Consider the following 57,671-nt stretch of genomic DNA (forward strand, 5'->3'; position numbering starts at 1 on the left):
GGGTAGAGGGGACTGATCGAGGTGTTTGTGCGAGGTACATCGACCTGAAAATTCTGAGTCGAACTCAGGTTTGAAAAGCACAAAGATCTGCTCCCTTTCCCCTCTCCCGAGGGTAGAGGGGGCTGATAGAGGTGTTTGTGCTAGGTACATCGACTTGAAAATTCTGAGTCGAACTCAGTTTTGAAAAGCACAAAGATCTGCTCCCTTTCCCCTCTCCCGAGGGTAGAGGGGACTGATCGAGGTGTTTGTGCGAGGTACATCGACCTGAAAATTCTGAGTCGAACTCAGGTTTTGAAAAGCACAAAGATCTGCTCCCTTTCCCCTCTCCCGAGGGTAGAGGGGACTGATCGAGGTGTTTGTGCGAGGTACATCGACCTGAAAATTCTGAGTCGAACTCAGGTTTTGAAAAACACAAAGATCTGCTCCCTTTCCCCCTCTCCCGAGGGTAGAGGGCTGGGGTGAGGGTGCTTTTGATCTTGATTTACTGAATTACAGGCTGAACCGCCCAACCATGTTGTTCAAATCCAGCGCCAGACGCGACAGCTCATTGCTCGCCGCACTGGTCTGATTCGCCCCGGTCGCCGATTGCACCGACAGGTCACGGATGTTCACCAGGTTGCGATCCACTTCCCGTGCCACCTGCGCCTGCTCTTCAGCGGCGCTGGCGATGACCAGGTTGCGCTCGTTGATCTCGACGATGGCGGTGTTGATGGTGTCCAGCGACATGCCGGCACCACGGGCGATGTTCAAGGTCGACTCGGCACGTTCGGTGCTGTTGCGCATCGAATCCACGGCGTGTTCGGTACCGCTTTGAATGCTACCGATCATCCGCTCGATTTCACTGGTCGATTGCTGGGTGCGATGCGCCAGGGCGCGCACTTCGTCCGCTACAACCGCAAAACCACGACCCGCTTCACCGGCACGCGCCGCTTCAATCGCCGCGTTCAGGGCCAGCAGGTTGGTTTGATCGGCCAGACCACGGATCACATCCAGCACTTTGCCGATGTCACGGGATTCATTGGCCAGATCGCCGATCAGGCTGGCGGTGCTCTGTACATCGGCACTCATGCGCTCGATGGCGCTGACGGTTTCCTGTACGAGGTCTCGGCCGTCACCGGCAGAAGTGGTGGCATTCTTCGAAGCTTCCGAAGTGCTCACGGCATTGCGCGCGACTTCTTCCACAGCGCTGGTCATTTCATTGACCGCAGTCGCCGCCTGTTCAATTTCGTTGTTCTGCTGAGTCAGGCCGCGCGCGCTTTCATCGGTGACACTGTTCAGTTCTTCAGCGGCCGATGCCAGCTGTGTGGCCGAACCGGAAATGCGCTGCAAGGTGTCACGCAGCTTCGATTGCATTTTCGCCATGGCTGCCAACAAGCGCCCGGCTTCGTCGCTGCCATCGACGTGAATCGGTTGAGTCAGATTGCCTTCGGCGATGGTTTCCGCAGCGTCCAGTGCCTTGGCGATCGGTTTGGTGATGCTGGTGGTCAGCAGCCACGCGAACAGGAACGTCAGGCCGGTGGCGATCACCAACAGGGTCACTACCAGATCGAACGCCGAAGCGTACTGATCGGCCGCTTTCTGATTGGTCTCGCTGATCTGCTCGCCGTTGATCTGCATCAGACGGTTGAGCACGGTGTTGATCGCTTCGGAGTTGCTGAGCAATTCGGTGTTGAGCAGGTTACGCAGTTCATCCACCTGATTATTACGCGACAGGCTCTTCATGCGGTCTTCGATCTGACGGTACTGGCCGAGCAACTGCACGTACTGGTCGTAAGCGGCGCGTTCCTCAGGGCTGCCGATCAGTGGCTCGTAGGCCGTTTGAGCTGCGCGGATCTGTTGGTTGCGCATGTCCAGCAACTCAACGGTTTTCTGCTGCACGTCCGCTTCGCGGTTGACCAGCAAGCGGTACGACAGCACACGCAAGCGCAGGGTCAACTGAGTGAATTCGTCGAGGTTCTTGATGCTCGGCACGCTGCTGGACGAAATGTCCTCGGCAGCGCCACGGATCTTACTCATCTGGTTCAAGGCAAACACGCCGAGAATCAGCATCAGGCCGCCGATCAAAGCGAAGCCGGTAAACGCCCGTGGGGCGATATTCATATTGCGGAGGGACATGGGCGGGTACCAAGAGAGGGCCGCATCCATGCGGGTTCAGACTGCTGTATGGATGACTTATCGGTCATGCGACTGAAGTCTTGAGGCAGTGTGCGTATTTGTCGCACAAGGGCTTGGGCGACGAAGTGCAGGAACCAGATCGGCAGATCACAGTCTTTAAAACTCGCAAGAACGTTCGCCCGCCAGGAAAATCAAGGCCTTGCGCCGGTTTAACCCTGGCATCCGTGGTGACTTTTCTTTATCGTACGCGCCCTTTGAAAATGCCTGGAAGATCAAAATGTTGGAAGCATCCCTCAGCCAATTGGAACAGCTCGTCAGCGACCTGGTGCAACAGAACCAGACCCTCTCGGAAACCAACCGGAGCCTGTCCACTGAACTGGCCCAGGCCAAGGATGAAAACGAAAGCCTGCAACTGAGCCTGATGGAACAGGAAGAGAAGCACGGCGCCACCGCAGCGCGCATCCAGGCTCTGGTTGATCGCGTCAACGCAGGTCCTGTCAGCGCATGAACCACGGTACAGCAGGGGTAAAAGTCATCTCCATTCTCGGGGAGGACTATTCGATCAAGGCACCGGCCGGGGAAGAACAGACCCTGCTGGACGCTGCACTGATGCTCAAAGCGGCATTGGCTGACACCAAACGCAAATACCCGACGCTGATCGGTGACCGCTTGCTGGTGCTGGCAGCAATGAATCTGTGCTCGCAACAGATCGAAATGAAGAAGCAGCATCAGGAAGAACTCGACCGTTACCAAGAGCAAGTCAGCGCCACGGTCGAGACCATCGCCAAGACCATCAATCAGGGTTGATGAGGTTGCGCACAACCAAAGAATAGATTGTCGATTGGGTTGTATACAATCGGCACGGCTGTTGCATTGATTCGGCCACTTATTCTTTGGGGGTGCTCCATGCAGTTGTGGCGACGCAGTATTCAATGGCAGCTGATTCTCAGTATGGGCACCGCCCTGCTGGTCAGCATCCTGATCGTGGTTGGCATTTATACCTTGGTGGTCAACCGCCTCGCCCAGAGCTATCTGGTCGAACAAGCCCTGCCGTCGAGTATCGAAGCGACGCGCAACGACATCGAACGCATCCTCGTGCAACCGCTGACGGCGGCCAAGGATATTGCCAGTAACACCATGGTTCGCGACTGGCTGGCCTCCGGTGAAGACAGCAGCAAAACGGCGGGCTTCGCGCAGTATCTGGAAGGCATCCGCGCCGAACACAAGGCTTTCACTGCTTTGATCATCGGCACCGAATCCAATCATTACATCACCGAAAAAGGCCTCGATCGCACCCTCAGCCGTGCCAAACCGGCCGATGCCTGGTTCTATTCCTTTCTCGACAGCAATCAGCCGCGCACCCTGAATATCGACAACGACGGAGCCACCGGAGAATTGGCGCTGTTCATTGACTTGAAGGTCGAGCAGGCTGGCAAAGTGGTCGGTGTGGCAGGGCTCGGGCTGAGCATGAAAGAGCTCTCGGAGCTGATTCACAACTTCAGCTTTGGTGAGCGCGGCAAGGTCTATCTCGTGCGTTCCGACGGTTTGATCCAGGTGCATCCGGAGGCGCAGTTCAGTGGCAAGCGCACCTTAAGCGAGCAGATCGGCAGCAATGCTGCACAGGCAGTCCTCGGTCAAAAAACTGCCGTCAGCAGCAACTTCCAGCGAGACGGCGAAGACTTCCTCGCCTTCAGCCTGCCTTTGCGCGATTTAGGCTGGACCCTGGTGGCCGAAGTGCCGCAGTCGCAGATCTACGCCGAAGCCCGCAAAGCGATGTGGATGAGTGGCGGTATTGGTCTGGTGGGGGCGCTGGTGTGCCTCGCTCTGGTGGTCTGGCTGGCACAAGGTCTGGTGCGACCGATTCGCCAAGCAACAGCGGCGCTGGTAGCAATCGGGAGCGGTGGTGGAGATTTGACCCATCGGTTAGATTCCAGCCGCGCCGATGAGCTGGGCGACCTCGCTCGCGGCTTCAACCGTTTCCTCGACAGCCAGCGCGGAATGATCGGCGAAGTGCTGACCACCAGTGAGCGTCTGCGCACTGCCGTGGGGCAAGTGGCGAAAGTGGTGGAGAACACCGCCGAGCGTTCAGGTCGTCAGCAGGAAATGACCGACATGGTCGCCACTGCCGTTCATGAAATGGGCTTGACCGTGCAAGAAATTGCGCAGAACGCCGGCAACGCCGCACTCGCTTCGCAAACCGCGCGGGATGAAGCAATGCAGGCGCGGGAAGTGGTCGGGGGCTCGATCAAGCATATTGAAAGCATGTCCAATGAAATTGGCTTGGCAGCCGGCGCGGTCGGCGAGTTGGCACATCAGGTTGCGTCGATCGACTCGGTGCTGGCGGTGATTCGCGGGGTGTCCGAGCAGACCAACCTGTTGGCCCTGAACGCTGCGATTGAAGCGGCGCGGGCCGGTGACATGGGCCGAGGTTTCGCCGTCGTCGCGGATGAAGTGCGCACCCTGGCGCGCCGCACCCAGGCTTCCACCGACGAGATTCAGCAGATGATCGGCAGCCTCAAGCAAGGCGCGGAAAACGCCGTATCGTCGATGCGCACCGGTCAGGCCGCGACGGGCACAGGCGTTGAGTCGAGCCAGCGCACCGGGGCGTCGTTGACGGCTATTACCGGTCAGGTCGAGCGCATCAGCGACATGAACCATCAGGTGGCAACGGCGACGGAGGAGCAGTCGGCGGTGACTGAGGAGATCAACCGCAATGTGCAGGGGATTTCCGATCTGGCGCGGGCGACGGCGGGGGAGGTTCGGGCTTGTCGTGAGGATTGTCAGATGTTGCAGAGGCTGGCGGATGATCTGGCGCGGCAGATGGGTGGGTTCAAGCTGAGCTGAGTGCTGAGTGCTGAGTGCTGAGCCTGTAAAGCCCCTCACCCTAACCCTCTCCCAGAGGGAGAGGGGACTAACCGTGGGATGCTTGAGAAATACGCCGACCTGAAAATGCTTTACCGAATCCATAATCGACGCGGTTTTTCAGGTCGATGTATAGCGCCAGACACCTCGGTCGTCCCCCTCTCCCTACGGGCGGTCCGACGTTTCGGGAGGGCTGGGGTGAGGGTCGGCTTTCAGAACCAGGCATCCTGCATCGCCAGGCACGTATCATCCCGTGCCTCCAGCAACGCTAATTCATGATGGCACCCCGGCACTTCCCACGTCAGAAAATACCGCGCTGCCTGCAACTTGCCCTTATAGAAGTCCGCATCCGCTGCATTCCCTTTGGCCAACCCTTCTTCGGCATGAATCGCCTGCTCCAGCCAACGCCAGCCAATCACCGTGTGCCCGAACACCTTCAGGTACAGCGCAGAGTTCGCCAGGCTGCTATTGACCTTGCCTTGCCCCAGATCAGTCAACAAACCGATGGTCACCGTTTGCAGGCGCGCCACCAGTTTTTCCAGCGGCTCACGCAGTGCGGTCAGCGATTCATGCGTCATTGCGCGCTCTGCCGTAGTGGCGATCAGTCGAATCAGTTGCTTCAGTCCCGCGCCACCGTTCTGTGCCAGTTTACGTCCGAGCAAGTCCAGCGATTGAATGCCATGGGTGCCTTCATGAATCGGGTTCAAGCGGTTATCGCGGTAATACTGCTCCACCGGGTATTCGCGGGTGTAACCGTGACCGCCAAGAATCTGGATCGCCAGTTCGTTGGCCTTGAGGCAGAACTCCGACGGCCAGGATTTGACGATCGGTGTCAGCAGATCCAGCAACTCATGCGCCTGCTTGCGTTCTGCTTCTGTCTCAAGTGTGGTGGTGTCGTCAAATAACCGCGCGGCATACAAGCCGAGATCAAACGCCCCTTCGACGTAGGATTTCTGCGTCAACAGCATACGTCTGACATCGGCGTGCTGAATGATCGCCACCGGCGCCGTCGTCGGATCCTTGCTGTCCGGCACGCGACCCTGTGGCCGCTCGCGAGCGTACTCCAGCGAGTACAGGTAACCGGCGTAACCGAGCATCACCGCACCCATGCCGACGCCAATCCGCGCCTCGTTCATCATCTGGAACATGTAGCTCAAACCACGATGCGGCTCGCCGACCAGATAACCGACACACTCACCGTTATCGCCGAAGTTCAGCGCTGTGGAAGTGGTGCCGCGCCAACCCATCTTGTGGAACAGCCCGGCGAGCAGCACGTCATTACGTTGGCCGAGGCTGCCGTCATCGTTGACCAGAAATTTCGGCACGATGAACAACGAAATGCCTTTAACGCCCGCAGGCGCGTCCGGCAGTTTGGCCAGCACCATGTGCACGATGTTTTCCGAGAGCGGGTGATCGCCGCCGGAGATGAAGATCTTGTTGCCCTTGAGGCGATAAGTGCCGTCGGACGCTGGCTCGGCGCGTGTACGAATATCCGACAGCGATGAGCCAGCGTGGGGTTCGGTCAGGGCCATGGTGCCGAAGAAGCGCCCGTCGATCATCGGCTGCAGAAAGCGTTGTTTCTGTTCTTCGGTGCCGAAGCTCTCGATGAGGTTCGCCGCGCCCATGGTCAGAAACGGGTAGGAAGTCGAGGCCGCGTTGGCCGACTGGAAATGCGCGAAGCAGGCTTGCGACAGCAGCGTAGGAAGTTGCATGCCGCCGGCGTCGAAACTTCTCGCGGCGTTGAGGAATCCGGCTTCAAGAAAGGCATCCACCGCCGGTTTCACTTCAGGAATCAGAATCGCCTTGCCGTCCTCGTAGCGCGGCTCGTTCTCGTCGCCCTTGCGGTTGTGCGGCGCGAAGTATTTCTCGGCAATGTTGCGTGCGGTGCCGATGGCGGCGTCAAAGGTCTCGCGGTTGTGCTCGGCAAAGCGCTCACGCCGGGTCAGGCCCTCGGCATCAAGGACTTCATACAGCTCGAAAGCCAGATTGCGGGAACTGAGCAGCGTCTCGGACATGGCGGCCTACCTGAAATTGGGGTTGGGCCGAGTCTAGGCGTGCTGATAAAGGCTGAACAGGATGATTGATGAGAGTGATGCAGAGGTGAGCGCGACACTAATCAAATGTAGGAGTGAGCCTGCTCGCGATAGCGGTCTGTCAGACACATTTATTTTAACTGACAGACCGCTATCGCGAGCAGGCTCACTCCTACAGGGTTTACATTCCAGGCGACCATTGCGGTCGCCTGGACTTACAGCTGTTTAGCCGATTGTCATCAAGCTGGCATTACCACCTGCAGCTGCAGTGTTGACACTCAACGCCCGCTCAATCACCAGACGCTCAAGGGCAATGTTGGTCTCGCCCTGGGACAAGCCCTGAACCCCAACGATCGCGCCGGCGCGCTTGGCAATCTGCTGGCAAACGCCGCGCAACTGGTCGGAATGGCCGTGATGCAGAACCGCATCGAACACCACCTCATCCTTGTTCCAGTCAGCAACCAGCTTGATCCGCGCCTGAATCTCCTTCGGCAGGCGTGCGAACAAGGCCTTGCTGATGTCGGACTCCGGCCATACCGCCGAACCGCCTACGGCCAATACCGCAGCCAGTTGGGTCAACAGATCACCTTCAACCTCGGCCAGGCACAGCACGTGCTCACGCGGCAGGATGGCGTAGCTGTTTTTTTCACCGGTCGGGCCGGCCAGCATGCGGGTAATGCCGCTCTGCGATTGCGCAGCGTACTGCACGCACAGAGTGCTCAAGTCGGCGTACTTGTTGCTTTCAGCCCAGGCTTTCAGGGCGTTCAGCGGTTTGCTCATGGCATCGCGCAGTCGAACGTCCGGGGCGACAACGGCGTCACCGCGAGCGAAGGATTGTTCGATGGCATCCGTAGGACGTGTCGCCAGCAAGCGGTACAGGTAAAGCGGACCACCAGCCTTCGGACCCGTACCCGAGAGGCCTTCGCCGCCGAATGGCTGCACGCCGACCACGGCACCGACGATGTTGCGGTTGACGTAGACGTTACCGGCGTTGACGTTGTCGATCACCTTGGCGATGGTCTCGTCGATCCGGGTGTGCACGCCCAGCGTCAGGCCGTAGCCGGAAGCGTTGATCTGGCCGATCAGTTGATCGATCTCTTTGCGCTTGTAGCGCACCACGTGCAGCACCGGGCCGAAGATCTCGCGTTGCAGCTCGTCGAAGCTTTCCAGCTCGATCAGGGTCGGCATGACGAAGGTGCCGCGTTTGACTTCTTCGGTGTCGGCGATAGCCACCTGGTACACATTGCGACCTTTATCGCGCATGCCCTGGATGTGCTTGTCGATGCCAGCCTTGGCTTCGGCGTCGATCACCGGGCCGATGTCCACCGATAGGCGCTCAGGGTTGCCGAGACGGCTTTCGGCCATGGCACCTTTGAGCATTTCGATGACGCGATCGGCGGAATCTTCCTGCAGGCACAGTACGCGCAGCGCCGAGCAGCGCTGACCAGCGCTGTCGAAAGCCGAGGACACCACGTCGATCACGACTTGTTCGGTCAGTGCCGAGGAGTCGACGATCATGGCGTTCTGGCCACCGGTTTCGGCGATCAGCGGAATCGGACGGCCCTGGCTGTCGAGACGGCCAGCGATGTTGCGTTGCAGCAGGCGCGCGACTTCGGTGGAACCGGTGAACATCACGCCTTTGACGCGCTCATCGCCGACCAGACCGGCGCCGACGGTTTCACCGCGACCCGGCAGCAGTTGCAGCACGCCTTCCGGAATTCCGGCTTCAAGCAGCAAACGCACGGCTTGAGCGGCAACCAGCGGAGTTTGTTCAGCCGGTTTGGCCAATACCGGGTTACCGGCAGCCAGTGCCGCAGCGACTTGGCCACTGAAGATCGCCAATGGGAAGTTCCACGGGCTGATGCATACAACTGGGCCCAATGGACGGTGGGCGTCATTGCTGAAATCGTTGCGAGCCTGCACCGCGTAGTAACGCAGGAAGTCGACGGCTTCGCGGACTTCGGCGATGGCGTTAGCGTAGGTCTTGCCGGCTTCGCGAGCCAACAGGCCCATCAGCGGCTGGATCTCGCCTTCCATCAAATCAGCGGCACGTTCCAGAATCGCTGCGCGTTCGGCCGGCGGGGTGGCCTGCCAGATCGGCGCAGCGTTCAGCGCGCATTGAATGGCGTTGTCGACGTCTTCGACGGTGGCTTCCTGAACGTGACCGACCACATCACGGTGATCTGCCGGGTTCAGCACGGGCGCAGGGGTTTCAGTGCTGGACGCGCAACCGAGCATCGGCGCGGCTTTCCAGTCGGTGTGGGCAGTGGCGAGCAGGGCGCAGGACAGCGAAGCCAGACGATGTTCGTTGGCCATGTCGATGCCGCTGGAGTTGGCGCGCTCAGCACCGTACAGATCACGCGGCAGCGGAATGCGCGGGTGCGGCAGGCCGAAGCCACCTTCCACGGTCGCCATCTGCTCGATCTGCGCTACCGGATCGGCCACCAATTCCTGAATCGAAATCGACTGGTCGGCGATACGGTTGACGAACGAAGTGTTCGCGCCGTTTTCCAGCAAGCGACGTACGAGGTAGGCGAGCAGGGTTTCGTGAGTACCGACCGGCGCGTACACGCGGCACGGACGGTTCAGCTTGCCTTCGGAAACTTTGCCTACAACTTGTTCGTAAAGCGGTTCGCCCATGCCGTGCAGGCACTGGAATTCGTACTGGCCGGGGTAATAGTTCTGACCGGCAATGTGGTAAATGGCCGACAGGGTGTGGGCGTTGTGCGTGGCGAACTGCGGATAGATGACTTCCGGCACCGACAGCAGTTTGCGTGCGCAAGCGATGTAGGAAACGTCGGTGTACACCTTGCGGGTGTAGACCGGATAGCCTTCCAGGCCTTCGACCTGGGCGCGCTTGATTTCGCTGTCCCAGTACGCGCCTTTCACCAGGCGGATCATCAGGCGATGACGGCTGCGACGGGCCAGATCGATCACGTAGTCGATCACGTACGGGCAACGCTTCTGGTAAGCCTGGATAACGAAACCGATGCCGTTCCAGCCAGTCAGTTGCGGCTCGAAACACAGGCGCTCAAGCAGATCCAGCGACAGTTCGAGACGGTCGGCTTCTTCGGCGTCGATGTTCAGGCCGATGTCGTATTGCTTGGCCAGCAGGGTCAACGACAGCAGGCGCGGGTACAGCTCGTCCATCACACGCTCGTACTGCGCACGGCTGTAACGCGGGTGCAGTGCCGACAGTTTGATGGAAATGCCCGGGCCTTCATAAATCCCACGACCGTGGGACGCTTTGCCGATCGAGTGGATGGCTTGTTCGTACGACGCCAGGTATTTCTGCGCGTCGTGCTCGGTCAGCGCCGCTTCACCGAGCATGTCGTAGGAATAACGGAAGCCCTTGGCTTCGAACTTACTCGCGTTGGCCAGCGCTTCGGCGATGGTTTCGCCGGTGACGAACTGCTCGCCCATCAGGCGCATGGCCATGTCGACGCCCTTGCGGATCATCGGCTCGCCGCTCTTGCCGATGATGCGGCTCAAGGACGACGTCAGGCCGGCTTCGTTGTGCGTCGAGACCAGTTTGCCGGTCAACAGCAAGCCCCAGGTTGCGGCGTTGACAAACAGCGACGGGCTGTTGCCCAGGTGTGGGTGCCAGTTGCCGGTGCTGATCTTGTCGCGGATCAGCGCATCGCGAGGGCCCTTGTCCGGGATACGCAGCAGCGCTTCGGCCAGGCACATCAGCGCCACGCCTTCCTGGGACGACAGGGAAAATTCCTGCAGCAGACCCTGAACAATGCCTGCACGACCGCCGGCACTTTTCTGGTTACGCAGTTTTTCCGCGATAGATGCGGCGAGTTTGTTGGTGGCTTCGGCCATTGGCGCTGGCAGGCGAGCCTGCTCGATCAGCATTGGCACCACTTCCGGCTCAGGGCGGCGGTAAGCGGCAGTGATCGAAGCGCGCAGTACGGATTGCGGCAGGATGCTCTCGGCGAACTCCAGGAAGCACTGGTGTGCGTGATCGGCGTGGACTTCGCCCGCCTCATCGGCGTCCTTGGCGGTCAAACCGTTCAGCTCGGTCAGGGTTGCACCACCCTCGAGTTTTTCCAGGTAATTGAAAATTGCCTGCTTGATCAGCCAGTGCGGCGTGCGATCAATCGAGGTTGCGGCGGCCTTCAGGCGCTCGCGGGTTGGGTCATCGAGTTTGACCCCAAGGGTGGTGGTAGCCATATTTTTATCCTCATGGTTGCCACAGTTGCGTGGCATCAGCTGGCCGCAAGATTAGCCGCGCACTGAAAGAGGTGCAACCGGGTGCAACCCTTTTTTTGTCGGAATAATAGGCAGCTCGTCAGGAATTATTTTCTGGTACGAAAGTGCTGCTCCTGCTTGGTGCTTTTGCTTCTAGCAAAGGGCCATGACTGCCACAAAAGGGAGCAAAAACGGGGTTATTGTCGATAAATCCGACTAGGTGCAACTAATTCTCGCGAAACTGGTTGCACCTTATTTGATTTGTTGCATAGCATTCGCGCCCTAGGTGCAACCGGGAATAACCCGGTGTACCGGCTGATGGCTTTCCTGGGGAAACATCAGTCCTAAATGCGCGGGATCCCGGATCGTCTGCCAAACGTCGTCGTTTGCGTGCGGTTCACCACCGCCGCTACATAAAAACAAAGCCAGGGCGTAACTTAATGAGCGTTAGCAATCCAACCCTGATCACGTTCGTGATCTACATCGCAGCAATGGTGCTGATCGGCTTCATGGCCTATCGCTCCACCAACAACCTTTCTGACTATATTCTGGGCGGCCGTAGCCTGGGCAGCGTTGTTACGGCGCTATCTGCCGGTGCTTCCGACATGAGCGGCTGGTTGTTGATGGGCCTGCCGGGCGCCATCTACATGTCCGGTCTGTCCGAAAGCTGGATCGCCATCGGCCTGATCGTCGGTGCCTACCTGAACTGGTTGTTCGTTGCTGGCCGTCTGCGTGTGCAGACCGAGCACAACGGCGATGCTCTGACCCTGCCGGACTACTTCTCCAGCCGTTTCGAAGACAAAAGCGGCCTGCTGCGCATCATTTCGGCGATCGTGATTCTGGTGTTCTTCACCATTTACTGCGCTTCCGGCATCGTCGCTGGCGCCCGTCTGTTCGAAAGCACCTTCGGCATGTCCTACGAGACAGCGCTGTGGGCCGGTGCTGCGGCGACGATTGCCTACACCTTCGTTGGCGGTTTCCTCGCGGTGAGCTGGACTGACACCGTACAAGCCACGCTGATGATTTTCGCGCTGATCCTCACGCCGATCATCGTCCTGCTGGCCACCGGCGGCGTCGACACCACGTTCCTCGCTATCGAAGCCAACGATCCAAGCAACTTCGACATGCTCAAAGGCACCACTTTCATCGGCATCATCTCGCTGATGGGCTGGGGTCTGGGCTACTTCGGTCAGCCGCACATTCTGGCGCGCTTCATGGCCGCTGACTCGGTGAAGTCGATTGCCAACGCCCGTCGCATCTCCATGACCTGGATGATCCTGTGCCTGGGCGGCACCGTGGCTGTGGGCTTCTTCGGTATCGCTTACTTCTCGGCACACCCGGAAGTTGCCGGTCCCGTGACCGAGAACCACGAGCGCGTGTTCATCGAACTGGCCAAGATCCTCTTCAACCCATGGATTGCCGGTGTGTTGCTGTCGGCGATTCTGGCGGCTGTGATGAGTACCCTGAGCTGCCAGTTGCTGGTGTGCTCGAGCGCCCTGACCGAAGACTTCTACAAAACCTTCCTGCGTAAATCCGCCTCCCAGGTTGAACTGGTCTGGGTCGGCCGCGCCATGGTGCTGTTGGTTGCACTGATCGCCATCGGCCTGGCTGCCAACCCGGAAAACCGCGTACTGGGCCTGGTGTCCTACGCTTGGGCTGGTTTCGGTGCTGCGTTCGGTCCGGTGGTGCTGATTTCGGTGATCTGGAAAGGCATGACCCGCGACGGCGCACTGGCCGGTATCCTGGTCGGCGCGATCACCGTGGTGGTCTGGAAGCATTTCGAACTGCTGGGTCTGTACGAAATCATTCCGGGCTTCATCTTCGCCAGCCTGGCCATCTTCATCGTCAGCAAACTCGGCGCGCCGACTGCTGGCATGGTGCAGCGCTTCGAAGCGGCGGAAAAAGATTTCCACCTGAACAAGTGATTGTTCTGAGCTAGCGCTCACGCGAAAACGGCCCGTTTCCTACAGGAGGCGGGCCGTTTTTTTGTGTCTGTGATTTATCTGATTCACCGCGCTCCCCTGTAGGAGTGAGCCTGCTCGCGATAGCGTTGTGTCAGTCGACATCAATGCTGAATGTCAGACCGCTATCGCGAGCAGGCTCACTCCTACAGGGTATGGTGGTGGGTTTGGGGGATTTGTCTGTAGTTGAAGGCGCTGCTTTTTGCAGGGTTTTTCAACAATAGAAGTAGGAGAAATCTGATTTTCCCGTCACCCATTCATCACCCCTTGCCCCTCATGCAGAATCGCCCGCCCTCACACTGCAGAGAGACATCGGATGTTCGCGCCTGCCAATCAACCGCGTTTCACGTTGACCCTCGAAGGCGCCCAGCATGACCTCAAAGTCCTTGAGTTCACGGGCAAGGAAGCCATCAGCCAACCGTTTCGTTTCGAGCTGGAACTGGTCAGTGAGCGGCCCGATCTGGACCTCGAAAGCCTGCTGCACTGTCAGGCGTTTCTGAGTTTTGATGCTCAGGGCTCCGGCGTTCACGGTCAGATTTATCAGGTCGGGCAGGGCGATTCCGGGAAACGTCTGACGCGTTATCACTTAAGCCTTGTCCCGCGTCTGGCGTACCTCGCGCACCGCATCAATCAGCGGATCTTTCAGCATCAAACAGTGCCGCAAATCGTCGCGCAGGTACTCAAGGATCACTCGATCCTGCGCGATGCTTTTGAATTCCGCCTCGGCAGTGAATACCCGCCGCGTGAATATTGCGTGCAGTACGCCGAGAGTGATCTGGCGTTCATTCAGCGGCTGTGTGCCGAAGTCGGCATTCATTACCACTTTCAGCACAGTCCTGAAGGACATGTTTTGGTGTTCGGCGATGATCAGACGGTGTTTCCACGCCTCGCCGAACCAACGTTGTATTTGCCGGGCAGCGGCATGGCCGGTGGCGCGCCGGCGATCAATCGTTTCAACGTTCGCGTGGAAACCCGCACCAGCGTGGTGACCCGACGCGATTACAACTTCATCAAGCCGCGGCTGCAGTTGCAAAGCCGTGTCGACGGCGAGCAGCGCCCGGTGCTCGAGGACTATCACTTCCCCGGCCAATTCAACGATCGTGAAACCGGCAAGCACCTCGCTCAGCGGGCACTTGAGCGACATGTCGCCGATTTCCGTCAGGCCGAGGGCATCAGCGACGAATCCGCGTTGGTTTGCGGACATTTCCTGCAATTGATCGACCATCCGCGCCACGACTGGAATGACCTGTGGCTGCTGACCACGGTTGAACACCATGGTCGCCAGCCGCAAGTGCTGGAGGAGTCGGTGACCAGCGATGGCGAAGCTTTCCAGGGTTACCGTAATACCTTTCTCGCGACGCCATGGGACGTGTTCTTCCGCCCGGCGCTGGGGCCGGAGAAGCCGCGCATGCTTGGCTATCAACCGGCGGTGGTAACCGGGCCGAGCGATACGGAAATCCACTGCGACGAGTACGGTCGGGTCAAGGTGCAACTGGCCTGGGATCGCGACGGCGAGTTGAACGAACATTCCAGTTGCTGGCTGCGCGTGGCCACTAACTGGGCCCATGACCGTTACGGCAGCGTGTTGATTCCGCGAGTCGGCATGGAAGTACTGATCGGCTTCATCGATGCCGACGCCGACAAACCGCTGGTGATGGGTTGTCTGCCCAACGCCGCGACACCGGTGCCGCTGGATCTACCGGCGGACAAGACCCGCAGCATTTTCCGTAGCCAGAGCAGCCCCGGCGGGGGCGGCTACAACGAACTGCGCATCGAGGATCGCAAGGGCGCCGAAGAAATCTACCTGCGCGCCCAGCGCAACTGGACGCAGCATGTGTTGCACGACCAGCAAGTGCAGGTCGACAACCAGCGCAGCATTGTCGTCACCGGCATCGCCAAACATGAATTGAAGGCCGACGAACGACGCATCACCCACGGCCAGCGGCAGACCGAAGTGAAGCAGGACGATCATCTGACGGTGGCGGGCGATCGGCATATCCGCGTGAGCAATCAGGCGACCAGCGCCAGTGCGCAGTTCCACGTCAGCGCCGGTCAGCAAGTGGTCATTGACGGTGGCGCGAGTGCGACGATTCAGGCCGGCGGGCAATGGATCAACATCGGCCCCGGCGGCATTTTCAGCAGCGTGCCGATTGTTGTAGGTGGGGCGCCGATGGCAGCGATGAATGCAGCGCCGGTTGTCCCGGGATTACCGGAGAAACTCGCCGCCGCGCCGGCAGCCATGCTGACCGCCGCACAAATCATGAGCTTCAAGGGTGATGCGCCATTCTGCGAAGAGTGCGAGCGTTGCAAGGACGGTCTCTGTGCAGCCTGATTTTCTTTTGCCTGCTGATTGGTTGGCGCGGGAGCCGTTGAAAGTGTCCGAGCAATTGTTCGTGGTGTTCAGCAATGCCAGCGAGGCGAAGCCGCTTGAGGCCTGGCCAGAAGCGGCGAGTCCGATCTGGGCCGAGACGATCTATGCCGAGTGGGATGCGGTGATGCCTTACGTGGGAATTGTCGCCGCCGACAGTGAGTTTCTGCATTGGATCGCAACCAACGAGTCACAGGATTGGGGTTGGCTGGCGGTTTCTTCGGCGAGCCTTGAAGAGGTGGTGGCGCACTTTCGCAGCCTGACCCAAGTGCTGATGCCTGGCGGCAAAACGGTGTTTTTTCGTTTTTGGGACGGGCGGTTTCTGTTGCCGATTCTTCAGGCCGGTGAGATGGATGCGGCGCAACTGTTTGCGCTGATCGGGCGTTGTTTGATCAATGGTCAGGCGCTGGAAATTGGTGGCAGGGCGCAGGTTTCGGGGCGGATATTTCCTTGGTGGCAGGTGCCGGAATCGGTGCTGGCGCAGCAGGGTAATGACGTTCGAACGGCTAATGCGTTGCAGTGGTTGAGCGAAGAATATCCGGTTCTTTTCGAGGCCTTTCCCGAGGCGGTTTTGCGTTGCAAGGTGAGGCGGTTTTTTCAGGTTTCAATGTCGGAAGAATCGTCGCAATCGGCGTTGCTGGCGTTTTTGCTGGCAGAGTCGGAGTGAGTTTTCGGGGCGAAGGTCTCGGACGATTCCTTCGAGTTGCGGCGGTTTTCATGAACTGGTGGGCGGTGGGTTGCAGGGATAGTCTTTTCGTTGTCACTGCGAGAGCGGTGACAGGGCGTAGGACCCCTGTGAAATTCACCGCGCACCAGCGTTGTCGTTTGATTGCGGCACTTAATATGTGTCCGTAGCATCGTTTGCGGCAGCTGTGCGCGGGAACGCTTCGGCGTGACTGAGTTTGGTGGGTTTCTCAGTTTCCTACTCTCGCGTACGGCTGCCACCTATACCCGTAGGAAGGTCACTTGGCAGCCTCTCTAAACCTACTGAGGTAAAACTGATATGACTATGCTTAAACCCGATCCACCCTACGAAAAAATCATCCCCCATCCCGACAACCGCTTCATGGCCCTCACCGGCAATTGCAGTGACATGCCGACTCTGTTCATCGACACCCACGTGCCCCTCGACATCCTCATGGACGCCGCCAACCACCGTTTGCGCGCCGTGATCCAGGTGCTGGAAAACATGTGCATGCGCGGCTCGGTCGAATGCGACTCCGTCATCCTCAGCGACTTCGCCCAGCTCTGCGTAATTCCTTTGCGCGACGGCTGTGATGTGCTCGATGTCATCGGCAGGCGCCTGCGCAGCATGACCGCCTGAAAAAGATCAAAAGATCGCAGCCTGCGGCAGCTCCTACACCGGAATAACGTTCACCCTGTAGGAGCTGCCGAAGGCTGCGATCTTTTGATGTTGATGGCGATCGGAGCGTCAGTCGGAAATGTACGCGTCCTGAGTGTTGATAAAGCGGTTGAACGCCTCGGAGTTGTAGACCTTCAGGCACGCAAGGAACACTACTTTTTCATTCGAGTATTTGCTGTTTGAAGATGTCTGCTCGTAAGCCGTTAATACGTAGCTTCGGGTTTCTTTGTAGGGATCGTGCAGCACCTGCAGTGTGTCTTCATTTTGCAGAATGGTATGCATGCCTTTGCCCATGAACGAATAAGCATTGGCGGACAGTGCAATGTCTTTTTCCAGCGCGGAGCGTTCGTTGAATGGCTTTAGAATGCAGTGGCTCAGGCCGTAGTTCTTTAGTGTCTGGCGTGCCTGTTCAATGTGGGTTTCGTCGGCAAGGGCGAGGTATGGGCCAAGCAGGCTGAATAAGCAGATGATCAGATATCGCATGAGTTTTTGACTTCCTGTCGCTTATGTTTTGCCAGTGTAATGCCATAAAAGCAAAGCCCCTCACCCTAGCCCTCTCCCAGAGGGAGAGGGGACTGACCGAGTCGTCTGGGTGATGTACGCCGACCTGCGACTTCAGCGGTGAACTTGGTTTGGTCAAGCCTGGATGGTGGTGTTCTTTCGGGGGACTGACCGAGTTCTGGGTGATGTACGCCGACCTGCGACTTCAGCGGTGAACTTCGCTTGGCCAAGCCTGAGATCACGCTGATCTTTCAGGTCGATGTCACTCGCAAGATCACCACCGTCAGTTCCCTCTCCCTCCGGGAGAGGGCTAGGGTGAGGGCAGGCTTTTGTCCGCTCGGCCGCCAACCCCTGACTTGCCGCGCGGTAAAAGGTAAACTTTGCGCCCTTCGCAGGAGCAGCCATGAATTATCGTCACGCCTTCCATGCCGGCAATCACGCCGATGTGTTCAAACACCTGACCTTGACCCGCCTCATCGCCCTGATGTCGCGCAAGGAGCAGCCGTTTGCCTATCTCGACACGCACGCCGGCATCGGTCTGTATGACTTGCAGGGCGATCAGGCCAATCGCACCGGCGAATATCTGGAAGGCATCGCGCGCTTGTGGGATCAGCCGGATCTGCCGGCGCTGACCGCCGACTACATGAAGGTGCTGCACGAGATGAACCCGGATGGCCAGTTGCGCTATTACCCGGGTTCGCCGGAGCTGGCGCGGCGTCTGACCCGGCCGCAGGATCGGGTGATGCTCAATGAGAAGCACCCGGAAGACGGCGTGCTGTTGAAAGACAACATGGCCGGTGATCGTCGGGTCAAGGTGCATCTGGGTGAGGGCTGGCACGTGCCGCGGGCGATGTTGCCGGTGCAGGAGAAGCGTGCGGTGATGTTGATCGACCCGCCGTTCGAACAGCTCGATGAAATGCAGCGTTGCGCGGCGTCGTTGAAAGAGGCGATTGGTCGGATGCGTCAAACCGTGGCAGCGATCTGGTATCCGGTGAAGGATCAGCGTGCGTTGCGGCGTTTCTATCAGGATCTGGCTGGCACCGGTGCGCCGAAACTGCTGCGCGTGGAACTGCTGGTGCATCCGCTGGATACGCCGAACAGCTTGAACGGTTCCGGGATGGCGATTGCCAATCCGCCGTGGGGGCTGGAGGAAGAATTGCGTGAGCTGCTGCCGTGGTTGTCCAAAAAATTGGGCCAGACCCAGGGTGGGTGGCAGATGGATTGGTTGATTGCCGAGAGCTGATCAACGGCAAGATCAAAAGATCGCAGCCTGCGGCAGCTCCTACAGTGATCGTTCCCATGCTCTGCGTGGGAACGCCTCAATGGGCGCTCTGCGTCCGCTTTGGGACGCAGAGCGTCCCGGGTTGCATTCCCACGCGGAGCGTGGGAACGATCAACCGGCGGAGTTAGTTACCCGCCAGGCTCGGTGGCATGCACACGCCGGTGCCGCCAATCCCGCAGTAGCCCTCAGGATTCTTCGCCAGATACTGCTGGTGATACTTCTCAGCGAAGTACACGGTCGGCGCCTGTTCGATCTCGGTGCTGATTTCGCCCAGGCCTGCCTTCGACAGCTCAGCCTGATAGGTCGCCTTGCTCTTCAGCGCTGCGTCCAGATGCTCTGGCGAAGTTGCGTAGATCACCGAGCGATACTGCGTGCCGATGTCGTTGCCTTGGCGCATGCCCTGCGTCGGGTTGTGCAGTTCCCAGAACATCGCCAGCAGCTCTTCGTAGCTGACTTTGGCCTTGTCATACACCACCAATACCACTTCAGCGTGGCCGGTCAGGCCCGAGCATACTTCTTCGTAGGTCGGGTTCGGTGTGAAGCCGCCGGCATAACCGACGACCGTGCTGACCACGCCTTCACGCTGCCAGAAGCGCCGCTCGGCGCCCCAGAAGCAGCCCAGACCGAAGATCGCAAAATCGACGTCCTGAAAAAACGGGCCAAGCAACGGGGTTTCTTCGAAGACGAAGTGCTTTTCAGGCAGGGTCATCGCGGTTTCGCGGCCGGGCAGAGCTTGTTCTTTGGTCGGGAGCACGTTTTTGTTCACCAGAATTTCCGAGCGCAGAACCATGATCGTTCCTCTCAGTCAGGTTGGATGTAAAAAGTCAGACCGCCAGTGTGCCCAATGATGCCCGACTTCGCACTATCCAATGCAGGAGCTGCCGAAGGCTCGGGCCGCGATCGGACGATCTTTTGACCTTGTCTTTGAAAAACAGGATCAAAAGATCGCAGCCTGCGGCAGCTCCTACATGAGGGGTGGCGGGGGTTAGAGGCAGAGCGGGCCGCGCGGGTAGCGCTTGAGCGCCTGGATCAGTTCGCCGCCGGGGATCGGTCGGTCGAACAGGTAGCCCTGGCCGACGTCGCAACGGTGGCGGCGCAGGAACGCCAGTTGCTCGGCAGTCTCGATACCTTCGGCCACAACCTTGAGCTTGAGGTTGTGCGCCATGGCGATCACCGCTGAGGTGATTTCCATGTCGTCCTGGTTGTCGGGGATTTCGTGGATGAAGCTGCGATCGATCTTGATGATGTCGATCGGGAATTTCTTCAGATAGCTGAGCGACGAGTAACCGGTGCCGAAGTCGTCCATGGCCAGCGTCAGCCCGAGACGCTTGAGCTGATCGAGCTGCAAGTGGGTGTCTTCGGTGGCTTCCAGCAGCAGGCCTTCGGTCAGTTCCAGCTCGAGCAGGTGGGCCGGCAGCGCTTCTTCCTTGAGGATGTTGGCGATGGACGCCACCAGATCAGGGTCGGAGAACTGCTTCGGCGACAGGTTGATCGCCACTTGCAGATTGCCCATACCGGCGGCGGTGAGCGATTTGCTCATGCGACAGGCCTGACGCGCAATCCACTTGCCGATCGGAATGATCAGGCCGGTTTCTTCCGCCACGCTGATGAATTGATCCGGGCGAATCATCCCGCGCTCCGGGTGGTTCCAGCGCAACAGTGCTTCCATCCCCAGCAAACGACCGCTGCGCAGGCATAGCTTCGGCTGATAGAACACATCCAGCTCATTCTGCGTCAGCGCGCGGCGCAGATTGTTCTCGACGAACAGTTTGTAGCTGGCCTCGGCGTTCAGCGCCTCGGTGAAGACTTGTACTTGATGCTTGCCGTTGGCCTTGGCCTTGTGCAGCGCCAGACCGGCGTTACGCATCAGGGTTTGCGGATCACGACCGTGCAGCGGCGCGCAGGCCAGGCCCACGGAGCCGGTGACGCTGATCAACTGGTTGTCGACGAACATCGGCTTGTCGAGGGTCGCCAGCAACTGGTTGGCGATTTTCTGGCCAGTCGCAAGGTCGGTCTCGTCGAGTAGCACGGCAAATTCGTTACTGGCGAAACGTGCGAGGCTGCCACTCGGGCTCAGGCTGTTGCGCAGACGCCGGGCCAGACTGATCAGCAGCTTGTCGCCGGTCTGGTGGCCGAGGCTGTCGTTGATCCGCTTGAAGTTGTCGATGTCGACCAGCAACAGGCTGATCGGGGTATCGCTATCCCGGGCGAAGCGTTCGTCCAGGTTACGGATAAACGCCGGGCGGTTACCGAGGTTGGTCAGGTTGTCGGTGTACGCCAGACGCTCGATGCGCTGCTGCGCCAGTTTGGTCTGGGTGATGTCTTCGTAGATGCCGATGTAGTGCGTCAGCTCACGGTTGTCGCCGTAGACCTTGGAGATCGACAACTGGCCCCAGTACGGTTCGAGGTTCTTCCGGCGGCTTTTGAATTCGCCCTGCCAACTGTTGCTCTTGGCCAGCGCGGAAGGCGCGTCGAATAGCAGCTCGCTGAGGTTTTCCAGGGCCGGTAGCTCGGACAGGCGCTGGCCGTGGACTTCTTCGGTGGTGTACTGGGTGATGGCGGTGAAGCTCGGGTTGACGTATTCGACCACGCCGTCGCAATTGACCAGCAAAAACGCGTTGGCGCTTTGCTCGACCGCCCGCTGGAACAGGTGCAGGGCGCTGGTGGCAGTGCGGCGGTTGTGGTTGTTGATGACTTGCGCGAACTGGTCGGCGAGCTCACCGGCAAAGGCGATTTCATCCGACTGCCAGGCACGGGTCATGCCTGTCTGCTCCAGACACAGCACGCCGACGACCTGGCCGTCGACACGGATGCTGGCATCGAGCATTGCGTTGACGTCCCGCGGGCGCAGCGCCTCGGCCATCTCGCGGGTGCGCGGGTCACGCATGGCATTGTGTGCGTCGATGGCGCGGCTGCTGTGCAACGCTTCCATGTAGTCAGGGAAGGTACTGACGTCGATCACGTCCGGCAGGATGTATTCCTGCGTCGTGCGGTGATACGCGGAGATCGGTACCAGTTGCTGGCCTTCGAGGTTCCACAGGCTGGCGCAGTCGATTTCATAGATATCGCAGGCGCATCGGGTAATCAGTTCGGCGGCTTCCTGCAACGAGTTGTGCGTGCTGTAGCGCTGACGCGCGAGCAACAGAATCAAGTCCTGTTGGGCACGTACGCGTTCGAGGTGTTGCAGTTGTTCCTGCTGGGCGCGCTGGTTCAGTTCGAGGGCGATTTGCAGGCGCGAGTTCTGGGTTTCCAGATCGACCGAAGGCTGTAGCGGCTCTTCGGCGAACACTTCATCGACCGCTAGCAGGTAGCCGCGCAACAGATGACGGTTGTGTTGTTTGTAGGCTTCGCCAAGTTCGAGGATGCTTAGCGCCCCGGCCGCAGTGTGCAGGGTATAGCGCACCAGATAATGTGGGCTGGCGGCCAGTTGTTGCTGGATCGCGTCATGCAGTTGATAGCGCGCTTCGGGCTCCATCAGGCTGGCGTAGGGTGAACCGACCAGAGCGCACAGCTCGACAGCCGGTTGACCGAATTGGCGTTCGCAGTTGGGATCGAGGAACAACATTGCCCAACTGGCTTCATTCAAGCGCTCGAAACGCAGCATGCCGAGCCGCGAGGGCACAGGCAACTGCGTCACTACCTCGGCCGCCATACGGCTGGCAGCATCGGGTTGGCTCTTCATGAAGGGAACTCGCTTGAAATATGCTGAACGCGGGGGCTCTCGCCCTCTTTAACGTTGCCTGCGGCAAGGTTGCATCATTGCGGCACTGACTGACAAGAGAGATGAAGGCCAAGTGCTATAAGAATGTGTCGGCTGCGTTGATCATTTCTCCAGCATGGGGGTGAAAAGATCCAAACTTCGCAGCCTGCGGCAGCCCCCTGCAGGGCAATGCGAGCAATGCAGGAGGTGCCGAAGGCTGCGATCTTTATCGCTTAGCGCAGTTTTACGGTGACCGACTGAAGTGGCTTGCCATCGCGATCATGGTAATTGATCAAAATATGATCACTCTCGACCAGCATATGAGCGAAGTTGTCCTGGCTGATGACTTCACTGGTCAATTCATGCACATAGTCACCCGCCGCCGTGCGCGCAAGGGGCTGATCGAGGACAAACGTTGACGCCTTGGCATACGGCAGCAGCTTGCTGTTGCACAGCGGCGAAGACACCACGGTGTGGATTTCGAAATCGGCATCCTCGCGATGGCGCAGGCGCGCAGTCAGCGAGCCGTGCACATCGCCGGAAACGATCACTACATTGTTTATCTTGTGCGTGCGCACGGTTTCCAGCAGCCGCAGTCGCTGCTCGGCAAAGCCTTGCCAGGCATCGTCGCCATTCGCTTGGCGATCCGGGAAGAACATCACGCTGGTGACGACAAACTTGACCCGCGCCTTGCTGTTGATCAGCCATTGGCATAAGGCATGTTCCTGAGCTTCATCGAAGATGCGGCGCTCAGCGCTCGACAGATCGCGTCGGCTGCGAGTGTCGGTGACAAACCATTCGATATCGGCATCGCTGAATTGATACCAGTAATGCTTGAGTGAAGCATGATCAAGTTGTCCGTTAGTTGTCAGTGCATAAGCCGGACTATGGCTGGCCTGGTATAGCTCGTATGCCGCCATGGCGTTGCGATATAACTCTTCATCTGAAGTTTCGGCATTCGCCGGCCAGTTATCTTCGATTTCATGATCATCAAGTATCATGTAAGTCGATGTACCCGACATCAGTCGTTTTATGCCCGGCTGTGAAAAGGCTGCGCGGTATTTGATGAGGATGTCTTTATAACTTCGATCGGGGGCGATGCGGTTCAGGTCATCGACATAAATCTGGTCGCCGGTCATGACGGTAGCGCTGATTGGCGGTTGCTGGCCTTCGATCAACTGGTTGATCGACGTAAAGATCCGGTCCCCCAGTAATGGCAGTACCGGCACGCCTGCCGTCAGGCGCAGATAGCGGCAGGAGCCGAGAATATAAGCGTGTGGCCGCAAGGGCTGGCTGCTGCGGGTACGCAAGCGATAAATCTCCCGCGGCCATTGCAGTGGCAATTCTGCGACGCTGTCCACGGTGTGGACCGGGCTCATCGGGCTGAACCAGCCGGTTTGAAATTCATACTCGGTATCCTCCAGCAAGTCCTGCAGGATGAATACTTCACACATGTCGCGTAGTTCGCCAAGTCTGCTGAACAGGGTGTTTGACCATGCTTGTGAGTTGCTCGGCCGATAACGCAGTCCGGCAAATACTTGTAGATTCTTTTGATATTCACCACGGACGAATATGCGTGCGTGGTTAGTTGTGCTGTGGCCAATAATGGGGCCGATCGTAGGTTTTAACATATTCGAGTCCATTCGAATGAGTGAAGGAAAGCGCATGCGCTGCGCAAAAGTTGATGCCCTGACTTTGTTGTCGCAAGACTAGTTGCCGACAGAATAAAAATATCGGTGTGAAGTGGATTCAGGTCGTAGCCGATCTCAACGGGCTTTGTAGGAAAAGTACCAGTTGATAAAACTCAGGCAAAAAAAGCCCCGCCAAATTGACGGGGTTGAGGTGCGAGCGTGTGGCGCTCGAAAACGTGAAACACAAGCGGCCCGCCGTTACTGGAGGGCCGCCTGGGATTACAGCAGGATGGTGCGGATGTCCGCCAGCAGGCTGCCCAGACGCTGGGTGAAGCGTGCGGCAGCGGCGCCGTTGATCACACGGTGATCGTAGGACAACGACAGCGGCAGCATCAGTTTCGGCTGGAAGGCTTTGCCGTCCCAGACTGGCTGGATGGTTGCCTTGGAAACACCGAGGATCGCCACTTCCGGCGCGTTGACGATCGGCGTGAAGCCGGTGCCGCCAATGTGGCCGAGGCTGGAAATGGTGAAGCAGGCGCCCTGCATGTCGTCAGCAGTGAGCTTCTTGTCGCGGGCTTTGGCGGCCAGCGCAGCGGCTTCGGCTGCCAGTTGCAGCAGGCTCTTCTGGTCGACGTTCTTGATGACCGGTACCAGCAGGCCATCCGGGGTGTCGACGGCGAAGCCGATGTTGACGTATTTCTTGCGGATGATCGCTTTGCCGCTTGGCGCCAGCGAACTGTTGAAGTCCGGCAGTTCCTTGAGCATGTGCGCGCACGACTTGAGCAGCAGCGGCAGGATGGTCAGCTTGACGCCAGCCTTCTCTGCAACAGCTTTCTGCGCAACGCGGAAGGCTTCCAGCTCGGTGATATCAGCCGAATCGAACTGAGTCACGTGCGGGATGTTCAGCCAGCTGCGGTGCAGGCTGGACGCGCCGATCTGCATCAGGCGAGTCATCGGCACTTCTTCGATTTCGCCGAAACGGCTGAAATCGACGACCGGAATCGGCGGGGTGCCCGCGCCTCCGGATGCGCCCGCAGCAGCGGCCGGTGCTTCCTTGGCCTTCTGCATCATCGCTTTGACGTAAACCTGCACGTCTTCTTTCAAGATACGACCGTGCGGGCCGCTGGCACCGACAGCGTTCAGCTCGACGCCGAACTCGCGGGCCAGTTGACGCACGGCAGGGCCGGCGTGAACTTTCGCACCCGGCTTGGCCGGTGCGGCGGCTGGAGCGGCAGCAGGTGCAGCGGCAGCCGGAGCAGCAGGTGCCGGAGTGCTCGGAGCAGCGGCGGCGGCAGCTGGCGCCGGGGCAGCAGCAGGGGCTGCGCCTTTGACTTTCAGCTTCAGAATCAGGTCGCCGGTACCGACTTCGTCATCCAGCTTGATGGAAACGCTTTCCACCACGCCAGCGGCAGGCGATGGAATTTCCATGCTCGCCTTGTCGGATTCCAGAGTGATCAGCGACTGGTCGGCTTCAACGCTGTCGCCAGCCTTGACCAACACTTCGATGATCTTGGCTTTGCCCGACGAACCGATGTCCGGAACGTGGATGTCCTGAACGCTGTCAGCAACCGGAGCTGCTGGCGCGGCCGCCGGAGCAGGCGCTGCGGCAGCGGCCGGAGCGGCGGCCGGAGCCGGGGCGGCAGCAGCAGGGGGGGCGGCGCCCGCCACTTCCAGATCCAGAATCAGGTCGCCAGTGCCGACTTCGTCGTTGAGCTTGACGCTGATGGCCTTGACCACGCCAGCGGCAGGCGACGGGATTTCCATGCTCGCCTTGTCGGATTCCAGAGGGATCAACGATTGGTCAGCCTCGACGGTATCGCCGACCTTGACCTGGATTTCGATGATCTGTGCCTTGCCCGACGAACCGATGTCCGGCACGTGCACTTGCTGAACCGATGCGGCAGCAGGGGCGGCGGCGGCGGGTGCAGCGGCAGCAGGCGCGGCAGCCGGTTTGGCCTCCGCTTTTGCAGCCGGAGCAGCAGCCGGAGCAGGGGCCGCTTCAGCGGCGCCCTCGACTTCCAGCTCAAGCAGTTCGTCGCCTTCTTTCAGACGGTCGCCCAGCTTCACTTTCAGGCTCTTGATGACGCCGGCTTTCGGGGCCGGCACTTCCATGCTGGCCTTGTCCGATTCCAGGGTCAGGATGCTCTGGTCGGCTTCGATACGGTCGCCGACCTTCACAAACAGTTCAATTACTTCACCTTCACCGCTGCCGATGTCAGGTACGCGAATGAGTTCGCTCACAAAATGTCTCCTCAGCAGTCCAGTGGGTTGCGTTTTTCCGGGTCGATGCCGAACTTGGTGATGGCTTCAGCCACAACCTTAGGTTCGATATCACCACGGTCAGCCAATGCTTCCAGGGCTGCCAACACCACGAAATGACGGTCGACTTCGAAGAAATGACGCAGTTTCTTGCGGCTGTCGCTGCGGCCGAAACCGTCGGTGCCCAGGACTTTGAATTCCTTGGACGGTACCCACTGACGGATCTGCTCGGCGAACAGCTTCATGTAGTCGGTAGAGGCAATGACCGGACCCTTACGGCCGTTCAGGCACTCTTCGACGTAGCTCAGCTTAGGCTTCTGGCCAGGCTTCAGACGGTTGCTGCGCTCGACAGCGAGGCCGTCGCGACGCAGTTCGTTGAAGCTGGTAACGCTCCACACGTCAGCGCCAACGTTGAACTCTTCACGCAGAATCTTCGCCGCTTCACGGACTTCACGCAGGATGGTGCCGGAGCCCATCAGCTGGACGTGGTGCGCCGCATCGCGGGTGTCTTCTTCGAGCAGGTACATGCCTTTCTTGATGCCTTCTTCGGCACCGGCCGGCATGGCTGGCTGCTGGTACGACTCGTTCATCACGGTGATGTAGTAGAAGATGTCCTGTTGCTCTTCGGTCATCTTCTTCATGCCGTCCTGAATGATCACCGCCAGCTCGTAGCCGTAGGTCGGATCGTAGGTGCGGCAGTTCGGGATGGTCGCGGCCAGCAGGTGGCTGTGACCGTCTTCGTGTTGCAGACCTTCACCGTTCAGGGTGGTCCGGCCGGCGGTGCCGCCGATCAGGAAGCCACGGGTACGGCTGTCGCCAGCGGCCCAGGCCAGGTCACCGATACGCTGGAAGCCGAACATCGAGTAGAAGATGTAGAACGGCAGCATCGGCTGGTTGTGGCTGGAGTACGAAGTACCGGCAGCGATGAACGAGCTCATGGCGCCTGCTTCGTTGATGCCTTCTTCAAGGATCTGACCTTTCTGGTCTTCCTTGTAGAACATCACCTGGTCTTTATCGACTGGCTCGTAGAGCTGGCCGACGGACGAGTAGATACCGAGCTGACGGAACATGCCTTCCATACCGAAGGTACGGGCTTCGTCCGGGATGATCGGAACGATGCGCGGGCCGATTTCCTTGTCCTTGACCAGTTGCGCGAGGATCCGCACGAAGGCCATGGTGGTGGAAATTTCACGGTCGCCGGAACCGTCAAGGATGGCCTTGAGGGTGTCCAGGTCCGGCGTCGGCACGCTGAAGCTTTGTGCGCGGCGCTGAGGTACGAAACCGCCCAGTGCAGTGCGACGCTCGCTGAGGTAGCGGGCTTCGGCGCTGTTTGGCTCTGGCTTGAAGAACGGCAGGTTCTCCAGCTCTTCGTCCTTGACCGGGATGTCGAAACGATCGCGGAACAACTTCAGGCTGTCGACGTCGACTTTCTTGGTGTTGTGCGCAGTGTTTTTCGCTTCGCCGGCACCGGTGCCATAACCCTTGATGGTCTTGGCCAGGATAACGGTTGGTTGTTCTTTGTGGTTGACCGCTTCGTGGTACGCCGCGTAGACCTTGTACGGGTCGTGGCCGCCACGGTTGAGTTTCCAGATCTCGTCGTCGGACAGATCAGCAACCATCGCCTTGAGTTCTGGCGTGTTGAAGAAATGTTCACGGACGAACGCGCCGTCTTTGGCTTTGTAGTTCTGGTACTCGCCGTCGATGACTTCGTCCATACGACGTTGCAGGATGCCGTCGACGTCTTTGGCCAGCAGTGGGTCCCAGAAACGGCCCCAGATGACTTTGGTCACGTTCCACTGAGCACCGCGGAACACGCCTTCGAGTTCCTGGATGATCTTGCCGTTGCCGCGAACCGGGCCGTCGAGGCGCTGCAGGTTGCAGTTGATGACGAAGATCAGGTTGTCCAGCTTCTCGCGGCCGGCCAGGGAGATCGCGCCCAGGGATTCCGGCTCGTCGCACTCGCCGTCGCCCAGGAAGCACCAGACTTTCTGTTTGCCCGGCTGGATGAAACCGCGGTGTTCCAGGTACTTCATGAAACGTGCCTGGTAGATCGCTTGAATCGGGCCCAGACCCATCGATACGGTCGGGAACTGCCAGAAGTCAGGCATCAGCCAAGGGTGAGGGTAGGACGACAGGCCCTGACCGTCGACTTCCTGGCGGAAGTTGTTCATCTGGTCTTCGGTGATGCGGCCTTCCATGAACGCACGGGCGTAAACGCCTGGCGAGGTGTGGCCCTGGAAGTAGATCAGGTCGCCGCCGTGTTCGTCGGTCGGGGCCTGGAAGAAGTAGTTGAAGCCGATGTCATACAGGGTCGCACTGGAAGCGAAGCTGGAGATGTGACCACCCAGGTCAGAATCTTTCAGGTTCGTACGCATTACCATGGCCATCGCGTTCCAGCGCACCAGCGAGCGAATGCGGCGTTCCATGAACAGGTCGCCAGGCATGCGTGCTTCGTGGGTTACCGGGATGGTGTTGCGGTAAGGCGTGGTGATGGCGTAAGGGAGCTGCGAACCGCTGCGGGTTGCGAGTTCACCCATACGGGTCATCAGATAGTGAGCACGGTCTTCGCCTTCTTTGTCGAGAACCGATTCCAGGGCGTCCAGCCATTCCTGGGTTTCGACGGGATCGAGGTCTTGCATGGCTTGCTCCAGGGCGGAAAGGCTTCCAGAATCGGTTGCCTGAGTTTGCGACTGGCCTTGTGGGCAGACGATTTAAAATTCTTGGATTGCCGACAGGTTGTTCCGGCGGCGTGTAGTTTTACTACAAATCTTTGAGCATTTCAGCCTTTCGGATGTATAGACGAGTAGTAAAACTACAGATGAAAGGCTTGTGGCCTCCGACTGCGTTGTGAGAATAATCGTTAAGGTTGGTCGATTACCATCCGTAAAAGGTGAAACTTTGATGCTGGATGCTAAAGAAGAAGAAATTTCAGCTATTTCTAACTTTTGTTCGACAGTCCTTCACGTAGCGGGTTTTCATCATTCACTACAAGCGGCCATTTACACGCCGATCAAGGATAGACCATGACCCTGCCCGTGCTTGCCGAACTGCCTGCCATTCTCCTGCCGTTGGTCACTCGATCCGAGCAGTCGTTCCGTACGGCCGTCGCCGCGCTTGAAGACGATCACGGCTTTGCCAACTGGACGCCAGAGCGCTGGGCGCAGTTCGCCCGCGTCACCGCCGCCAGCGAGTTTGTCATTGAACAGAGCGTTCGTGACCCTTTGATGTTGTTGGCGCTGGTGCAGTCCGGCGAGCTCGACCGGCCTTTTGCGCCGGGTGAATTGTGTGCGCAGATTTCTGCTGCCGTAAACGCGGCGCAAAGCGAAGACGAACTCGGTCGCGCCCTGCGCCGTCAGCGCGCCCGCCATCAGGTGCGGATCATCTGGCGTGACCTCACCCGTCAGGCCGATCTGGTGCAGACCTGCCGCGATCTCTCGGACATGGCCGACGCCACCATCGACCAGGCTTATCAATGGTTGTACAGCCGCCATTGCGAACAATTCGGTACGCCGACCGGGCGCCGCAGCGGTTTGCCGCAGCCGATGGTCATCCTTGGCATGGGCAAGCTCGGCGCCGTCGAGTTGAACCTGTCTTCCGACATCGACCTGATTTTCGCCTACCCCGAGGGCGGCGAAACGGTGGGCGTGAAACGCTCGCTGGATAATCAGGAATTCTTCATTCGTCTCGGCCAGCGCCTGATCAAAGCGCTGGATCCGATGACCGTCGACGGCTTCGTGTTCCGCGTCGACATGCGCTTGCGCCCATACGGTTCGTCCGGCGCGCTGGTGTTGAGTTTCAACGCGCTGGAGCAGTATTACCAGGATCAGGGCCGCGACTGGGAACGCTACGCGATGATCAAGGCGCGGGTGGTGGCTGGCGATCAGGTTGCGGGGGCGCAGTTGCTCGACATGCTGCGACCATTCGTCTATCGGCGTTACCTGGACTTCTCGGCGATCGAAGCGCTGCGCACCATGAAGCAGTTGATCCAGCAGGAAGTGCGGCGCAAAGGCATGGCCGACAACATCAAGCTCGGCTCCGGTGGTATCCGGGAAGTCGAGTTCATCGCTCAGGCCTTTCAGTTGATCCACGGTGGCCGCGACTTGAGCTTGCAACAGCGCCCTCTATTAAAGGTATTGAGTACGCTGGAGGGTCAGGGTTATCTGCCGCCGGCAGTGATCAGCGAGCTGCGCGAAGGCTACGAATTCCTTCGTTACACCGAACACGCGATTCAAGCGATTGCCGACCGCCAGACCCAGATGCTGCCGGATGGCGCGCAGGATCAGGCGCGCATCGCCTTCATGCTCGGTTTCGCCGATTGGGAGGCGTTCCACGAAAGACTGATGTTCTGGCGCGGCCGTGTCGCCTGGCACTTCGCGCAAGTGATCGCCGATCCCGACGAGGAAGACGGCACCGAAAGTGAAGTGGTGGTCGGCGGTGAATGGCTGCCGCTGTGGGAAGAAGAGCAGGACGAAGAGGCGGCTTGCCGACAGCTGGAAGAGGGCGGTTTCGCTGATGCGAGCAAAGCCCTGAAGGCGCTGGCCGGTTTGCGCAGCAGCCCGCAGTTGCGAGCGATGCAGCGACTGGGGCGTGAACGTCTCGATGCGTTTATTCCGCGTTTGCTGGCACAGGCAGTAGAGCACGCCAATCCCGATCTGGTGCTTGAGCGGGTGTTGCCGCTGGTGGAGGCGGTTGCCCGGCGTTCGGCTTATTTAGTCTTGCTCACGGAAAACCCCGGTGCGCTGCGGCGCTTGCTGACGTTGTGCGCGGCGAGCCCGTGGATTGCCGAGCAGATCACCCGCTTCCCGCTGCTGATGGATGAATTGCTTAACGAAGGGCGTTTGTTCAAGCCGCCATTGGCACCAGAGTTGGCCGCCGAATTGCGCGAGCGTCTGACGCGAATCCCGGAAGACGATCTCGAACAACAAATGGAAGCCCTGCGCCATTTCAAACTGGCGCACCGCCTGCGCGTCGCCGCCTCGGAAATCGCCGGCAGTCTGCCGTTGATGAAAGTCAGCGATTACCTGACCTGGCTGGCCGAGGCGATTCTCGAGCAGGTGCTGGCCCTGGCCTGGCGCCAGACCGTGGCCAAACACGGCACTCCGCTGCGCACCGACGGCACTTTGTGCGATCCCGGTTTCATCATTGTCGGTTACGGGAAAGTCGGCGGTCTGGAACTGGGACATGGTTCGGACCTGGATCTGGTGTTCATCCACGACGGCGACCCGCAGGCGGAAACCGACGGTGCCAAGCCGATTGATGGCGCGCAATTCTTCACCCGACTGGGGCAGCGGATCATTCATTTGCTGACGGCGCAGACCAACTCGGGTCAGCTCTATGAAGTGGACATGCGTCTGCGTCCGTCCGGTGCTTCGGGGCTGCTGGTGAGTTCGCTCGGCGCGTTTGCCCGCTATCAGGAAAATGAAGCCTGGACGTGGGAACATCAGGCCTTGGTACGGGCGCGGGTGCTGGTCGGCAGTCAGGATGTCGGTCAGGCGTTCGAGAAGGTTCGCGCGCAGGTGTTGGGCAAATCCCGCGATCTGGCAAAGTTGCAACAGGAAGTAAGCGAGATGCGCGCGAAGATGCGCGACAACCTCGGCACCAAGAGCACCGCGGCCGGCACAGCGGCAAATGCCTTCGACGCCACGGCGCCGTTCGACCTCAAGCAGGACGCCGGAGGTATCGTCGATATTGAATTTATGGTGCAATACGCGGCCCTGGCGTGGTCGCACAGCCACCCGCCATTGCTGCGCTGGACCGATAACATCCGCATTACGCAAGAGCTGGAACGCGAAGGGCTGATGCCCGCCGAAGACGCCAGCCTGTTGCGTGAGGCCTACAAAGCCTACCGCTCCGCCGCCCACCGGCAGGCCTTGCAGAAGGACCCGGGGGTGATTGCCGGAGACCAGTTTGTCGAAGAACGGCGGCAGGTTTTGCGGATATGGAAAGAGATGGGGCTAAGCTGAAACGCAGATGTAAGAATGAATGCAAAACCCTGTGGGAGTGAGCCTGCTCGCGATAGCGGAGTATCAGACGACAACAATGTTGAATGTAACGACCCCATCGCGAGCAGGCTCACTCCTACAATGGATCTGCGGTGAGTCGCAGATGTGTGAATAGATGCAAAACCATGTAGGAGCGAGCCTGCTCGCGATAGCGGAGTAACAGTCGACAGAAATGTTGAAGGTAATGACCCATCGCAAGCCGCCGGTGTTCCCACAGTGATTATCGAGGCGGGGAGGCGTAAATGCCTCCCCGGTTCGTTTTTGGAAACCACATGAATATTCTGATCGTTGGGCCCAGTTGGGTCGGTGACATGGTGATGGCGCAGACACTGTTTCAGTGTCTCAAACAGCGCCACCCGCAATGCGAAATCGACGTGCTGGCCCCCGAGTGGAGCCGGCCGATCCTTGAGCGCATGCCCGAAGTGCGCAAGGCCTTGAGCTTTCCGCTCGGCCACGGCGCGCTGGAATTGGCGACGCGTCGACGCATCGGCAAATCCCTGCGCGGTCAGTACGATCAGGCGATTCTGCTGCCCAACTCGCTGAAATCGGCGCTGGTGCCGTTCTTCGCCGGCATCCCGAAGCGCACCGGTTGGCGCGGCGAATTCCGCTACGGTCTGCTCAACGACGTGCGCACCCTCGATAAAGAACGCTATCCGCTGATGATCGAGCGTTTCATGGCCCTGGCCTATGAGCCGAACGCCGAACTGCCGAAACCGTATCCACGCCCAAGCCTGCAAATCGATCCGGTCACCCGCGAAGCAGCGCTGGCCAAATTCGGCCTGAGCCTCGATCGTCCGGTGTTGGCTCTGTGCCCCGGCGCCGAGTTCGGCGAATCCAAGCGCTGGCCGTCCGAGCATTACGCCAAAGTCGCCGAAGCGCGTATTCGCGAAGGCTGGCAGGTGTGGCTGTTCGGCTCGAAAAACGATCACGCGGTCGGCGAAGACATCCGCGCGCGGCTGATCCCGGGCCTGCGCGAAGAATCGGTCAATCTCAGTGGCGGCACCTCGCTGGCCGAGGCCATTGATTTGATGTCCTGCGCCGACTCGGTGGTGTCCAACGACTCCGGTCTGATGCACGTCGCCGCTGCGCTGAACCGCCCATTGGTGGCGGTCTACGGCTCGACGTCGCCGGGCTTTACCCCGCCGTTGGCCGAGCACGTCGAAGTGGTCCGGCTGGGGCTTGATTGCAGCCCGTGTTTCGACCGTACCTGCCGCTTCGGCCATTACAACTGCCTGCGCCAACTGATGCCGGACGCAGTCAACGATGCCTTGCAGAAACTGCAGGGCTCCGTGGTCGAGGTTCATTAAGTTGCGGGTACTGCTGATCAAGACTTCATCGCTGGGCGACGTGATTCACGCGTTGCCGGCGCTGACCGACGCCGCCCGGGCGATCCCCGGGATCAAGTTCGACTGGGTTGTTGAAGAAGGCTTCGCCGAGATTCCGACCTGGCACCCGGCCGTCGATAAAGTGATTCCGGTGGCGATCCGCCGCTGGCGTAAAAACATCTGGAAGACCATTACCAGCGGCGAGTGGAAACGCTTCAAGCAAAGCGTGCGCGCGAACAAATACGACTTGGTCATCGACGCTCAGGGTCTGCTGAAAAGCGCCTGGCTGACCCGTTACGTCAAAGCGCCGGTGGCCGGTCTCGACAAAGGCTCGGCCCGTGAGCCGATGGCTGCGCGTTTCTATGACCGCAAACTGGCCGTGGCCCGTGGGCAACACGCCGTCGAGCGTGTGCGGCAGTTGTTCGCCATCGCCCTTGGCTACGACTTGCCGAAAGGCTTGGGCGATTACGGCCTCAACGTCGAGCGTCTGGTCGAGCTGCCGCGCAAAAACGCTTTTGTGGTGTTTCTTCACGGCACGACTTGGGACACCAAACACTGGCCGGAAAGCTACTGGCGCGAACTGACCGAACGCGTCGGCTATCTTGGCGTCGGCGTCAAACTGCCGTGGGGCAACCCGCAGGAAAAGGCCCGTGCCGAGCGTATTGCCGCCGGTTTCAAGCACGCCGAAGTGCTGCCGAAGCTCAATCTGGCCGGCGTCGGCAAAGTTCTTGCCGGGGCGCAAGCCTGTGTAGCGGTGGACACCGGTCTCGGCCACTTGGCCGCTGCGCTGGACGTGCCGACCATCTCGCTGTTCGGCCCGACCAATCCGGGTCTGACCGGCGCCTACGGCAAATTGCAGATTCACCAGGCCAGCGACTTCCCGTGCGCGCCGTGCCTGCAAAAGAAATGTACCTATCAACCGACCGCGCAGGATGCCCGTCAGTTTGACCTGAAGCGTGAGCAGCCGCTGTGCTTCACGCGTCTGAACCCCGAGCGTGTCGCCAGCCGACTGAGCACGTTGTTAATGGCTGAGGAGCTGCGCTGATGCAATTGGCATTCGTCCTGTACAAATATTTCCCGTTCGGTGGCTTGCAGCGCGACTTCATGCGCATCGCCCTCGAATGCCAGAAACGCGGACATCAGATCCGCGTCTACACGCTGATCTGGGAAGGCGATGTGCCGCCCGGTTTCGAAGTGCTGGTGGCGCCGGTCAAGGCGTTCTTCAACCATCGTCGCAATGAAAAGCTCAGCGCGTGGATGGCAGCGGATCTGGCCAAACGCCCGGTGGATCGTCTGATCGGCTTCAACAAGATGCCCGGTCTGGACGTTTATTACGCCGCCGACGGCTGCTTCGAAGACAAGGCGCAGAACCTGCGCAATTCGCTGTACCGCCGCTGGGGCCGTTATCGCCACTTCGCCGAGTACGAGCGCGCGGTGTTCGCCAAAGACGCGAAGACCGAAGTGCTGATGATTTCCGAAGTGCAGCAGCCGTTGTTCATCAAGCATTACGACACGCCGCTTGAGCGCTTCCACCTGCTGCCGCCGGGCATCGCTCAGGATCGTCGCCGTCCAGCGGATGCTGATGAAATCCGCGCCGGTTTCCGCGCTGAATTCAATCTCAAGGATGACGAGCTGCTGCTGGTGCAGATCGGCTCCGGCTTCAAGACCAAAGGCGTTGATCGCAGCCTGAAAGCGCTGGCCGCATTGCCCGCGGAACTGAGAAAGCGCACCCGGCTGTTTGTAATCGGCCAGGATGACCCCAAATTGTTCCAGATGCAGAGCGCGACTTTGGGCCTGGGCGATAACGTGACGTTCCTCAAGGGGCGCAGCGATATCCCGCGTTTCCTGCTTGGCGCCGATCTGTTGATCCATCCGGCGTACAACGAAAACACCGGCACGGTATTGCTTGAGGCGCTGGTCGCCGGGCTTCCGGTGCTGGTCAGCGCGGTCTGCGGTTATGCCCATTACATCGCTGAGGCCGACGCCGGGCGAGTGCTGGACGAACCGTTCGATCAGGCGCAGCTGGCGCAATACCTGACTGACATGTTGAAAGACGACGCTGCACGCGCGGCCTGGAGCCGCAATGGTCTGGCCTTCGCCGAGACGGCCGACCTCTACAGCATGCCGCAGCACGCGGCCGATGTGATTCTGGCGGAGCACGCTTAATGAAGTTGATGCTGGCTGAACCGTTCAAAAGCCTTTGGGCCGGACGCGACCCGTTCGCCGAAGTCGAAGGCTTGCAGGGCGAGGTATACCGCGAGCTGGAAGCACGCCGGACACTGCGCACGGAAGTCGACGGCAACGGATTTTTCGTCAAGATCCACCGTGGCATTGGCTGGGGTGAAATCTTCAAGAACCTGCTGACCGCCAAGCTGCCGGTACTCGGCGCGGGTCAGGAGTGGAAAGCCATCCAGCGTCTGCAGGAAGTCGGCGTGCCAACCATGACCGCCGTCGCTTACGGTGAGAAGGGCAGCAACCCGGCGGATCAGCATTCGTTCATCGTTACCGAAGAACTGGCGCCGACCATCAGCCTTGAAGACTTCAGCATCGACTGGGTCAAGCAGCCGCCCGAGCCGAAACTCAAGCGTGCACTGATCGCCGAAGTTGCGCGCATGACCGGCATGATGCACCGCGCCGGCGTCAATCACCGCGACTGCTACATCTGTCACTTCCTGCTGCACACCGATAAACCGGTGACGGCAGAAGATTTCAAACTCTCGGTGATCGACCTGCACCGTGCCCAGACCCGCGCGAAAATCACGCAGCGCTGGCGCAACAAGGATCTGGCCGCGCTGTATTTCTCGGCGCTGGACATCGGCCTGACCCGCCGCGACAAGCTGCGTTTCCTCAAGGGCTATTTCCAGCAGCCGCTGCGGCAGATTCTAGCGGAAGAAGCGCCGTTGCTGAGTTGGCTGGAAGGCAAGGCCAACAAGCTCTATGCGCGCAAGCAGCGTTACGGGGATGCGCTCTGATGGCGGGTTGGATCCTTGAACCTGAATACAGCGATCTCGCCGACGACTTCGGCAGCCTCGAAGCGGTGTTCGCCCTGCAAGGCGAGCGCCTGACCCGCGACCCACTGTCGGAAGTCATCCGCGTCGAGCGCAATGGCGTCAACTACTACGTCAAACGCTACGTCGGCGCCGGTAAGGGCTTGCGCCGTTACCTCGGCAAGCCGCGGGTCAAGATGGAGTGGCAGAACCTCAAGCGCTTTGCCAAGTGGGGCATTCCCACCGCTGAAGTGGTGGCCTGGGGCCTGGAGCGACGTGGCGCGGCGTACGACCGTGGCGCGATGATCACCCGCGAACTGCCGCGTACCGAAGACCTCTCGGCGCTGGCTGAGCGCAACGATCCCAAGCTCAAGGATCGCGCCTGGGTCGATGGCGTGAGTCGGCAGTTGGCCGCTTATACGCGGATCATGCATGACCATCGCTTCACCCATAACGATCTGAAGTGGCGCAACCTGCTGATCGACGATCAGGCGCAGTTGTTTTTGATCGACTGCCCGAACGGCGATTTCTGGCGCGGTTTCTGGCTCAAGTACCGCATTACCAAGGATCTGGCCTGCCTCGACAAGGTCGCCAAATATCACCTGTCGAATACCCAGCGCCTGCGCTTTTACCTGCAATACCGTGGGCGTGATCGCTTGAATGCCGCTGACAAGAAGCGCATTCGCCACGTGGTGAGATTTTTCGAGGGACGCGAATGACTGATTTTCTGGCCGCTGAAGACCGTGCGCTGCTCGAGCGTAATGGCCTCGGCACTTTTGACGCCCTGTGGGCCAAGCAGCTCGAAGCGGTGGACGAACCGAACACCGACGGTGGCGGCTGGAGCAGCGTGTTTCGCCTTGAACTGGAAGGTCATGCCTATTACCTCAAGCGCCAGAGCAATTACCTGACCCGCACCTTGCACGCACCCTTTGGCGAGCCAAGTTTCGCCCGTGAGTTTCGCAATATCAGTCGTTACAACACGCTGGGGGTTCCGGCGCTGCAAGCGGCGTTCTTTGGGCAGCGCAAGGTCGACGGTGAAGTTCGCGCGATCCTGCTGACCCGGGCGTTGGACGGCTGGGATGACCTCGATTCGTTGTTGCAGCGCTGGTCAGAACTGACCGCCACGCAGCAATCGGCGATCCTCAAAGCCTGCGGGCAACTGGCGCGGCTGCTGCACGGTCTGCGTCAGGTGCACGGTTGTTTTTACCCGAAACATATTTTCTTGCAGGCCGACGGCGCGCAATATCAGGCGCAGTTGATTGACCTGGAGAAAACACGGCCGCTGCTGTGGGGGATGCGCGATCGGGTCAAGGATCTGGAGCCGCTGCTGCGCCGCGCGCCACAATGGAACGAGGCGCAACTGCGCGAGCTGCTGGCGGCCTATGTCGATCAGTCGGTCGACAGCTCGCTGGTCAACGCGTGGGTTACGCGTCTGACCGCACGACGCAGTCGCAAGGAGACTCGCTGATGCACCTGTCCGACCTGAAAAATGCCGGGCGCACGCCAGGTCTGCAGCTGACGATTGCCCTGGCCGATGCCGCCGGGCCTGCCGATCTGCAGTTGCTGAGTCTGCTGCGGGTGTTGCCGGGGCAGCGTTATGTCGGTGCCGGTGTCTGGCGCGGTCGGCCAGTGCTGGCGAAGTTGCTGGTCGGCAGCAAGGCTGCGCGGCATTTTCAGCGTGAACTCAATGGCGTGAAACTGCTGGCAGCGCAAGGCCTGACCACGCCGCTGCTGCTGGCCGATGGCTTGAAGGAAGGCGAGGGCGGCTGGCTGCTGTTCGAGTTCCTCGAAGACGCTGAAAGCCTTGGCGATGCCTGGGCGCAGGTCGAGGCGTTGCCGGTGTTGGCGGATGGACAATCGGCAGTGCTGGCCGAAGCGCTCGGTGCGATCGCGCAACTGCACAGCAAAGGCCTGTGGCAGCAAGACCTGCACCTCGACAATCTGCTGCGCCACGACGGCCAGTTGTACTTGATCGATGGCGCCGGGATCTGCGCGGAAACCGCCGGTCAGCCGCTGTCACGGCAAAAGGTGCTGGAAAACCTCGGCGTATTTTTCGCCCAGTTGCCCAAATCGCTGGAGCCGTTTACCGAAGAATTGCTGGTGTATTACCTGCTGAGCAACGCTGAGCACGCGCTGCCGCTGGAAGCGTTGCAGAAGCAGATCGACAAGGTGCGCGCCTGGCGTCTGCGCGATTATCTGATCAAGGTCGGTCGTGAGTGCACACTGTTTGCGGTGCAGCGTGGTGCATTCGCTCTGCGCGCCATTCGTCGCGAGGAAGAAGCGGCGATGGTTCCGGTGCTGGAGCAGGCCGATGCGCTGCTCGATCAGGGGCATCTGTACAAGACCGGCGGTGCGGCGAGTGTCGGCAAGGTCGACGTGGCCGGGCGCACGCTGGTGATCAAACGCTACAACATCAAGAATTTTGCCCATTGGCTAAAGCGTTTCTGGCGCCCGAGCCGTGCGTGGCACTCGTGGCGTGAAGGCAATCGTCTGGCGTTCCTCGGCATCGCCACGCCGAAACCGCTGGCAGTGCTGGAAAAGCGTTTCTTGTGGCTGCGCAGCCGCGCTTATCTGATTACCGAATACCTGCCGGGGCCGGACATCATCGAGCGTTTTGCGCCGTATGTTGAAAGTGGCGATGCACCGGAAACCGAGTTGCAGGCACTGGATCAGCTGTTCGCGCGATTGATTGCCGAGCGCATCAGCCACGGCGATTTCAAGGGCCATAACCTGTTCTGGCAGGAAGATCGCTGGGCGCTGATCGATCTTGATTCGATGTGCCAGCATGGTTCGCTGGGGAGTTTCGCCCCGGCCTATGCCCGTGACCGGGCGCGTTTCATGCGCAACTGGCCGCAGAGCAGCGCGTTGTATCAAGTGATTGATCAGCGCTTGCCCAAAGACATCTCCGGCGCTGCCTGAGCCGCCTTCGCGAGCAAGCTCGCTCCCACATGAAATGCGTTCAGGATGTGGGAGCGAGCTTGCTCGCGAAGAGATCGGCCGAAACACTACAAATCCCCACGGGGAAACGGTGCACAACACCCACTGACTTCTCCTACAGCTTCTACAGAAGCCATGAACTGTGCGGCCTCCAGCCCCGATGCTAGTTTGCCTGACGACTTCGGAGGGCAACGCTTGATGATCAACAAGGCTGCAACACTGGCTGTTTTTTCATGGGTTTTATCGGGCTGCGGCAGTGCCCTGACCGTGCTGCAGGACGACGCCGACGTCGCCCGCGACATGCGCAAACAGAAAACCTACTGCCAATCCATTCCGCGGATCTACAGCGGTCTGGCCTTCGATTTCTGCGTATTGAACGCACCTCCCGATCCCACGGGCTTCCTGGTGCCCTTCGTGTTGCTGGACCTGCCGCTGTCCGGGGTCTTCGACACGGTCTCGCTGCCGTACACGATTTATCGGCAGATCGAAGATGGCAATCTGAATATTTACTGGCGTTCAGGTGGCGGGTAACTGGTTTGCCTTCGATAGCCAGGTACAGCGATGTCATCGTCTATGTCGATGAGAGCGGTGACCATGGGATGCAAACACTGGATCCCAAATATCCCGTTTTTGTGCTCGCGTTTTGCGCCTTCGACAAGCGGCATTACTGCGAAAAAGTCATTCCTGCCCTGCAGAAATTCAAGTTCACCCATATGGGCCACGACCTGATTGGTCTGCATGAACTTGAAATTCGCAAAGAGAAAGGCGCGTTCTCAGGACTTTTCATTTCCCGGGAGCACAAGAATGCTTTTCTTGAGGAACTGACGTGCATCATTGAAGCCAGCAACTTCGTTCTGATCAGCTGCGTCATAGACAAGGCTGCTCTGCGCGAAAGGCAAGGCCACAGCCATAATCCATACCACCTCGCTCTCGGCTTTTGTCTGGAAACGCTCTATGAGTTCTTGCAGGAAAAGAATCAGCAAGGGGCAACGACGCATGTGATTTTCGAGCGCCGAGGGAGGCGGGAAGATAACGAGCTTGAGTTGGAGTTTCGCAGGATGTGCGGTGGTGCGAATCGTTTGGGAATTCAACTGCCATTTGACATCGTCTTTGCCACAAAACAAGTGAATTCCACCGGTCTGCAGCTCGCTGATCTCGTTGCGAGACCCATCGGCATGAGCGTTCTGAAGGCTGGTCAGGAAAATCGTGCATTTGAAGTACTCAAGCGCAAATTTTTCTGCAGCGGCGGGCGGAACAAAGTCGGACAGGGTTTCGAGAACTGGGGCTTGAAGATTTTCCCCTCCCCAGAAAGCGAAAAGCCCCGGTGATCTCACCGAGGCATTAGCGCCGACCGGGATCCCCCAGTCCATTTGCGTACGAGCATATGACGAGAGGTACAGAGTGTCAACGCGCAGGCGCGGCAGTTCGGCTAGAGGCTTGTGGGCGCTTTTACGCTATAATCCCGCCCTTTAGCTGTCTCTCGCCCGGTGCGAGGGCACATCAATTTTCAAGGCGCATCGCGCCTGCATGCAGACTAAAGAGGCTAGACCCCTGTGGCATTGACGATTCTTGGCCTGTCCGGCGCCCTTAGCCATGATCCTTCAGCAGCCTTGTACATTGACGGCAAGCTGGTGGCGGCGGCTGAAGAAGAGCGCTTCGTACGCGATAAACATGCAAAGAACCGCATGCCCTACGAATCGGCGAAGTTCTGCCTGGAGCAGGCCGGTATCAAGCCGTCCGACGTTGACGTGGTGGCGATTCCGTTCGCGCCGATCAGCCTGTTCGGCGAGGCTCGCTGGCACTACGCCAAGCGCTACTGGTACGCGCCGGATCGCGCCCTCGATGCGATCCTGATGGGCAATCGTCGCTACAAGCGCTATCGCAACAAGATCGTCTGGTGCCTGGAACAGCTGGGTTTTGATCCGAAAAAGATCAAGATCGAGCCGGTCGAGCACCACCTGGCTCACGCCTCCAGCGCTTACCACTGTTCCGGTTTCCAAGAGAAAACCGCGATCCTCGGTATCGACGGCAAAGGCGAGTACGCCACGACCTTCTTCGGTTACGGCGAAAACGGCAAGATCCACAAGATCAAGGAATTCTTCGATCCGGACTCCCTCGGCGGCCTGTACGGCGCGATCACCGAGTTCCTCGGTTTCGAGATGCTCGACGGTGAGTTCAAGGTCATGGGCATGGCGCCTTACGGCGACGCCAGCAAATACGACTTCTCGCGTCTGGCCTCGTTCGAGAACGGCGAGCTGGTGATCAACACCGACTACGCCAACGTGATCGGCCTGCGTCGCTATAAAGAGAAGGGCAAAGGCTTCTACTTCTCGCCGAAGCTGATCGAATGGCTGGGTCCCAAGCGCGAAGGCGATATCGCTGACGAGCCGTACATCCATTACGCCGCAAGCATGCAAGCGCTGTTCGAAAAGATCTCGCTGCAGATGATCGACTACTACCTGGGCGACGTGCTCAAGGAAACCGGCAAGCTGGCGTTTGCCGGAGGCTGTGCGTTGAACGTCAAGCTGAACCAGAAAATCATCGCGCGCAATGACGTCAAAGAGCTGTTCGTCCAGCCGGCCTCCGGCGATGCCGGCACTGCTGTCGGCGCTGCCGCTTACGTGTCGCACGCCCGTGGCGTACCGGTCGAGAAGATGGAACACGTCTACCTCGGCCCGTCGTACAGCAACGAAGACGTGATTGCCGCGTGCGCCCGTCACGAAAACAAGCCGACCTGGCGCAAGCTCGACAACATGCCGGAGCAGATCGCCAGGATCATGGTCGATGGCAACCCGGTGGCCTGGTTCCAGGGCCGCATGGAATTCGGTCCGCGTGCATTGGGTGGTCGTTCGATCATCGGTTGCCCGAGCATTCCCGGTGTGGCTGACCGCATCAACCACCAGATCAAGTTCCGCGAGCGCTGGAGGCCTTTCTGCCCGTCGATGCTCGACACCGTTGCACCGCAGATGATCAAGATCGATCACCCGGCGCCGTTCATGACCTTCACCTTCGAAGTGGCGGATGAGTGGAAAACCCGCGTGCCGGAAGTCGTCCACGAAGACGGTACCTCTCGTGCCCAGGTGCTCAAGCGCGAATACAACCCGCGCTACTACGACATGATGAAGGCGCTGGAAGTCCTGACCGGCAACGGCGTGTCGCTGAACACCTCGCTCAATCGTCGTGGCGAACCGATGATCTGCTCGCCGACCGACGCGCTGAACATGTTCTTCGGCTCCGATCTGCAGTACCTGATCATGGAAGACATTCTGGTGGTCAAAGAGGGCGCAAACGCTTATGACTCGCTCGGCTGAACGCCATGTGCTGCAGTTCTGTCACGGCTATGACGGGCCGTTCCTCGACTGCGCACGGCAGTATGCCAGCCTGTTCGCGGGCACCGGTTATCGGGTGACCACGGTCTTTCTGACCGGGGTCGCCGATAGCGAGGTGGCCACCGCGTGTGCTTCCGATGAAGTGTTGTTCATGGAATACAGCTCCAAGGCCATTCGTGGCCTGAAGCTGGGCGCCATCGGCGATCTGCGCAAGATCGCCGCTTCACGCAATTTCAGTTTCTGCATCGCCCATCGCTTCAAGCCGATCTATATCGCCTTGCTCGGCACTTCGTTGCCGGTGATTGGCGTGCACCACGCGTTTGACGATTACAAACGCGGTACGCGCAAGCTGTTTGCGCACATTTTCCGTAAGCGTCTGAGCCTGCTCGGCGTGTCCGATGCGGTGCGCGACGACATGCGTCGTTGCCTGCCGAAGTGGCCGCAAGAACGTATTCAGACGCTGTATAACCGTATTGATGTGCCTGCGCTGCAATTCAGTCAGGTGTCCGTCCGCGAAGCCCGCGAGACCCTTGGCCTTGCACCGGATGCGTGGATTGTCGGCAACGTTGGCCGGCTGCATCCGGACAAGGATCAGGCAACTTTGCTGCACGGCTTTGCTGCGGCTTTGCCGGGTTTGCCGGGCAACAGCCAGTTGGTGATTCTCGGCAAGGGCCGTCTGGAGCAGGACCTCAAGGAACTGGCGCGCGAACTGGGTATCGGTGATCGCGTGCTGTTCCTCGGTCAGGTGCCGGATGCGCGCAATTACTTCCGTGCCTTCGATGTATTTGCCTTGAGTTCCGATCACGAACCGTTCGGCATGGTGCTGCTGGAGGCCATGGCCGCCGGCGTGCCGCTGCTCGCCACTGCGTGCGGTGGCGCGAAGGAAGTGGTGGAAGGCGTGGGCATTCTGTTTCCGCTAGGCGATGCCGAACACTTGGCGCAAGGCCTGCAACATCTGGCTGGTATGGATGATCAACAGCGTCTTCAGTGCGCCGAGATGATGCTCGATCGTCTGCGTGAGCGTTTCTCCGACCGTGCGGTGCGTGACACCTTCTGGCGTCTGCCGCAAGTTACCGATCTGGCACCGAGGGGCTGATGCTCAACCGATTTCAAGGCTGGCGCGAACGTGGCTGGTCGCCCGTTGACGCCTCCACCTATGCAACCACCTGGCGGCGTTTCGGTGGCAGCGTTGCGACTCACCCATTGGTGGTGGAGCGTCTGGCTGATCTCGCCGGCATCCCGGTGCGTTACCTGGCCTGGGAGCAACAAGGCGAAATCAAGGCGGCGATCCCGACCTGGGGACGCGATCTGGCGTTGTCCAAGGACGTGCTCAAGCGCAATGGCAAAAAAGGCTTGTTCGACCTCGGCAATGCCGAGCTGATCCTGCCGGCCGCCGTTGAGGCCCAAGCCCCGCTGCGCCATCGCGCACGCTACCTGTCGGCCCTCAATGAAAGCCGCTTCAGCGGCCTGAAGTTGCAGACCGAACAACTGGCCATGGCCCGCACCCCGGAAGATCTGTCGAAGAAATTCCGCTACAACCAGCGCCGCGAACTGCGTTTGCTGGAAGAGGCGGGCGGCGTGGTGCGTGCGGTCAGTGAGTTCTCCAGCGCCGAACTGGCGGCGATCTACTGCGATCTGTTTCAGCGTCGCTGGGGCTTCCCGGCCACAGGCGCGGCACGCATGGGCGAAGTGATCGAGCTGTTGCGCGAGCTGTTGATCGGCTCGGTGATCTTCCTCAACGATGCGCCGATTGCGATTCAACTGGTGTACCGCGTCGAAGCGCCAGAGTGGATCAGCGTCGAATACATCAACGGCGGTGTCGATCCGCAAACCCGCGATTTCAGCCCCGGCAGCGTGTTGAGCTTTCTCAATACGCAAAGCGCCTGGGAACACGCACGAGCGCTGGACAAGCCGCTGCGCTTTTCCTTTGGTCGCGCCGACCGTGAATACAAGGATCGCTGGTGCAATCCTGTGCCGGTGTTCACCGTATGAGCCCGCCCATGAGTCGCAAACAACAATTGCTCAAGCGTCACCGGCGCAACAAACGCATCGGTCTGTTGATTGCGCTGGCCGTGTTGATCGCGGTCGGTGTACTGGTTGCGTGGTGGTTACCGCTGGTGCTTGCAGTGATCGGCTGGATCGCCCATGAGGCGTGGTTCGCCGATCATTTGTTCTATTCGCCGAAAGACGATTACCAGTACAGCTTTCCGCCGTTCACACCGCAGCCAAAAGTGCACCTTAACGGTGAACAATTGCGCCTCGATGAAGGCGTGATGCTGGTGGATGACGCCACGCTGATTCTCGCGGTGCACGTCAAAAGCACATGGCTGGGACGCTTCTTCGATCCGCGCATTGAGCTGGCAGGCGGTACGAATCCCGACGCGCAAACCTTTGAGCGCGGCGTCAACGGCCTGCGTTATCTGAACCTCAGCGGTCAGGCGCAAGCCTTGTCCCAAGGCGTGCTGCGCTTGCGCGGACGCTGCTGTCGCGTCTGGGGTGAGCCGCTGCTGTGGGCGCTGGAGCAAGCGGATTACCGCCGTTCGCGGGTGATGGTGATTGCTCCGCACGCCGACGATGCGGAACTGGCCGCCTACGGTTTGTACAGTCAGGCCGATGAAGCCTGGATCGTCACCCTGACTGCCGGCGAAATTGAAGCCGAACACTATCAGCAGATGGGCCTGAGCAAAGTCGAAGCCGCGCGGCTCAAGGGCCGATTGCGTGCCTGGGACAGCCTCGCCGTGCCGCGCTGGGCCGGTGTGCCGACGGAAAACTGCGTGCAACTCGGTTACTTCTGTCTGCAACTGGCAGCGATGCAGGCGGCGCCGAATCAAGCGATGGCTTCACGCGAAGCCGATCTGAGCGATACCCGTCTGTTCCGCCAGTTGAACCCGTTCAGCTTGCCGAGCGACGTCGACGGCGCGCCGACCTGGAACAATCTGCTGGCCGACCTGCATGAAGTGTTGCTGCGAGCGCGCCCTGACGTGATCGTCCTGCCGCATCCGACGCTTGATCCGCATCCTGATCATCTGTGCAGCCAGCAAGCCGTGCTGCAAGTGCTGAACACTCTGGACTGGCAGCCAACCCTGCTCGGTTACGCCAACCATTTGCACGATAACGATCGCTGGCCGATGGGCAATGCCGGTGAAGGCGTTGCGTTGCCTCCGGCCTTCGATGGCGCCGTACCGATGCAGCCGCTGTGCTTGCCGCTAACCCTTGAGCAGCAACGCGACAAGGCCATGGCGCTGGGCATGATGCATGACTTGCAGCCGCCAGCACCGTTCAAGCGTCGTTTGCGCCGCTTGATTCAGCGCGTGCTGGCCGGGCGTGCACCGTCGATATACGGCGAGAATGAGTTTTTTCGAAAAGCGGTCCGACGCCAGGAATTACTCTGGCTGCTGAAACCGGGTGAATCAGGCGTGAATCGGGGAGATTTATGAGTCAACGGTCAAAGGTTCTGCAGTTGCAACCTGACTACAACGTCAAAGCCCATGATTTCGCCGACCTTGCCGAGCAGATCGTCAAGGCGTTGCCGTCGGAGCGCTATGAGATCACGGCGGCTTTCCTGCGCGGTAAACCTGCGGCCGGTGAGCCAGTGAGTCGTGCTGACCGCTCGGTGTATTTCGAGTTTTCCGACAAGTCGCTCAAGGGCATGCGCCTGCGGGCGATGTGGCAGCTATACAAGTTCTGCCGCCGGGAAAAGTTTGACGTGGTGATCTGCAACCGCTTCAAACCGGTGAACATGATGCTCACGCTCAACCGCTGGTTGAAGGTGCCGTTGTGTATTGGCATCTCCCACGGTTTCGGCGAATACGACCGTTTCTATCGTCGTCGTCAGACCCAGCGCCTGATCGATCGGCACTGGCGTTTCGTCGGTGTTTCGCCAGCGGTCAAACAGTACCTGCTGGACTGCGATTGCGGGTTCACCGACCAGAATACCTACGCTATTACCAATGCCATCGACATCGAACAGGCCGAAGGCTTGCAACACAGTCGTGAAAGGGCTCGCGAACTGCTCGGTATCGATCCGGATGTGCGCCTGATCGGCGCGCTGGGGCGATTGGTTTCGGTCAAGGGCCATACCTATCTGTTGCAGGCGTTTGCCGCGCTCAAGGACAAATACCCGAACACGCAATTGGCAATCATCGGTGCCGGCCGCCTGCAAGCGCCGCTGGCTGCCGAAATTGAGCAGTTGGGCCTGGGCGGACGCGCACATTTGCTGGGCTTCAAGGAAAACGCCCTGCAATACGTGCGTGCCTTTGATATCTGGACCATGCCGTCGCTGGCTGAAGGCCTTGGCCTGGCTTTGCTCGAAGGCATGAGCGGGCACCTGCCGGTGATCGCCTCGAACGTGCCGGCCATGCTGCCGCTGATCGAAGGCGCAGGCGGGTTGTCGATTACCCCGAAAGATGTGCCGAGCCTGGTCGAGGCGCTGGATAATTATCTCGCGCTGTCCGATGACGAGCTCAAGGCCAAGGGCGAGCAGGCTTACCGCTATCTACAGGACCAGCATGATATCGAGGTGTTCCGTCAGGAATATCTGGACTTGATTGACTCTGGCCTGGAACAGGCTCGCAGGGAGCAGCCATGAGTGAACAAACAGCAACGAGCGAAGCGAACGCCCTCGTCACCGTCATCATCGCATCGTACAACCACGGGCCGTACATTGAGGAAAGCATCCTCAGTGTCATCAACCAGACTTACAAGAACATCGAACTGCTGGTGATCGATGACGGCTCGAACGACGACAGCGTCGAGCGCATCAGTGCTTTGCAGGCGCAGCACGGTTTCGATTTCCGTGTGCAGCAGAACCAGGGCCTGACCAATACGCTCAATGGCGCCATTGCGCGCGCCAAGGGCAGCCTGATCGTGCCGTTCGGCTCTGACGACATCATGTATCCGGAGCGTATTGCCACGCAGGTGGCCTACATGGCCGGCAAACCCGAAGTCGGGATCTGCGCCGGCAACATCGAACTGATGGACGCCGATGGCAATCTCTACCCGGAAAAACGTCAGCGCCGCGACGTACCGTTCCGCCGCCTCGATTTCGACGACATGTTCCTTGAGCGCAAGCCGTATCCGCCGGCGCCGACGCTGATGATCCGGCGCGAAGCGCTGGACAAGGTCGGCGGGTTCGATCCAGCGATTCGTCTTGAAGATCTGTATATCGAGTTGAAGGTGACGCGTGCCGGTTATTTCATCGACGGCTTGAACATGGTCATGGCGCGCTACCGCAAGCACGCCACCAACTCGTACAAGAATCACCGTTTCATGATCGAAAGCATCCTGCGTATCTACGCATTGTTCAGCGATCATCCGCTGTATGACGAAGTGCGTTACAAGGCGCTCAACTCGATGTTCCTCAAGACCGCCAACCGCAATCGCAAGCTGGCGCGGGAACTGCTGGCGCAGATCCCGTTCAAGGCGTGGAACAAAAAGACCTGGCGCGGTCTTGGACGGTTACTGTTTTCGCCGCGGGAAAAGAGTTGAAACAGCGGTCGCCCGCGCTTAGCGGGCGACTTTCTCCGAGAGCTGCTTATCGCCTTTCTGGCGCGAGCGAATCCACAGCAGGACTTTTTTGCCGGCGGCCATGCCCGGCAACTCGATGTACAGAAAGCTCAGGCTGCTGATCAGAATCAGCAGGCACGTGCAGATCGCGATCAGCGGCAGATAGACATCCGCCTCCCGCGCGTCGAGATTCAGCAGCAGCGGCAGACGCTGCACCATCAGCCACAACACGAAACCGTGCAGCAGATAGGTGCTGTAGCTGATCTCGCCGAGCCAGCGGATGCTGCGTGGCTTGAGCGCACCGAACAGGCTGTTGCCCGACGCCACGATCACGAAAAACAGTGACAGCAGGAACAGCGGCCCGGTCTTGAAGGCACGGTTGAACGCGGTGAACGCAATCACCAGCGCCAGCAACGCAATGATCCCCGCCAGAGGTGTACGGCTCCACGCCACCAACGCCGGTCGGCGAATCCAGTACGCCGCCGCGATGCCGCCGAGAAAACTGGCGATGAAGTGCTTTTTCAGCGAATGTTCCCATCCGACCACTTGATACAGCGCATAGATGCCGATCAGGCACAGCACCACTTGTACCCAGTTGCCGCGGTAGATGAAGACCATTGCGGCCAGCGGCAGCGCCAGATAGAAGAATACTTCATAGGCCAGCGTCCAGGTGACGTTGGAGATCAGCATGCCGGTTTGCGGATATTGGTTGATGTCGGGGCGGTCAAAAGTCAGCCACGCCAGAATCTGTTTGAACAGGGCGCTGCCAGGCTCCTTCAGCTCCCAGTTCTGCAAATGGAACACGGTGACAAAGACAATCAGCATCAACGGAAGGTACAGCGGATAAAGTCGAAACACCCGCGAAATGCCAAACGCCAACCAATCGTGCTGACGCCCTTGGGTCAGCAGACGGTTCCAGAACAGAAATCCGGTGATCATGAAAAACAGCGCAACGCTGCCCTGACCGATCATCGAGTAAAAGTTGCTGGGCGGAAATCCGAACTCTCCAGTGCGCAGAAAAATCCAGGTAATGACCGTGTGGTGCACGAATACACCAAACGCCAGATAGCCGCGCAAGCCATCAATGCTGGCATAGCGGCTTTCACCGGAATGCTGCAGATGGCGGGCGATTTTCGGCACGACGCGCAGCAATAGCGCGGCGGATACGATGGCCAGCGCATAGGCGCCCAGCGCAATCAGGGGGTTAGTCTCGATCATCAGTGAACTCGGGCCGGAGTGTTGCCGGCCAGCACTTGCCTGTGCAGATTATCCACCGCAGATTGCGACGCCGTGACGGCGTAGCCCTGAAGCAGTGCTTCGAAGTGTTCTTCGAACAGCCAGCGTTTGTCGACGGTGTAACGCTGCATATGGCGCAAATTTCGCTGGCGCAGGGCCAGACTGAGCGGGCTAGGGTAAACGCGCAGGTCAGCCAGATCAATCAAGCCGAACTCGCCATCCTCCAGCACCAACACGTTGCCCAAGTGCAGAGAGCGGAAATAGACGCCTTTCTCATGCAGTTGCGCCATGAACTTGCCAAAGCGTTCCACCAGCGCCTGGCGAACGGCCGGTGCAGTAATACTCTGCAATACCTGACGCAGAGTGTGGCCGGGCAGGGGGGCGTAATGCACGGCGCTGCTGCCGTCGTTGAGGCGATACAGGTTGAGCACTTGCGGGGTTGGAATGCCCATCAGGCGCAACTGTTCACTGTTGACGGCAAAGCGTTCGGAGTACGGATTGAAGTTGCCCGAGGTGTACCAGCGACGACGGCGGAACAGCTTGAGGAAGCTACCATCGGTCAGGCGCAGGACTTTCGGGCCCAAACCATCCTCTTCGATCACCTGAGCGGCGTTGCTCAGATTTTGCAGGCCGGTGACGGTGAGTTTTTGCACCGGCATTGTCAGCAGGCGTCGCGCACGTTGATTGATGCTCAGTGCCGCGATCAGTGCCAGCGGAATCCACAACAGGAACCAGTGCTCCTTGGGCCGTGAAATGATTCCGCCACCTTCGGTCAGTCCGGCGCCGATGCCAAAGATCAGCAGCGTCGAGGCAACAATCAACAGTGGTTGTACGCGCTGGCGCCAACTGCTCAGCAGGCCCCAGAAAATGAAGAACAGCCACGGCAACAGGCCGAAGATGCCGACGTAATAGAGAACGCCCAGCACGAAACTGTGCGGCTCCTGGAAGTTGATGCCGACACCGGGGTCGACAGACAGCGTGGCGCTGTAGCCGTGACCGATCCAGGGATGGTCGGCAATCATGTGCAGCACCTGTTTCCAGATTTCCAGTCGATACGAATCGCCACGTTCGATGATCATTTGTGCAAACAGGACGGCGACCGTTACACCGCTGAGCGCCAGGCCGATCAACAAGCCTATCGAGCGACGGTTCCAGCAAATGAAGCACAGCCACAACGCGGCCATGGTCAGCGCCACCAGCGGCGTTCTGGACCCGGTGCCGATTACCGCCATAAACATGATTGCCATTGCCGGCACACTCAGCCACATCATCTGGCGGCGTTTGCAGGTCATGGTCACGCTCAGCCAATAGGCGCTGAAGAAACCGAACAGGTGCGAGCTGAGCAGTGGGTTGTCAAAAGCGCCACCGCCGATCAGACGCATGCCCGGTTCGTAAATACGGGCGAATCTGAACAAGAACCACGTCGTTGCGACCAACGCCACCAACGCGGCGCCGAACAGCAGAGGTTGCAGGATCTCACTGCGATAACGCACCAGCAGATAGGTGCCGGCAAACAACAGCAAGGTGTGCAGTGACGGTTTGAACATCCCGGCGATACCTTCGTCGCGCGGTCCCCAACTGAGGCTGAGCAAGGCCCAGGCGACAAACACCAGCAGCGCGACGAACACCGGCTCGCGTAGCAACTCCTTGAGTTCACGCGGACGCAGGCACAAAGCGACCAATGTCGGAATGCTGAACAAGCCGTAAAAAAGCTTGTGATGCAGACTTCGGCCCGGCAGAAAAAACAGCGCGCACAAGAGCAGGAAGTAGCCGGCGGGAAGAATCCACAGGCTAATGAAATCGAATACTCGATTGGACGTACTGTTGAAGCTGCGAAGTTGCATGCTGTGAGATTCAATCCTGAAGTTGATCGACCATTCGGGTGATGGCTATTTGATGCTGAAAAACGTGCCTAACAATAACAGCCTTTCGCTGTTTGCCAGAACCCTGAAGAAGCTGTGCTAAAGTCACCGTCCTTTTTATCGACTTTCGCGTGATATGACCGATTCCAGTACCGCCGCAAGCCCTTCGAGCTTGAAAATCTACTTCCGCCTGCTCGGCTATGTTCGGCCGTACATCAGTCTGTTTCTGATCAGCATCGTCGGGTTCCTGATTTTCGCTTCGACCCAGCCGATGCTTGGCTACATCCTCAAGTATTTCGTCGACGGCCTGTCCAACCCGGAAGCGGTGCTGTTTCCAAGCGTACCTTACCTGCGTGATCTGCAACTGTTGCAGGCCGTTCCGCTGCTGATCATCCTGATCGCCGCGTGGCAGGGGCTGGGATCTTATCTGGGCAACTACTTTCTGGCCAAGGTTTCCCTCGGCCTGGTGCACGATCTGCGGGTGCAGTTGTTCAACAACCTGCTGGTGCTGCCGAATCGTTATTTCGACAAGCATAACTCCGGTCATCTGATTTCGCGTATCACCTTCAACGTGACCATGGTCACGGGGGCGGCAACGGATGCGATCAAGGTCGTAATCCGTGAAGGCATGACGGTGATCTTCCTGTTTGCCTCCCTCCTGTTCATGAACTGGAAGCTGACGCTGGTGATGGTTGCCATCCTGCCGCTGATTGCCGTAATGGTGCGCACGGCGAGCAAGAAATTCCGCAAACAGAGCAAGAAAATCCAGCTGGCCATGGGCGATGTCACGCACGTGGCTTCGGAAACCATTCAGGGCTATCGCGTGGTGCGCAGCTTCGGTGGCGAGGCTTACGAAGAAAAACGCTTCCTCGCTGCCAGCCAGAGCAACACCGACAAACAACTGCGCATGACCCGTACCGGCGCCATCTACACGCCGATGCTGCAACTGGTGATCTACAGCGCCATGGCGGTGTTGATGTTCCTCGTGCTGTTCCTGCGCGGCGATGCCTCTGCAGGAGATATGGTCGCCTACATCACCCTGGCCGGCCTGCTGCCGAAGCCGATTCGCCAACTGTCCGAAGTCAGCTCGACCATCCAGAAAGGCGTGGCGGGTGCCGAAAGCATTTTCGAACAACTGGACGTCGAGCCTGAAGTCGATACCGGTACGGTCACGCGTGACTCGGTGACCGGTCGTCTGGATGTGCGCAACCTGAGCTTCACCTACCCGGGCACCGAACGTCAGGTGCTCGACGACATCAGTTTCTCCGCCGAACCGGGGCAGATGGTTGCGCTGGTGGGGCGTTCGGGCAGTGGCAAGTCGACGCTGGCCAACCTGATTCCGCGTTTCTATCACCACGACAAGGGTGAAATTCTCATCGACGGTGTGGAAGTCGAACAGTACAAACTGCTCAACCTGCGTCGTCATATTGCCCAGGTTACCCAGCACGTCACCCTGTTCAGCGACACCGTGGCCAATAACATTGCCTACGGCGATCTGGCCGGTGCGCCGCGTGAGGATATCGAGAAAGCTGCGCGGGACGCCTACGCGATGGACTTCATCGAGCAATTGCCGGAAGGCCTTGACACTCAGGTCGGCGAAAACGGCGTCCTGCTTTCCGGTGGCCAGCGCCAGCGCCTGGCAATTGCCCGGGCCTTGCTCAAGAATGCGCCGCTGCTGATTCTCGATGAGGCCACTTCGGCACTCGACACCGAATCCGAGCGGCACATCCAGGCCGCACTGGATCAAGTGATGAAAGGCCGCACTACGCTGGTGATTGCCCACCGTCTGTCGACCATCGAGAAAGCCGATCTGATCCTGGTCATGGATCAGGGGCGTATCGTCGAGCGCGGCACGCATGATCAATTGCTCGCGCAAAATGGCTATTACGCCCGTCTCAACGCCATGGGCCTCGATGCCCCGACTGAAGACATCGCCTGATAACCGGCAAAATCCCGTGGGAGCGAGCTTGCTTGCTCCCGCGTTTGTATCCAGTCCTTTACCCATCTTGACCAAACGGGAATAAATCCCGCTGCCGCGCTTGTTAAGGTTCCTCCACGAACTCTGAACTTGATTGAGGGGCTATCCCCTTCGCGCGGTGATCTGCATGTTGCAACGATATCTCTGGAAACTGCTGCCCAAGGCGCAGCGAGCCTTTTTGCTTGGGCGGCTGTCGGTGGTTGACCGTCAGGTCGTCAACAAATCGATGTCGGCCAGTCTGAATTTTCCGCAAGCGTTCAAGCAACATGCCTGCCTGTTTATCCATGTGCCCAAATGCGCTGGCAGCAGCGTGTGCACGGCCATGTTCGACGGCTGGCGCCCAGGGCATTTGCCCCTGTATTGGTACGAAGAGCAGTTTCCCGAGCAGTTTGCGACGATGTACAAGTTCGCCTTTGTCCGTGATCCGCTGGAGCGTGCTTACTCCGCTTATGCCTTTCTGCACGGAAACGAACTCAGTGGTCGCGATCAAGCCGCACAGCGACTGGTTCGGCAGTACCGTGATTTCGATGATTTCGTCGCGCGCTGGCTGCACCCGGAAAACATTCCGCGACAATTGCATTTTGCAGCGCAAACCGACTTTCTGACCGACTCGCTGGGCCATCTGGCGCTGGACTTCATTGGCTATCAGGAGCATTTGCAACGCGATTTTCGGTTGGTTTGCGAGCGTTTGGGGGTGACCAGCCGGTTACCCCACGTCAACGTTTCTCGACAACGCCAACAGTTGCCCGCGCGTGAGTTCTGTTCTTTGCGTACACGGCGCCTGGTGCGACGGGTTTATCAGCGCGACTATGAGCTGCTCGGTTATGAATGAGTGCTTGTCTTTGTCGGCACGGACGCTGGATATCCATCCCTATGGCCTGGCGTTGTCGAGTCAGGCGCGTGCCGCGCTCAAGGCGCAACGCCCGAGCTGTGTGTGGCTGACCGGATTTTCCGGTGCTGGCAAGTCTACGTTGGCCAATGCTCTGGAGATGCATCTGCATCAATCCGGCCTGCACACGTTTCTGCTCGATGGCGACAATGTGCGCAACGGGCTGTGTCGGGATCTGGGCATGGGCGATGCTTGCCGCCGCGAGAATACCCGCCGTATGGCTGAAGTGGCGCGGCTGATGGTCGACGCCGGACTGATCGTGATTGTCGCCGCCATTTCGCCGTTTCGTGCCGAGCGCGAAGCGGCGCGGCAACTGTTTGCCCACGGCGACTTTATTGAAGTGCATGTCAGTACGTCACTCGAGGTCTGTGCCCGGCGTGACCCGAAAGGGTTGTATCAAGCCGTGAGGGAAGGGCGAATCAAGCATTTCACCGGCGTGGACAGTCCTTACGAGGCGCCGTTGGCTGCCGATTGGCAAATTGATACCGAGGATCTGCACTTGTCCGAAGCGTGCCGCCAACTGACTGCTCTGGTGCTCAAAAAATGAGCAAAAAAGCCAGCTGTTTCATCCTGTTGCAGCCCGCGCACAAGCCTTCGCCAACCCTGTGTTAATATCGCGCCCCTGTTCATTTTGTATGTGGGTTGCTCCATGAAGTTGTCCATGCCGCGATTCGATCAAGCCCCTGTCTTGGTGGTCGGCGATGTCATGCTCGACCGTTACTGGCATGGTGGTACCTCACGGATTTCCCCTGAGGCGCCGGTTCCGGTCGTTAAAGTCGAGCAAATCGAAGATCGTCCGGGCGGCGCTGCCAACGTTGCCTTGAACATCGCCGCGCTGGGTGCGCCGGCGTCGCTGGTTGGTGTGACCGGCGATGACGAAGCCGCCGACAGCCTGAGCAACAGTCTCAAGGGTGCGGGCGTACGCGCGTTGTTCCAGCGCATTGCGCATCAGCCGACCATCGTCAAGTTGCGGGTCATGAGCCGGCACCAGCAATTGCTGCGTATCGACTTTGAAGAACCGTTCGCCACTGATGCCCTGGCCCTGGCCTCGCAGGTCGATGACCTGCTCGAAGGCATCAAGGTGCTGGTGCTGTCGGACTACGGCAAAGGCGCGTTGAAAAATCATCAGGCCTTGATCCAGGCAGCGCGTGCCAAGGGTATTCCGGTTTTGGCCGATCCCAAGGGCAAGGATTTCTCGATCTATCGCGGTGCTAGCCTGATCACGCCGAATCTCAGTGAATTCGAAACCATCGTCGGCGGTTGCGCCGACGAGCACGAGTTGGTGAGCAAGGGCGCAGCCCTGATGCACGACCTCGATCTCGGTGCGCTGCTGGTCACTCGCGGCGAGCACGGCATGACCCTGTTGCGCCCGGATCATCCGGCGTTGCACTTGCCGGCCCGCGCCCGTGAAGTGTTCGACGTGACGGGTGCTGGTGATACGGTGATTTCGACGCTGGCGGCGGCGATTGCGGCCGGTGAAGAATTGCCTCACGCCGTGGCTCTGGCCAATCTGGCGGCGGGCATCGTCGTCGGCAAACTGGGTACGGCGGCAATCAGCGCGCCGGAACTGCGTCGTGCCATCCAGCGCGAAGAAGGCTCCGAGCGTGGTGTGTTGGGCCTGGAGCAACTGATTCTGGCGGTGGCCGATGCCCGTGCGCATAACGAGCGCATCGTCTTCACCAATGGCTGCTTCGATATTCTCCATGCCGGCCATGTCACCTACCTCGAACAGGCGCGCGCACAGGGCGACCGTCTGATCGTGGCGATCAACGATGACGCGTCCGTCAGCCGTCTTAAAGGTCCTGGCCGTCCGATCAACAGCGTCGACCGGCGCATGGCGGTGCTCGCCGGCCTCGGTGCGGTGGACTGGGTGATCAGCTTCCCGGAAGGTACCCCGGAAAACCTCCTGCGCGAGGTCAAGCCGGATGTGCTGGTCAAGGGCGGGGATTACGGCATTGATCAGGTGGTCGGCGCCGATATCGTCACGGCCTATGGCGGTACGGTAAAAGTGCTGGGGCTGGTTGAAAACAGCTCGACCACGGCGATTGTGGAAAAAATCCGCGGTCATTAAGGTCAAAAGATCGCAGCCTGCGGCAGCTCCTACAGGGAAATACATTCCAATGTAGGCGCTGCCGCAGGCTGCGATCTTTTTGCTTTCAGGAATTCACTTTCTTGCGCGGTACGATTTTTTTCAGCAGTTGCCTGGCCTTGCCGCGCAACCGCGCCAACCCGGTGGCCTTCTCCGGCGGCGTGAGCCCCTGTTGGCGCAGCCAGTCCTTCCAGCGAATCCGCTCCTCACGCACCAGCCAGCCATCCTGTTTGGCGAAGCTCTCGGCCAGATACAGACCGCGAGTGCCTGCCGGGTACAACTGACCCTTTTTCAACGTATACAACTCAGGCAGCGGTTCGCCGTCCTGCAATGGCATCAGGTACAGATCCGGCCGTTTACGATCCAGCCGCGCCACCAGTTGATCACCTTCCAGCCGCTCATCGACATGAAACAGGCTCAAGGATTTGGCTTCCTTGGGCACTTCCAGTCGCAGGTCGTAGATCAATTGCAGTGAAGCAGTGGGCAGATGCACATACGCCCGTGGGCGTTCCTGCAGTTGCAGATTGGCGCAGCGCACCGGGCGCGCCGAGCCGGATAGTGGCGTCAGGCGAAAAGGCAGGGCTTCGCGATAATGCAGGGCCGTCGCATAAGGCGCTGGCAGCCAGGTGTCATTGAAACGCCCGCCAAGCCAGCCTTCCGGAGTTTCCAGCAGGCACTCTTCAGCAATTTCCTGAATGGCGGTGTGCAGGGGAATGTTCAGCTCGTGGGCCGGCACATAACCGGAAATCAGCTTGAGCACCACGTCGCCGCGATCCTGCCGACGCTGGCGGACCAGGACCCAATAGTCGCGATTCTGCCAGTGCAGGGTCAGGCGCACCGATACCCCAAGGTTGGCCAGCTCCAGCGCAAAGCGCTCGGCGTCCGCTACGCTGACCGGTTTGCGCCGTTGCAGGGTCTGGGTGAAATTCAGCGGCATGCCAACGCTCTGGTAGGTCAGGCCTTCGGGCGTGGCTTCGACGAACAATGGCAGGGTCTTGAAGTTGCTCGGGTTCTTTCTGATGAGCGTGCGCGGCATATCGGCTCCTGCTTAAGGCCGCGAAGCGGCGTCAGTGACCACGAAGGACCTGGGCAACGGTCGCAACGTTGTGGGCGAGGTGCAGCGGATTGATCGTGCCGACAATAGCACTGGCCACGCCAGGCTGGGCGAACAGCAATTCAAAACTGGCGCGCACCGGGTCCACGCCCGGGCTCAGGCAAACATGACCGCTGGCCAAGGCTTTTTTCACCAGAATGGCTTTG

Annotated in this window: 40 protein-coding genes and 2 pseudogenes (1 of these 42 running past the window's edge); 28 read left to right on the top strand and 14 right to left on the bottom strand. The window is 59.3% G+C overall.

The annotated features are described in order from the left end of the window. Positions 1–489: 489 nt before the first annotated feature. The gene (locus AK821_RS31260) at positions 490–1,362 is read right to left on the bottom strand and encodes a methyl-accepting chemotaxis protein (protein ID WP_371042268.1); all 873 of its coding nucleotides are present in this window, start codon (positions 1,360–1,362) and stop codon (positions 490–492) included. Positions 1,363–1,392: 30 nt separating this feature from the next. Continuing rightward, positions 1,393–2,145 (bottom strand): annotated as a pseudogene (locus AK821_RS31265) (MCP four helix bundle domain-containing protein); the annotation flags it as partial. Between the two features lie 247 nt (positions 2,146–2,392). On the opposite strand from AK821_RS31265, the gene AK821_RS01200 reads away from it, so the two are divergent. The 3 genes from AK821_RS01200 to AK821_RS01210 all read left to right on the top strand — a co-directional run bounded on the left by AK821_RS01200 (position 2,393) and on the right by AK821_RS01210 (position 4,959). Then, positions 2,393–2,623 carry a cell division protein ZapB gene (locus AK821_RS01200; protein ID WP_064387766.1) on the top strand — a complete coding sequence of 77 codons (231 nt, stop codon included), beginning with the start codon at positions 2,393–2,395 and terminating at the stop codon, positions 2,621–2,623. After that, positions 2,620–2,922, top strand: a complete 303-nt coding sequence (locus tag AK821_RS01205) for a cell division protein ZapA (RefSeq protein WP_003220971.1) — start codon at positions 2,620–2,622, stop codon at positions 2,920–2,922. Before AK821_RS01200 ends, AK821_RS01205 begins: the two co-directional genes overlap by 4 nt. Before the next feature lie 99 nt (positions 2,923–3,021). Next, positions 3,022–4,959, top strand: a complete 1,938-nt coding sequence (locus tag AK821_RS01210) for a methyl-accepting chemotaxis protein (RefSeq protein ID WP_064387767.1) — start codon at positions 3,022–3,024, stop codon at positions 4,957–4,959. Positions 4,960–5,189: 230 nt separating this feature from the next. On the opposite strand, the gene AK821_RS01215 is transcribed toward AK821_RS01210, so the two are convergent. Then, on the bottom strand, positions 5,190–6,992 hold the full coding sequence (locus AK821_RS01215; protein ID WP_064387768.1) for an acyl-CoA dehydrogenase: 1,803 nt from the start codon (positions 6,990–6,992) through the stop codon (positions 5,190–5,192). Positions 6,993–7,235: 243 nt separating this feature from the next. Further along, positions 7,236–11,189, bottom strand: a complete 3,954-nt coding sequence (putA, locus tag AK821_RS01220) for a trifunctional transcriptional regulator/proline dehydrogenase/L-glutamate gamma-semialdehyde dehydrogenase (RefSeq protein WP_064387769.1) — start codon at positions 11,187–11,189, stop codon at positions 7,236–7,238. Between the two features lie 458 nt (positions 11,190–11,647). On the opposite strand from putA, the gene putP reads away from it, so the two are divergent. The 4 genes from putP to AK821_RS01240 all read left to right on the top strand — a co-directional run bounded on the left by putP (position 11,648) and on the right by AK821_RS01240 (position 16,860). Next, on the top strand, positions 11,648–13,132 hold the full coding sequence (gene putP, locus AK821_RS01225) for a sodium/proline symporter PutP (protein ID WP_064387770.1): 1,485 nt from the start codon (positions 11,648–11,650) through the stop codon (positions 13,130–13,132). A 352-nt stretch (positions 13,133–13,484) separates the two neighbouring features. Next, positions 13,485–15,500: a type VI secretion system Vgr family protein gene (locus AK821_RS01230; protein ID WP_064387771.1), complete on the top strand. Its 2,016-nt coding sequence runs from the start codon at positions 13,485–13,487 to the stop codon at positions 15,498–15,500. Further along, complete coding sequence (locus AK821_RS01235; protein ID WP_064387772.1) at positions 15,490–16,203, top strand: DUF4123 domain-containing protein; 714 nt, start codon at positions 15,490–15,492, stop codon at positions 16,201–16,203. The genes AK821_RS01230 and AK821_RS01235 overlap by 11 nt, the downstream gene beginning before the upstream one ends. Positions 16,204–16,539: 336 nt before the next feature. Further along, positions 16,540–16,860: a hypothetical protein gene (locus AK821_RS01240; protein ID WP_064387773.1), complete on the top strand. Its 321-nt coding sequence runs from the start codon at positions 16,540–16,542 to the stop codon at positions 16,858–16,860. Between the two features lie 108 nt (positions 16,861–16,968). Here AK821_RS01240 and AK821_RS01245 read toward each other — a convergent pair whose 3' ends face one another. After that, positions 16,969–17,382, bottom strand: a complete 414-nt coding sequence (locus tag AK821_RS01245) for a hypothetical protein (RefSeq protein WP_064387774.1) — start codon at positions 17,380–17,382, stop codon at positions 16,969–16,971. 421 nt (positions 17,383–17,803) lie between these two features. Between AK821_RS01245 and AK821_RS01255 the strand changes: the two genes are divergently transcribed. Beyond that, a complete protein-coding gene (locus AK821_RS01255) occupies positions 17,804–18,643 on the top strand; it encodes a 23S rRNA (adenine(2030)-N(6))-methyltransferase RlmJ (RefSeq protein ID WP_064387776.1) in 840 nt (279 codons plus the stop codon). Positions 18,644–18,806: 163 nt separating this feature from the next. Here AK821_RS01255 and msrA read toward each other — a convergent pair whose 3' ends face one another. The 5 genes from msrA to aceE all read right to left on the bottom strand — a co-directional run bounded on the left by msrA (position 18,807) and on the right by aceE (position 28,911). Continuing rightward, entirely contained in the window at positions 18,807–19,472 is a 666-nt protein-coding gene (gene msrA / locus AK821_RS01260) for a peptide-methionine (S)-S-oxide reductase MsrA (RefSeq protein WP_064387777.1), read from the bottom strand. A gap of 195 nt (positions 19,473–19,667) precedes the next feature. Further along, positions 19,668–22,364, bottom strand: coding sequence for a putative bifunctional diguanylate cyclase/phosphodiesterase (locus AK821_RS01265; RefSeq protein ID WP_064387778.1), 2,697 nt, complete (start codon positions 22,362–22,364; stop codon positions 19,668–19,670). Between the two features lie 251 nt (positions 22,365–22,615). After that, a complete protein-coding gene (locus AK821_RS01270) occupies positions 22,616–24,013 on the bottom strand; it encodes an alkaline phosphatase D family protein (RefSeq protein WP_064387779.1) in 1,398 nt (465 codons plus the stop codon). Positions 24,014–24,292: 279 nt separating this feature from the next. Continuing rightward, the gene (aceF, locus tag AK821_RS01275; RefSeq protein ID WP_064387780.1) at positions 24,293–26,254 is read right to left on the bottom strand and encodes a dihydrolipoyllysine-residue acetyltransferase; all 1,962 of its coding nucleotides are present in this window, start codon (positions 26,252–26,254) and stop codon (positions 24,293–24,295) included. Positions 26,255–26,265: 11 nt separating this feature from the next. After that, positions 26,266–28,911, bottom strand: a complete 2,646-nt coding sequence (gene aceE / locus AK821_RS01280) for a pyruvate dehydrogenase (acetyl-transferring), homodimeric type (protein ID WP_008081364.1) — start codon at positions 28,909–28,911, stop codon at positions 26,266–26,268. A gap of 384 nt (positions 28,912–29,295) precedes the next feature. Here aceE and glnE point away from each other — a divergent pair, with 384 nt between their 5' ends. The 16 genes and pseudogenes from glnE (at position 29,296) to AK821_RS01360 (ending at position 48,339) form a co-directional block, all read left to right on the top strand. After that, the gene (gene glnE / locus AK821_RS01285; protein WP_064387781.1) at positions 29,296–32,235 is read left to right on the top strand and encodes a bifunctional [glutamate--ammonia ligase]-adenylyl-L-tyrosine phosphorylase/[glutamate--ammonia-ligase] adenylyltransferase; all 2,940 of its coding nucleotides are present in this window, start codon (positions 29,296–29,298) and stop codon (positions 32,233–32,235) included. Positions 32,236–32,546: 311 nt separating this feature from the next. After that, positions 32,547–33,581: a lipopolysaccharide heptosyltransferase II gene (waaF, locus tag AK821_RS01290; RefSeq protein WP_064387782.1), complete on the top strand. Its 1,035-nt coding sequence runs from the start codon at positions 32,547–32,549 to the stop codon at positions 33,579–33,581. A gap of 1 nt (position 33,582) precedes the next feature. Then, positions 33,583–34,644, top strand: coding sequence for a lipopolysaccharide heptosyltransferase I (gene waaC / locus AK821_RS01295; protein WP_064387783.1), 1,062 nt, complete (start codon positions 33,583–33,585; stop codon positions 34,642–34,644). Beyond that, the gene (locus AK821_RS01300; RefSeq protein ID WP_064387784.1) at positions 34,644–35,765 is read left to right on the top strand and encodes a glycosyltransferase family 4 protein; all 1,122 of its coding nucleotides are present in this window, start codon (positions 34,644–34,646) and stop codon (positions 35,763–35,765) included. Before waaC ends, AK821_RS01300 begins: the two co-directional genes overlap by 1 nt. Further along, positions 35,765–36,571 (top strand): lipopolysaccharide core heptose(I) kinase RfaP, encoded by an 807-nt coding sequence (gene rfaP, locus AK821_RS01305; protein WP_064387785.1) that lies wholly within the window; start codon positions 35,765–35,767, stop codon positions 36,569–36,571. The genes AK821_RS01300 and rfaP overlap by 1 nt, the downstream gene beginning before the upstream one ends. After that, on the top strand, positions 36,571–37,305 hold the full coding sequence (locus AK821_RS01310) for a lipopolysaccharide kinase InaA family protein (protein WP_064387786.1): 735 nt from the start codon (positions 36,571–36,573) through the stop codon (positions 37,303–37,305). Before rfaP ends, AK821_RS01310 begins: the two co-directional genes overlap by 1 nt. Then, a complete protein-coding gene (locus tag AK821_RS01315; RefSeq protein WP_064387787.1) occupies positions 37,302–38,054 on the top strand; it encodes a lipopolysaccharide kinase InaA family protein in 753 nt (250 codons plus the stop codon). The genes AK821_RS01310 and AK821_RS01315 overlap by 4 nt, the downstream gene beginning before the upstream one ends. Further along, entirely contained in the window at positions 38,054–39,505 is a 1,452-nt protein-coding gene (locus AK821_RS01320) for a lipopolysaccharide kinase InaA family protein (protein WP_064387788.1), read from the top strand. Before AK821_RS01315 ends, AK821_RS01320 begins: the two co-directional genes overlap by 1 nt. Positions 39,506–39,721: 216 nt before the next feature. Next, entirely contained in the window at positions 39,722–40,054 is a 333-nt protein-coding gene (locus AK821_RS01325; RefSeq protein ID WP_177330933.1) for a YceK/YidQ family lipoprotein, read from the top strand. Positions 40,055–40,074: 20 nt separating this feature from the next. After that, positions 40,075–40,851: pseudogene (locus tag AK821_RS01330) on the top strand (DUF3800 domain-containing protein); the annotation flags it as partial. Between the two features lie 225 nt (positions 40,852–41,076). Continuing rightward, complete coding sequence (locus AK821_RS01335; protein ID WP_064387790.1) at positions 41,077–42,834, top strand: carbamoyltransferase family protein; 1,758 nt, start codon at positions 41,077–41,079, stop codon at positions 42,832–42,834. Beyond that, positions 42,818–43,948 (top strand): glycosyltransferase, encoded by a 1,131-nt coding sequence (locus AK821_RS01340; protein WP_064387791.1) that lies wholly within the window; start codon positions 42,818–42,820, stop codon positions 43,946–43,948. The genes AK821_RS01335 and AK821_RS01340 overlap by 17 nt, the downstream gene beginning before the upstream one ends. Further along, positions 43,948–44,844 (top strand): antimicrobial resistance protein Mig-14, encoded by an 897-nt coding sequence (locus AK821_RS01345; protein WP_064387792.1) that lies wholly within the window; start codon positions 43,948–43,950, stop codon positions 44,842–44,844. The genes AK821_RS01340 and AK821_RS01345 overlap by 1 nt, the downstream gene beginning before the upstream one ends. An 8-nt stretch (positions 44,845–44,852) precedes the next feature. Further along, positions 44,853–46,289 (top strand): PIG-L family deacetylase, encoded by a 1,437-nt coding sequence (locus AK821_RS01350; protein ID WP_064387793.1) that lies wholly within the window; start codon positions 44,853–44,855, stop codon positions 46,287–46,289. Next, positions 46,286–47,440 carry a glycosyltransferase family 4 protein gene (locus tag AK821_RS01355; protein WP_064387794.1) on the top strand — a complete coding sequence of 385 codons (1,155 nt, stop codon included), beginning with the start codon at positions 46,286–46,288 and terminating at the stop codon, positions 47,438–47,440. Before AK821_RS01350 ends, AK821_RS01355 begins: the two co-directional genes overlap by 4 nt. Further along, complete coding sequence (locus AK821_RS01360) at positions 47,437–48,339, top strand: glycosyltransferase (RefSeq protein WP_064387795.1); 903 nt, start codon at positions 47,437–47,439, stop codon at positions 48,337–48,339. Before AK821_RS01355 ends, AK821_RS01360 begins: the two co-directional genes overlap by 4 nt. 18 nt (positions 48,340–48,357) lie before the next feature. Here AK821_RS01360 and AK821_RS01365 read toward each other — a convergent pair whose 3' ends face one another. Then, positions 48,358–49,575 (bottom strand): acyltransferase family protein, encoded by a 1,218-nt coding sequence (locus tag AK821_RS01365; RefSeq protein WP_064387796.1) that lies wholly within the window; start codon positions 49,573–49,575, stop codon positions 48,358–48,360. Next, a complete protein-coding gene (locus AK821_RS01370; protein ID WP_064387797.1) occupies positions 49,575–51,437 on the bottom strand; it encodes a bifunctional O-antigen ligase/aminoglycoside phosphotransferase family protein in 1,863 nt (620 codons plus the stop codon). The genes AK821_RS01365 and AK821_RS01370 overlap by 1 nt, the downstream gene beginning before the upstream one ends. Positions 51,438–51,591: 154 nt before the next feature. On the opposite strand from AK821_RS01370, the gene msbA reads away from it, so the two are divergent. From msbA to hldE, 4 genes are all read left to right on the top strand, one after another. Next, complete coding sequence (gene msbA / locus AK821_RS01375; protein ID WP_064387798.1) at positions 51,592–53,394, top strand: lipid A export permease/ATP-binding protein MsbA; 1,803 nt, start codon at positions 51,592–51,594, stop codon at positions 53,392–53,394. A gap of 166 nt (positions 53,395–53,560) precedes the next feature. Next, complete coding sequence (locus tag AK821_RS01380; RefSeq protein WP_064387799.1) at positions 53,561–54,265, top strand: sulfotransferase family 2 domain-containing protein; 705 nt, start codon at positions 53,561–53,563, stop codon at positions 54,263–54,265. Next, positions 54,258–54,869 carry an adenylyl-sulfate kinase gene (gene cysC / locus AK821_RS01385; protein WP_064387800.1) on the top strand — a complete coding sequence of 204 codons (612 nt, stop codon included), beginning with the start codon at positions 54,258–54,260 and terminating at the stop codon, positions 54,867–54,869. The genes AK821_RS01380 and cysC overlap by 8 nt, the downstream gene beginning before the upstream one ends. A gap of 102 nt (positions 54,870–54,971) precedes the next feature. Next, positions 54,972–56,393: a bifunctional D-glycero-beta-D-manno-heptose-7-phosphate kinase/D-glycero-beta-D-manno-heptose 1-phosphate adenylyltransferase HldE gene (gene hldE / locus AK821_RS01390; RefSeq protein ID WP_064387801.1), complete on the top strand. Its 1,422-nt coding sequence runs from the start codon at positions 54,972–54,974 to the stop codon at positions 56,391–56,393. Positions 56,394–56,478: 85 nt separating this feature from the next. On the opposite strand, the gene AK821_RS01395 is transcribed toward hldE, so the two are convergent. Then, positions 56,479–57,447: a hypothetical protein gene (locus tag AK821_RS01395; RefSeq protein WP_064387802.1), complete on the bottom strand. Its 969-nt coding sequence runs from the start codon at positions 57,445–57,447 to the stop codon at positions 56,479–56,481. A gap of 31 nt (positions 57,448–57,478) precedes the next feature. After that, positions 57,479–57,671, bottom strand: partial view of an aldo/keto reductase gene (locus AK821_RS01400; RefSeq protein ID WP_064387803.1) — the end only. The gene runs 620 nt beyond the window's last position; only the last 193 of its 813 coding nucleotides appear in the window; its start codon lies off the right edge, out of view — the gene reads right to left on this strand; the stop codon is at positions 57,479–57,481.

This window comes from Pseudomonas sp. RIT-PI-r, from assembly GCF_001297015.1.
In the GTDB taxonomy this organism is placed as follows: domain Bacteria; phylum Pseudomonadota; class Gammaproteobacteria; order Pseudomonadales; family Pseudomonadaceae; genus Aquipseudomonas.

Coding starts and splice junctions, on each gene's coding strand:
- AK821_RS31260 (WP_371042268.1), bottom strand. CDS start 1,362: ATGGCGAAAATGCAATCGAAGCTGCGTGACACCTTGCAGCGCATTTCC.
- AK821_RS01200 (WP_064387766.1), top strand. CDS start 2,393: ATGTTGGAAGCATCCCTCAGCCAATTGGAACAGCTCGTCAGCGACCTG.
- AK821_RS01205 (WP_003220971.1), top strand. CDS start 2,620: ATGAACCACGGTACAGCAGGGGTAAAAGTCATCTCCATTCTCGGGGAG.
- AK821_RS01210 (WP_064387767.1), top strand. CDS start 3,022: ATGCAGTTGTGGCGACGCAGTATTCAATGGCAGCTGATTCTCAGTATG.
- AK821_RS01215 (WP_064387768.1), bottom strand. CDS start 6,992: ATGTCCGAGACGCTGCTCAGTTCCCGCAATCTGGCTTTCGAGCTGTAT.
- putA (WP_064387769.1), bottom strand. CDS start 11,189: ATGGCTACCACCACCCTTGGGGTCAAACTCGATGACCCAACCCGCGAG.
- putP (WP_064387770.1), top strand. CDS start 11,648: ATGAGCGTTAGCAATCCAACCCTGATCACGTTCGTGATCTACATCGCA.
- AK821_RS01230 (WP_064387771.1), top strand. CDS start 13,485: ATGTTCGCGCCTGCCAATCAACCGCGTTTCACGTTGACCCTCGAAGGC.
- AK821_RS01240 (WP_064387773.1), top strand. CDS start 16,540: ATGACTATGCTTAAACCCGATCCACCCTACGAAAAAATCATCCCCCAT.
- AK821_RS01245 (WP_064387774.1), bottom strand. CDS start 17,382: ATGCGATATCTGATCATCTGCTTATTCAGCCTGCTTGGCCCATACCTC.
- AK821_RS01255 (WP_064387776.1), top strand. CDS start 17,804: ATGAATTATCGTCACGCCTTCCATGCCGGCAATCACGCCGATGTGTTC.
- msrA (WP_064387777.1), bottom strand. CDS start 19,472: ATGGTTCTGCGCTCGGAAATTCTGGTGAACAAAAACGTGCTCCCGACC.
- AK821_RS01265 (WP_064387778.1), bottom strand. CDS start 22,364: ATGAAGAGCCAACCCGATGCTGCCAGCCGTATGGCGGCCGAGGTAGTG.
- AK821_RS01270 (WP_064387779.1), bottom strand. CDS start 24,013: ATGTTAAAACCTACGATCGGCCCCATTATTGGCCACAGCACAACTAAC.
- aceE (WP_008081364.1), bottom strand. CDS start 28,911: ATGCAAGACCTCGATCCCGTCGAAACCCAGGAATGGCTGGACGCCCTG.
- glnE (WP_064387781.1), top strand. CDS start 29,296: ATGACCCTGCCCGTGCTTGCCGAACTGCCTGCCATTCTCCTGCCGTTG.
- waaF (WP_064387782.1), top strand. CDS start 32,547: ATGAATATTCTGATCGTTGGGCCCAGTTGGGTCGGTGACATGGTGATG.
- AK821_RS01300 (WP_064387784.1), top strand. CDS start 34,644: ATGCAATTGGCATTCGTCCTGTACAAATATTTCCCGTTCGGTGGCTTG.
- rfaP (WP_064387785.1), top strand. CDS start 35,765: ATGAAGTTGATGCTGGCTGAACCGTTCAAAAGCCTTTGGGCCGGACGC.
- AK821_RS01310 (WP_064387786.1), top strand. CDS start 36,571: ATGGCGGGTTGGATCCTTGAACCTGAATACAGCGATCTCGCCGACGAC.
- AK821_RS01315 (WP_064387787.1), top strand. CDS start 37,302: ATGACTGATTTTCTGGCCGCTGAAGACCGTGCGCTGCTCGAGCGTAAT.
- AK821_RS01320 (WP_064387788.1), top strand. CDS start 38,054: ATGCACCTGTCCGACCTGAAAAATGCCGGGCGCACGCCAGGTCTGCAG.
- AK821_RS01325 (WP_177330933.1), top strand. CDS start 39,722: ATGATCAACAAGGCTGCAACACTGGCTGTTTTTTCATGGGTTTTATCG.
- AK821_RS01340 (WP_064387791.1), top strand. CDS start 42,818: ATGACTCGCTCGGCTGAACGCCATGTGCTGCAGTTCTGTCACGGCTAT.
- AK821_RS01345 (WP_064387792.1), top strand. CDS start 43,948: ATGCTCAACCGATTTCAAGGCTGGCGCGAACGTGGCTGGTCGCCCGTT.
- AK821_RS01350 (WP_064387793.1), top strand. CDS start 44,853: ATGAGTCGCAAACAACAATTGCTCAAGCGTCACCGGCGCAACAAACGC.
- AK821_RS01355 (WP_064387794.1), top strand. CDS start 46,286: ATGAGTCAACGGTCAAAGGTTCTGCAGTTGCAACCTGACTACAACGTC.
- AK821_RS01360 (WP_064387795.1), top strand. CDS start 47,437: ATGAGTGAACAAACAGCAACGAGCGAAGCGAACGCCCTCGTCACCGTC.
- AK821_RS01365 (WP_064387796.1), bottom strand. CDS start 49,575: ATGATCGAGACTAACCCCCTGATTGCGCTGGGCGCCTATGCGCTGGCC.
- AK821_RS01370 (WP_064387797.1), bottom strand. CDS start 51,437: ATGCAACTTCGCAGCTTCAACAGTACGTCCAATCGAGTATTCGATTTC.
- msbA (WP_064387798.1), top strand. CDS start 51,592: ATGACCGATTCCAGTACCGCCGCAAGCCCTTCGAGCTTGAAAATCTAC.
- AK821_RS01380 (WP_064387799.1), top strand. CDS start 53,561: ATGTTGCAACGATATCTCTGGAAACTGCTGCCCAAGGCGCAGCGAGCC.
- cysC (WP_064387800.1), top strand. CDS start 54,258: ATGAATGAGTGCTTGTCTTTGTCGGCACGGACGCTGGATATCCATCCC.
- hldE (WP_064387801.1), top strand. CDS start 54,972: ATGAAGTTGTCCATGCCGCGATTCGATCAAGCCCCTGTCTTGGTGGTC.
- AK821_RS01395 (WP_064387802.1), bottom strand. CDS start 57,447: ATGCCGCGCACGCTCATCAGAAAGAACCCGAGCAACTTCAAGACCCTG.